The sequence below is a fragment of the Mesorhizobium sp. WSM3626 genome (assembly GCF_000513935.1).
In the GTDB taxonomy this organism is placed as follows: Bacteria; Pseudomonadota; Alphaproteobacteria; order Rhizobiales; family Rhizobiaceae; genus Mesorhizobium; species Mesorhizobium salmacidum.
Map to the genome: position 1 here is coordinate 281810 of NZ_AZUY01000001.1, position 41572 is coordinate 323381.

Annotated in this window: 45 protein-coding genes and 1 other RNA gene (1 of these 46 only partly in view); 24 read left to right on the plus strand and 22 right to left on the minus strand. The window is 63.8% G+C overall.

From position 1 onward, the window contains the following. A protein-coding gene (locus M653_RS0101420) for a UvrD-helicase domain-containing protein (protein WP_027141678.1) crosses the window boundary here: on the minus strand, nt 1-2550 show its 5' portion. It extends 273 nt beyond the left edge of the window; only the first 2550 of its 2823 coding nucleotides appear in the window; its start codon is at nt 2548-2550; its stop codon lies off the left edge, out of view. Between the two features lie 247 nt (nt 2551-2797). Here M653_RS0101420 and M653_RS0101425 point away from each other — a divergent pair, with 247 nt between their 5' ends. Further along, nucleotides 2798-5113: a glucose/quinate/shikimate family membrane-bound PQQ-dependent dehydrogenase gene (locus M653_RS0101425; protein ID WP_027141679.1), complete on the plus strand. Its 2316-nt coding sequence runs from the start codon at nt 2798-2800 to the stop codon at nt 5111-5113. A 28-nt stretch (nt 5114-5141) separates the two neighbouring features. Here the strand turns inward: M653_RS0101425 and M653_RS0101430 are convergent, their stop codons facing one another. Together M653_RS0101430 and M653_RS1000000137195 are read right to left on the minus strand one after the other, a co-directional pair. Continuing rightward, nucleotides 5142-5576 carry a hypothetical protein gene (locus M653_RS0101430; protein ID WP_027141680.1) on the minus strand — a complete coding sequence of 145 codons (435 nt, stop codon included), beginning with the start codon at nt 5574-5576 and terminating at the stop codon, nt 5142-5144. A 9-nt stretch (nt 5577-5585) separates the two neighbouring features. Continuing rightward, complete coding sequence (locus M653_RS1000000137195) at nt 5586-5741, minus strand: hypothetical protein (protein ID WP_084636349.1); 156 nt, start codon at nt 5739-5741, stop codon at nt 5586-5588. Between the two features lie 245 nt (nt 5742-5986). Here M653_RS1000000137195 and M653_RS0101440 point away from each other — a divergent pair, with 245 nt between their 5' ends. After that, a complete protein-coding gene (locus tag M653_RS0101440; RefSeq protein ID WP_027141681.1) occupies nt 5987-6874 on the plus strand; it encodes a dienelactone hydrolase family protein in 888 nt (295 codons plus the stop codon). Here the strand turns inward: M653_RS0101440 and M653_RS0101445 are convergent. Continuing rightward, nucleotides 6871-7797, minus strand: coding sequence for a DMT family transporter (locus M653_RS0101445; RefSeq protein ID WP_027141682.1), 927 nt, complete (start codon nt 7795-7797; stop codon nt 6871-6873). The genes M653_RS0101440 and M653_RS0101445 overlap by 4 nt on opposite strands. Before the next feature lie 89 nt (nt 7798-7886). On the opposite strand from M653_RS0101445, the gene M653_RS0101450 reads away from it, so the two are divergent. Beyond that, entirely contained in the window at nt 7887-8366 is a 480-nt protein-coding gene (locus M653_RS0101450) for an Lrp/AsnC family transcriptional regulator (RefSeq protein ID WP_027141683.1), read from the plus strand. A gap of 47 nt (nt 8367-8413) precedes the next feature. Here the strand turns inward: M653_RS0101450 and M653_RS0101455 are convergent, their stop codons facing one another. Continuing rightward, nucleotides 8414-8611: a hypothetical protein gene (locus M653_RS0101455; protein WP_015317249.1), complete on the minus strand. Its 198-nt coding sequence runs from the start codon at nt 8609-8611 to the stop codon at nt 8414-8416. A gap of 261 nt (nt 8612-8872) precedes the next feature. Next, nucleotides 8873-9352 (minus strand): thioesterase family protein, encoded by a 480-nt coding sequence (locus tag M653_RS0101460; protein WP_027141684.1) that lies wholly within the window; start codon nt 9350-9352, stop codon nt 8873-8875. Between the two features lie 102 nt (nt 9353-9454). Here M653_RS0101460 and M653_RS0101465 point away from each other — a divergent pair, with 102 nt between their 5' ends. Next, nucleotides 9455-10876: an FAD-linked oxidase C-terminal domain-containing protein gene (locus M653_RS0101465; RefSeq protein ID WP_027141685.1), complete on the plus strand. Its 1422-nt coding sequence runs from the start codon at nt 9455-9457 to the stop codon at nt 10874-10876. Nucleotides 10877-10924: 48 nt separating this feature from the next. On the opposite strand, the gene M653_RS0101470 is transcribed toward M653_RS0101465, so the two are convergent. Then, nucleotides 10925-11434, minus strand: a complete 510-nt coding sequence (locus M653_RS0101470; protein WP_027141686.1) for a DinB family protein — start codon at nt 11432-11434, stop codon at nt 10925-10927. A gap of 153 nt (nt 11435-11587) precedes the next feature. Between M653_RS0101470 and M653_RS0101475 the strand changes: the two genes are divergently transcribed. Together M653_RS0101475 and M653_RS0101480 are read left to right on the plus strand one after the other, a co-directional pair. Then, nucleotides 11588-12145 (plus strand): TetR/AcrR family transcriptional regulator, encoded by a 558-nt coding sequence (locus tag M653_RS0101475; RefSeq protein ID WP_245262039.1) that lies wholly within the window; start codon nt 11588-11590, stop codon nt 12143-12145. Between the two features lie 124 nt (nt 12146-12269). Next, nucleotides 12270-12788, plus strand: coding sequence for a hypothetical protein (locus M653_RS0101480; RefSeq protein ID WP_027141688.1), 519 nt, complete (start codon nt 12270-12272; stop codon nt 12786-12788). 57 nt (nt 12789-12845) lie between these two features. Here M653_RS0101480 and M653_RS1000000138195 read toward each other — a convergent pair whose 3' ends face one another. Beyond that, nucleotides 12846-13457, minus strand: a complete 612-nt coding sequence (locus tag M653_RS1000000138195) for a Dyp-type peroxidase (protein WP_348626222.1) — start codon at nt 13455-13457, stop codon at nt 12846-12848. Beyond that, complete coding sequence (locus M653_RS1000000138200) at nt 13406-13807, minus strand: Dyp-type peroxidase domain-containing protein (RefSeq protein WP_348626223.1); 402 nt, start codon at nt 13805-13807, stop codon at nt 13406-13408. The genes M653_RS1000000138195 and M653_RS1000000138200 overlap by 52 nt, the downstream gene beginning before the upstream one ends. Nucleotides 13808-13940: 133 nt before the next feature. Between M653_RS1000000138200 and M653_RS0101490 the strand changes: the two genes are divergently transcribed. Further along, nucleotides 13941-17939 carry an AsmA-like C-terminal region-containing protein gene (locus M653_RS0101490; protein WP_027141689.1) on the plus strand — a complete coding sequence of 1333 codons (3999 nt, stop codon included), beginning with the start codon at nt 13941-13943 and terminating at the stop codon, nt 17937-17939. Nucleotides 17940-17984: 45 nt separating this feature from the next. On the opposite strand, the gene M653_RS0101495 is transcribed toward M653_RS0101490, so the two are convergent. The 3 genes from M653_RS0101495 to M653_RS0101505 all read right to left on the minus strand — a co-directional run bounded on the left by M653_RS0101495 (nt 17985) and on the right by M653_RS0101505 (nt 19740). Next, nucleotides 17985-18866 (minus strand): sigma-70 family RNA polymerase sigma factor, encoded by an 882-nt coding sequence (locus M653_RS0101495; RefSeq protein WP_027141690.1) that lies wholly within the window; start codon nt 18864-18866, stop codon nt 17985-17987. A gap of 24 nt (nt 18867-18890) precedes the next feature. Next, the gene (locus M653_RS0101500; RefSeq protein WP_027141691.1) at nt 18891-19205 is read right to left on the minus strand and encodes a hypothetical protein; all 315 of its coding nucleotides are present in this window, start codon (nt 19203-19205) and stop codon (nt 18891-18893) included. Nucleotides 19206-19308: 103 nt separating this feature from the next. Beyond that, nucleotides 19309-19740, minus strand: a complete 432-nt coding sequence (locus M653_RS0101505) for a helix-turn-helix domain-containing protein (RefSeq protein WP_198028660.1) — start codon at nt 19738-19740, stop codon at nt 19309-19311. Between the two features lie 165 nt (nt 19741-19905). Here M653_RS0101505 and M653_RS0101510 point away from each other — a divergent pair, with 165 nt between their 5' ends. Beyond that, on the plus strand, nt 19906-21708 hold the full coding sequence (locus M653_RS0101510; RefSeq protein ID WP_027141693.1) for a chloride channel protein: 1803 nt from the start codon (nt 19906-19908) through the stop codon (nt 21706-21708). A 1-nt stretch (nt 21709) separates the two neighbouring features. On the opposite strand, the gene M653_RS0101515 is transcribed toward M653_RS0101510, so the two are convergent. From M653_RS0101515 to M653_RS0101530, 4 genes are all read right to left on the minus strand, one after another. Beyond that, on the minus strand, nt 21710-21934 hold the full coding sequence (locus M653_RS0101515) for a ribbon-helix-helix domain-containing protein (protein WP_027141694.1): 225 nt from the start codon (nt 21932-21934) through the stop codon (nt 21710-21712). After that, on the minus strand, nt 21931-22146 hold the full coding sequence (locus tag M653_RS0101520) for a DUF4169 family protein (protein WP_027141695.1): 216 nt from the start codon (nt 22144-22146) through the stop codon (nt 21931-21933). Before M653_RS0101520 ends, M653_RS0101515 begins: the two co-directional genes overlap by 4 nt. A gap of 9 nt (nt 22147-22155) precedes the next feature. Next, entirely contained in the window at nt 22156-22692 is a 537-nt protein-coding gene (locus M653_RS0101525; protein ID WP_027141696.1) for an SspB family protein, read from the minus strand. A 147-nt stretch (nt 22693-22839) separates the two neighbouring features. Further along, a complete protein-coding gene (locus M653_RS0101530) occupies nt 22840-23529 on the minus strand; it encodes a TetR/AcrR family transcriptional regulator (RefSeq protein ID WP_027141697.1) in 690 nt (229 codons plus the stop codon). 185 nt (nt 23530-23714) lie between these two features. Here M653_RS0101530 and M653_RS0101535 point away from each other — a divergent pair, with 185 nt between their 5' ends. After that, nucleotides 23715-24920: a multidrug effflux MFS transporter gene (locus M653_RS0101535; RefSeq protein ID WP_027141698.1), complete on the plus strand. Its 1206-nt coding sequence runs from the start codon at nt 23715-23717 to the stop codon at nt 24918-24920. Between the two features lie 137 nt (nt 24921-25057). On the opposite strand, the gene M653_RS0101540 is transcribed toward M653_RS0101535, so the two are convergent. Together M653_RS0101540 and ssrA are read right to left on the minus strand one after the other, a co-directional pair. Next, nucleotides 25058-25495 (minus strand): VOC family protein, encoded by a 438-nt coding sequence (locus M653_RS0101540; protein ID WP_027141699.1) that lies wholly within the window; start codon nt 25493-25495, stop codon nt 25058-25060. Nucleotides 25496-25823: 328 nt separating this feature from the next. Continuing rightward, nucleotides 25824-26184, minus strand: a transfer-messenger RNA (tmRNA) gene (ssrA, locus tag M653_RS1000000135210). A gap of 167 nt (nt 26185-26351) precedes the next feature. Here ssrA and M653_RS0101550 point away from each other — a divergent pair. From M653_RS0101550 to M653_RS0101575, 6 genes are all read left to right on the plus strand, one after another. Next, nucleotides 26352-26663: a DUF2853 family protein gene (locus M653_RS0101550; protein ID WP_027141700.1), complete on the plus strand. Its 312-nt coding sequence runs from the start codon at nt 26352-26354 to the stop codon at nt 26661-26663. A gap of 171 nt (nt 26664-26834) precedes the next feature. Beyond that, nucleotides 26835-27629: a thymidylate synthase gene (locus tag M653_RS0101555; protein WP_027141701.1), complete on the plus strand. Its 795-nt coding sequence runs from the start codon at nt 26835-26837 to the stop codon at nt 27627-27629. Nucleotides 27630-27872: 243 nt separating this feature from the next. Continuing rightward, complete coding sequence (gene modA, locus M653_RS0101560; RefSeq protein ID WP_027141702.1) at nt 27873-28667, plus strand: molybdate ABC transporter substrate-binding protein; 795 nt, start codon at nt 27873-27875, stop codon at nt 28665-28667. Nucleotides 28668-28692: 25 nt separating this feature from the next. Continuing rightward, entirely contained in the window at nt 28693-29397 is a 705-nt protein-coding gene (modB, locus tag M653_RS0101565) for a molybdate ABC transporter permease subunit (RefSeq protein WP_027141703.1), read from the plus strand. Beyond that, a complete protein-coding gene (gene modC / locus M653_RS0101570; RefSeq protein WP_027141704.1) occupies nt 29394-30506 on the plus strand; it encodes a molybdenum ABC transporter ATP-binding protein in 1113 nt (370 codons plus the stop codon). Before modB ends, modC begins: the two co-directional genes overlap by 4 nt. A 73-nt stretch (nt 30507-30579) precedes the next feature. Continuing rightward, nucleotides 30580-30924, plus strand: a complete 345-nt coding sequence (locus M653_RS0101575; RefSeq protein ID WP_027141705.1) for a winged helix-turn-helix domain-containing protein — start codon at nt 30580-30582, stop codon at nt 30922-30924. 114 nt (nt 30925-31038) lie between these two features. Here the strand turns inward: M653_RS0101575 and cobF are convergent, their stop codons facing one another. Beyond that, complete coding sequence (gene cobF / locus M653_RS0101580) at nt 31039-31800, minus strand: precorrin-6A synthase (deacetylating) (RefSeq protein ID WP_027141706.1); 762 nt, start codon at nt 31798-31800, stop codon at nt 31039-31041. A gap of 146 nt (nt 31801-31946) precedes the next feature. On the opposite strand from cobF, the gene M653_RS0101585 reads away from it, so the two are divergent. From M653_RS0101585 to M653_RS0101605, 5 genes are all read left to right on the plus strand, one after another. Next, nucleotides 31947-32960 (plus strand): DUF4424 domain-containing protein, encoded by a 1014-nt coding sequence (locus tag M653_RS0101585; RefSeq protein ID WP_027141707.1) that lies wholly within the window; start codon nt 31947-31949, stop codon nt 32958-32960. Continuing rightward, entirely contained in the window at nt 32960-33478 is a 519-nt protein-coding gene (locus M653_RS0101590) for a dihydrofolate reductase (RefSeq protein ID WP_027141708.1), read from the plus strand. The genes M653_RS0101585 and M653_RS0101590 overlap by 1 nt, the downstream gene beginning before the upstream one ends. A gap of 165 nt (nt 33479-33643) precedes the next feature. Then, a complete protein-coding gene (gene hflK, locus M653_RS0101595) occupies nt 33644-34759 on the plus strand; it encodes an FtsH protease activity modulator HflK (protein ID WP_027141709.1) in 1116 nt (371 codons plus the stop codon). A gap of 2 nt (nt 34760-34761) precedes the next feature. After that, a complete protein-coding gene (locus M653_RS0101600; protein ID WP_027141710.1) occupies nt 34762-35727 on the plus strand; it encodes a protease modulator HflC in 966 nt (321 codons plus the stop codon). 6 nt (nt 35728-35733) lie between these two features. Then, nucleotides 35734-35922: a DUF2065 domain-containing protein gene (locus M653_RS0101605; protein ID WP_027141711.1), complete on the plus strand. Its 189-nt coding sequence runs from the start codon at nt 35734-35736 to the stop codon at nt 35920-35922. A 30-nt stretch (nt 35923-35952) separates the two neighbouring features. On the opposite strand, the gene M653_RS1000000138070 is transcribed toward M653_RS0101605, so the two are convergent. Next, complete coding sequence (locus tag M653_RS1000000138070; RefSeq protein WP_272483008.1) at nt 35953-36078, minus strand: hypothetical protein; 126 nt, start codon at nt 36076-36078, stop codon at nt 35953-35955. Between M653_RS1000000138070 and M653_RS0101610 the strand changes: the two genes are divergently transcribed. Further along, nucleotides 36068-37585 carry a DegQ family serine endoprotease gene (locus M653_RS0101610; RefSeq protein WP_027141712.1) on the plus strand — a complete coding sequence of 506 codons (1518 nt, stop codon included), beginning with the start codon at nt 36068-36070 and terminating at the stop codon, nt 37583-37585. The genes M653_RS1000000138070 and M653_RS0101610 overlap by 11 nt on opposite strands. Nucleotides 37586-37640: 55 nt before the next feature. Continuing rightward, complete coding sequence (locus M653_RS0101615; protein WP_027141713.1) at nt 37641-37901, plus strand: toxin-antitoxin system HicB family antitoxin; 261 nt, start codon at nt 37641-37643, stop codon at nt 37899-37901. Here M653_RS0101615 and M653_RS0101620 read toward each other — a convergent pair whose 3' ends face one another. After that, nucleotides 37902-38465, minus strand: coding sequence for a GNAT family N-acetyltransferase (locus M653_RS0101620; RefSeq protein ID WP_027141714.1), 564 nt, complete (start codon nt 38463-38465; stop codon nt 37902-37904). Continuing rightward, nucleotides 38462-39349 carry a phosphoserine phosphatase SerB gene (gene serB, locus M653_RS0101625; RefSeq protein WP_027141717.1) on the minus strand — a complete coding sequence of 296 codons (888 nt, stop codon included), beginning with the start codon at nt 39347-39349 and terminating at the stop codon, nt 38462-38464. Before serB ends, M653_RS0101620 begins: the two co-directional genes overlap by 4 nt. Here serB and miaA point away from each other — a divergent pair. Both miaA and M653_RS0101635 read left to right on the plus strand, forming a co-directional pair. Next, on the plus strand, nt 39339-40328 hold the full coding sequence (miaA, locus tag M653_RS0101630) for a tRNA (adenosine(37)-N6)-dimethylallyltransferase MiaA (RefSeq protein WP_027141715.1): 990 nt from the start codon (nt 39339-39341) through the stop codon (nt 40326-40328). The genes serB and miaA overlap by 11 nt on opposite strands. Before the next feature lie 105 nt (nt 40329-40433). Further along, nucleotides 40434-41228 (plus strand): GGDEF domain-containing protein, encoded by a 795-nt coding sequence (locus M653_RS0101635; RefSeq protein WP_027141716.1) that lies wholly within the window; start codon nt 40434-40436, stop codon nt 41226-41228. The last annotated feature ends 344 nt before the right edge of the window (nt 41229-41572 follow it).

Here is a 41572-nt window from a genome sequence, read left to right on the forward strand (position 1 = left end):
CGTGCCCCAGTTGCGGTCGGTCGCCTCGGTGCGGTTGGCCTGTGCGCGCTGCCAGCCCGGCGTGGAATAGGTGTTGGAGAAGGCGCCGGACTTTTCCCCGCCACCCGAATTGGCGCCGATATTGTCGAAGCGCGAGGCGCCATACGGGTTCTGTCTTCCTGCCCCTTGGCCGCCGCCACGGCCGGACGCGAACGAGCCGCCGCCATAGGGATTGCCGTAACCGCCGTAGGAATTGCCGGCTTCGGCGACCTCGACATGGGCTTCCGGCAGTTGCTCGAGGAAGCGTGACGGGATGGTCGATTGCCACAGGCCGTGGATGAGGCGATTGGAGACGAACCAGATATGCAGGTTCTTCTTGGCCCGCGTCAGGCCGACATAGGCGAGCCGCCGCTCTTCCTCCAGGCCTGAGCGGCCACCTTCGTCCAGCGCGCGCTGGTGGGGAAAGAGGCCTTCCTCCCAGCCGGGCAGGAAGACGGTCTCGAATTCGAGGCCTTTGGCCGAGTGCAGCGTCATGATGGAAACGGCATCGAGCCCGGCATTCTGCTCGGCATCCATGACCAGGGCGACATGTTCGAGGAAGGAGCGCAGCGATTCATACTCCTCCATGGAGCGGATCAGCTCCTTCAGGTTCTCGAGCCGTCCGGGCGCTTCGACGGAGCGGTCGTTCTTCCACATGTCGGTGTAGCCGCTCTCTTCGAGAATGGTCTCGGCGAGCTCGGTGTGCGGCGTGGTTTCCAGCGCCTTCTGCCAGCGTTCGAAATTGGCCGCGACCTCGCGCAGCGCGGCGCGCGGCTTCGGCTTCAGCTCGTCGCTTTCGGCAAGCGTTCCCGCCGCCTCCAGCATCGGGATGCGCAGGCTGCGCGCCGTGTCGTGGATCTGGCGGATGGTCGCTTCGCCCAGGCCGCGCTTCGGTACGTTGACGATGCGCTCGAAGGCGAGGTCGTCGGTGCTGTTGGCGACGACGCGGAAGAAGGCCAGCGCGTCGCGGATTTCCATGCGTTCGTAGAAACGCGGGCCGCCGATGACGCGGTAGTTCAGACCGAGCGTGATGAAGCGGTCCTCGAAGGCGCGCATCTGGAAGGACGCGCGGACAAGGATCGCCATGTCGTTCAAATTATGCTTCTGGCGCTGGTAGGCCTCGATGGTCTCGCCGATGGCGCGGGCTTCCTCCTCCGAATCCCAGGCGGCGTGGACGTTGACCTTGCCGTCCTCGGGATCGTTGCGGTCGGTGAACAGCGTCTTGCCGAAACGGCCCTCATTGTAGGCGATGAGATGGGAGGCGGCACCCAGTATGTGCGCGGTCGAGCGGTAATTGCGCTCCAGCCGGATGATGGTGGCGCCGGGAAAATCCTTGTCGAAGCGCAGGATGTTATCGACCTCGGCGCCGCGCCAGCCATAGATTGACTGGTCGTCGTCGCCAACGCAGCAGATATTTACTTTGTTTTCGCTCACGGGCTGTTCCGCGCCTGCCGGCGCGGGCCCTCCGCCCCATCTTTTTTGCGCGCCTTCGGCGTCGCGGGAGTGGCCTCGCAACGGCTCGGACGCCCGGTCGGGCTTGCGGCCTTCGGCCGAAGCAGCCGATCCATGGCTATGCTCCAGTGGGCCTTCTTCAGGCGCTAGAGGCCTATAGCGCCCTACTTCTGTTCTGTCGATGACTGACGAATTGGACGCGGTGGGAGCGCGACCGCCCGGAGAACCACTCCTTGGCGCTTCGGGCCTTTGCGCCAGCAGGCGCAGCCACATGTACTGGGCGGTGTTGGTGTCCTGGTATTCGTCGACGAGGATGTATTTGAAGCGCCGGTGATAGTCCTTCAGCACATCGGGATTGGCGCGGAAGATGCGGATCGGGTGGCAGAGCAGGTCGCCGAAATCGCAGGCGTTCAGCGTCTGCAGCCGCTCCTGATAGGCCTTGTAGAGTTCGCGGCCCTTGCCGTTGGCGAAGCTGCGCGCATCGCCCTCGGCGATGTCGGCCGGGCCCTGGCCCTTGTTCTTCCAGCCGTCGATCATCTGGGCAAACTGTTTCGCGGGCCAGCGCTTGTCATCCAGGCCCTCGGCCTGGATGAGCTGCTTGATCAGCCGCACGACGTCGTCGGTGTCGAGGATGGTGAAGTCGGATCTCAGGCCGGCAAGCTCGGCATGGCGGCGCAGCAGCTTCACGCCGATCGAGTGGAAGGTGCCGAGCCACGGCATGCCCTCGACATTGCCTTCGCCGATCAGGATGCCAATGCGCTGCTTCATCTCGCGCGCGGCCTTGTTGGTGAAGGTCACGGCGAGGATCTGCGATGGGAACGCCCTGCCGGTGGCGAGGATGTGGGCGATGCGGGTGGTCAGCACGCGGGTCTTGCCGGTGCCGGCGCCGGCCAGCACCAGAACCGGTCCTTCGGTGGTCTCCACCGCCAGCCGCTGCTCGGGGTTAAGCCCCCTCAGATAGTCCGGCGCATTGTTTTGGCCGCCGCGGGCAGCCATGGCGCGCGCGGCAATGCCCGACGGGGCCGTGGGCCGCGCATCGGGTTCGTCGAAAAAGGGCATGTCTTCGGAAAAGCCGGACATCGCCCCCGAATGTAGTGATTCGGTAGCGAAAGACCAGAACTGTCTACGTTTTGTTCCGGTAAACTGCCTGATACGGCCACTTGAGCGACATGGCGGCCGGCGTTGTGAACAAACGAGGTTGCCGCCGCGGACCCATGACCCACGCTTGACAGGCGCGGCGGTCGGGAGAAAGTTGCGCAGGGGGCAGCACACAATGCCGGGTTGCCCAAGGCCGCCTCATGCGCGCAACAGTCGAAGGAGTATCATCTTGGCTGTCACCATCACCTCCCTCATCCTCTTCCTCATCGGCCTGGCGGTCGGCGCCGGCGGTATCTGGTTGGCCTCGCTGGGCGGCAGTTGGTACTACATCATTGTCGGTCTCGCCTTCCTGATCGCCGCCTGGCTGCTCTACCGGCGCCGTTCCACGGCGCTCTGGCTCTATGCGGCAATCGTGCTCGGCACGCTGGCCTGGGCGGTCTGGGAAACCGGCTTCGACTGGTGGGAACTCGGCCCGCGTGGCGGCATCATCGTGCTGGTGGCGCTGTGGCTGCTGACGCCGTGGGCGCGGCGGGGCCTTGCCGGTCCGGACGGCCGCGCGCCTCTGATCCTTGCCGTGCTGGCATCGCTGGCGGTGGCCGGCTATTCGATGACCACGGACCCCAAGGACATCGGCGGCGCGCTCGACACCGACAAGGTGATACCCAACGCCAATCTCGGCGGCGATGTGCCGGCGGGCGAATGGCACTATTACGGGCGCACGCAGTTCGGCCAGCGCTATTCGCCGCTCGACCAGATCACGCCGGACAATGTCGCCAATCTGCAGCCGGCCTGGACCTACCGCACCGGTGACGTGAAGGGGCCGGACGATGTCGGCGAGACCACCTACCAGGTGACACCCCTTAAAATTGGCGACACGCTCTATATCTGCACGCCGCACAACTTCGCCATCGCCGTCGATGCGGCGACCGGCAAGGAGAAGTGGCGCTATGATCCCAAGGTCAAGCTCGACAAGGACCGCCAGCACCAGACCTGCCGTGGCGTTTCCTATTATGCCGATGCTTCGGGCGCCGCCGGTCAGCCCTGCGCGGCACGCGTCTACCTGCCGACCTCGGATGCCCGGCTGATCGCGCTCGACGCCGCCAACGGGCAGGTTTGCCCGGCCTTCGCCGAGGGCGGCACGCTCAATTTGTTGGCCAACATGCCGTATCCGAAGTCGGGCTATTACTACTCGACTTCGGCGCCGCTGATCGCGGGCGGTAAGATCATCGTCGGCGGCGCGGTCAACGACAATTATTCGACGCAGGAGCCGTCCGGCGTCATCCGCGCCTATGATGCGAGCACCGGAAAGCTGCTGTGGAACTGGGATTCCGGCAATCCGGACCAGACGACGCCACTGGCGGCCGGCCAGACCTACACCGCCAACTCGCCCAATATGTGGTCGACCCCGAGCGCCGACGAGAAGCTCGGCCTGCTCTACGTACCGCTCGGCAACCAGACGCCGGACCAGCTCGGCATGGGCCGCAGCGCCAATGTGGAGAAATTCTCCTCCTCGATCACCGCGCTCGACCTCAACACCGGGCAGTTGAAATGGGTGCGCCAGACCGTGCACCATGACCTCTGGGACATGGACGTGCCGGCGCAGCCGAGCCTGATCGACATCACCAAGGCTGACGGCTCCGTCGTGCCCGCGCTCGTCGGGCCGACCAAGCAGGGCGACCTCTATGTGCTCGACCGGCGCACCGGCGAGCCGGTCATCCCCGTCAAGGACGTGCCGGCGCCGGGCGGCGCCATCGAAGGAGATCACACATCGCCGACGCAGCCGGTATCCGACCTTTCCTTCAGCCCGCCGCCGCTGACCGAGGCCGATATGTGGGGCATCACCATGTTCGACCAGCTGGCCTGCCGGATCGCACTCCATAAATTGCGCTATGAAGGCCGCTACACGCCGCCCTCGCTGCAGGGATCGCTGGTCTACCCCGGCAATTTCGGCACTTTCAACTGGGGCGGCGTGGCGGTCGATCCGGTGCGGCAGGTGATGTTCGGCATGCCGACTTATCTCGCCTTCACGTCTAGGCTGATCCCCCGCGCCGACGTGCCGCCGCCGGGCGACACCAAGGGCAGCGAGCAGGGGCTGAACCGCAATGACGGCGCGCCCTATGCGGTGGTGATGGGACCGTTCCTGTCGCCGCTCGGCATTCCGTGCCAGGCGCCGCCCTGGGGCTATGTCGCTGGCGTCGATCTTCGAACCGGTACCATTGCCTACAAGCACCGCAACGGCACCGTCTACGACATGACGCCACTGCCGTTGCCGCTGAAGGTCGGGGTGCCCGGCATTGGCGGGCCGATGATCACGGCCGGCGGTGTTGCCTTCCTGGGTGCCGCCGTCGACGACTATCTGCGCGCCTACGACCTGACATCGGGCAAGCAGCTCTGGCGGGCGCGGCTGCCGGCCGGAGGGCAATCGACGCCGATGACCTATACGGTCGCCGACGGGCGGCAGTTCGTGGTCATCGTTGCCGGCGGCCACGGCTCGGTCGGCACCAAGCCGGGCGATTATGTGATGGCCTACGCGCTGCCGAAATAGGCGGTGCCGGGGTTCGGCGATCCGACGATCAGCCGAGCCCCAGATGGGCCTTCAGGCTGGGCACCGAACCGAGCACCTGGTTGGTCAAATCGGGGCCGGCGGCGGCTTCGGCCTGCTGGACAAGCGTCTCGCCGGCCTTCTGGATCTGAGCCATGTCGAGGCCGGATGCCTTGAGCGCGGCGAGGCCGTTGACCAGTGCGCCGGCTTTCTCGCCGAGAACGCCGCCAAGCGCACCCTGCAGCGACGACAGGAAGCCGCCGCCGCCGGCCGGCGCGGCGGCCATGACGTCATATTGGTGCGCAAGGTGGTCGGCGCCGGGGATCTTGGCGAAAAACGAAGACGCGCTGGTGCCTTCGGCCTCGTGCTCCAGCACCGAGAGGATGGTGCCGACGACCTTTTCGGTCGTAGCCTGGTCAAGACCGGCCTTCTGCGAGACGGTGTTCACGATGTCCTGGACGTTCATGACTTCACCTCAAGCTTGGGTTTTCATGTTTGTGGGCTGACGCCGGCGGCTGCGAACTTTGACCATGGACTTGCGGCTCGCCGCGACAACAGCCGCGCGCATCGCCAGAACGGCGGCCAATGCTGCCACGAAGACGGTTGCCAGGATCGGCGAGGTCATGGTCATCGGTGTCGCTCCTTCAGGACCGTGGCCGCACCGTACCATGACGCGACCGTTTTATGAGTTTCCCCCACTATTGTGGCAGCGCCATCAAGATTTGTCACCGATGACAAAAACGTGATGATCTTCCAGCCGACCGATTGGCGGCCGGGAGGACAGCGAGATGTCACGGTCCGGTGACTGGACGATGAGAGGCTCGCTCCTATCTTGCGACCGACAAGAACACCGAAGCCGAGAGAGCGAGGAAGCCGATGGCCAACGTCACCACCAAACCCGTCATCACCCAGGCGATGATCGACGCCTATGACGAATACACGCATCTGACGCTGGATCGCCGCCGCTTCATGGAGCAGTTGACCAGGCTTGCCGGATCAGGTGCTGCGGCCGCCGCGATCGTGCCGATGCTGGCGGCGAACTCCGCCCAGGCGGCGATCGTGGCCGAAAACGATCCCCGCGTGAAGGGCGAGGACATCACCTATCCCGGCAGCGGCGGCGAGATGAAAGGCTATCTGGTCAAACCGGCAAACCAGACCGGCAAGCTCGGCACCGTCATCGTCATCCATGAAAACAGGGGGCTCAACCCGCATATCCGCGACGTCGCCCGGCGCGTGGCGCTGGAGGGCTTCTTGGCGCTCGCGCCCGATTTCCTGTCGCCGCTCGGCGGCACGCCCACTGATGAGGACAAGGCGCGCGACATGTTCGGGAAACTCGACGCGGCGCAGACCGTGGCCGACGGCGTGGCGACCGTCGCCTTCCTCAAGGCCGACAAGGACGGCAATGGCAAGGTCGGCGCCATCGGCTTCTGCTGGGGCGGCGGCACGGCCAACATGCTGGCCGTCAACGCGCCCGACCTCGCCGCCAGCGTCGCCTATTACGGCATGCAGCCCAAGGCCGCCGACGCGTCGAAGATCAAGGCTGCGCTGCTGCTGCATTATGCGGGCTTGGACGAGCGCACCAACGCCGGCATCGATGCCTTCAAGAAGGAACTCGACGCCGCGCATGTCGAATACACGGTCTATGTCTATGAAGGCGCCAACCATGCCTTCAACAACGACACCTCGGCGGCGCGCTACGACAAGAAGGCGGCCGACCTCGCCTGGGGCAGGACGATCGCCTTCCTCAAGCAGAAGCTGGCCTAGGCGCGATCAGCCACTGGTTTGTGGAAGGCAACGCCGGCCACGACCAGCGCGATGCCGAGGCAATCGGTCGGGCCGGGAATCTGGCGCAGCACGACGATGCCGATCAGCGTCGCGGTGACCGGCAGCAGCGACAGCATCAGCGCAAAGCTCGCGCGCGGCAACCGCGCCATGGCGAGCTGATCGCAGATATACGGAATGACCGAAGAACAGATGCCGACGCCTATGGCCGCGATGAGCAGCGGCGGCGAGAAAAGGGCGGGCAGCGCGTCAGTGACACCGATCGGAAGCACGACGACAAAGGCGACCGCCATGGCAGCACCAAGGCCGGCGATGCCGTCGCCGGCGCCCGCGCGGGCGACACGGTGGCCAAGCACGATGTAGCCGACAAAGAGCGCCCCGTTGAGGAAAGCCCAGAACAGCCCGGCCGGGTCGCTTGACCATTTGACGTCAATCAACAGCAAGGTGCCGGTGACGGCGATGGCGAGAGCGGCCAGATTGCGGGCGCTCCTTAGGCCGACCAGCGCAATGCCGATGGTGCCGACGAACTCGATCGCCGCCACCAGCGAGATCGGCAGGCGGTCAAGCGCCAGGTAGAACGAGCAGTTCATCACCGCCAGGCAGGCGCCGAAGGCAATGAGCAGGAGCCGCGTCCGAGGGCCGGCACGGGCGAAGGTTCGCCAAGGGCGGGTCAGCGGCGCGAAGATCAGCGCCGCGGCGGCGATGCGCAGCCACGCCATGCCGAGCACGCCGACATGCGGGAAAAGCAGCACGGCGAAGGCCGGCCCGAGATAGTGGAAGACCGCGCTGACCGCGAACCAGAGATGCGGCGGCAGTCTTGTCGCCAGCCCGGTGAGTGCGGGGCCGGCAAGGGCAGCCCTGATGGCGTCGGGACCTGCAGCTGAGACTTGCGTCGGGTCATCCATGGGATCAGTATCGCAGCCGATCGTCCCGATTTATATGGATGATGATCCGGTTATCCGATCATTTCTTTTTCGGAAGCAAGGAGTTTTCCATGAAACGCCTTCGAAGCGAAAACATCGACCTCGATGCGGCCGACATGAAAATCCTGCGCCTGCTGGAAAAGGATGCGCGCGCCAGCACGGCGGAGCTGGCGCGCTCGGTCGGCCTGTCGGCGCCGAGTGTGGCCGAGCGCATCAAGCGGCTGCAGGAAAACGGCGTGATCGAAGCCTATTCAGTCAGAATCAATCCGGCGGCGCTTGGCCTGAAACTATCGGCATGGCTGCGCATCCGGCCGGTGCCTGGGCAATTGGCCGTCGTGGCCGAGATCATCCGCGACCTGCCGGAAATCGCGCAATGCGACCGGGTGACCGGTGAGGACTGTTTCATCGCGTTGGCGCATGTCGGCTCGGTCGCCGAACTCGAACGGGTGATCGACCGCATCATCCCCCATGCGATGACCAATACGGCGATCATCCAGTCATCGCCGGTGATCGCGCGCTCGCCGCTGGAGGCGATCAGGCGGCAGCCGTGAAACTGGGGATTTGATCCCCGGGGCAAGCGATGTATCGGCCCCAGGCGCTATGCATGGCCGCGCTTCAGGCGGGCGCGCTTCAGGATGCTGCGCCAGCGGATCATGTCGAATGGAATCGGTTCGTTGTTGTTGGCGATGTGAAAGATCTCGTTGTCGACATTCTTGAGCGAACGCCAGAAATCGTAGTCTGATATGCGCGGATCGGCGGCCAGCCTGTCCACCTCGACCTTGATGTCGGTTTTCATGCACGTTCCTCGAACCGGCTTCGCCCCGCCGCCCGCTAAAACAACCCTTGTGCGGACGTTTTCAACCGCTCCGCTGAGTCGTTCAACGGCTCAAATGGCTTGTTCCCGTTAAAACCTCGGTAAGGTTAATGCGGGCGCGAAGGCGCTTCAAGCACTGGTGCTACGGGATATCCGAGGTTCTGCGATTTTGAGTTTCGGGTGTGGCTTTGAAGTCAGATCCGGTCTTCGCGCTAATGGGGCGAGATGGATGCCGGCTTCGCCCTACTTGCGCTTGATTCCAATCGAGCGGCCGGCGCGTTCGGGCATCGGCAGCACCGAATGGGCGGCACGCATGGCCTCGATCCTGGCCAGCACATCGGCCGGGAAGGGCGCCACCTTCGGCCCCGACATGTCGACATGCAACGACAAGGTCTCGGACGTGGCGGCGAGCCAGCCATCGACATGGCGGATCTCCTGATAGGCCCGCAGCCGCTTCTCGTCATGATCGATGAGCTGGAAAGAGACCGTGACCTTGTGGTCCAGGTGCAGTTCCTGCACATAACAGACATGGACTTCGGCGGTGTAGATGGTGAGCCGCCGCTCTTTCACATAGTCCAGCCCCATGCCCATCGCCTCGAAGGCCTCGTCCGAGCAGCGGTCGAACAGCACGTTGTAATAGGCCATGTTGAGATGGCCGTTATAATCGATCCAGTCCTTCTCGATGTCCATGGGCCTTGAGACGAAGGGGGCGGAGATGGACATCGAAACTTCCTTGTTCTGGTGCTGGACAGAGCGTGGTTGCGGAGACTACGCATCCATAGTCGCATAACAAGCATGCATGCTGGTCCATTCGCGGAGGATTTCATGGCCCTGAGCGACCTCAATCCGGTCGAACGCAACGAGGAAGGCATTACTGCCGTGCTCGGCATCCTCAAGCAGCGGCTGGGCGAGCGCTTTCAGACCGGCCAAGCCATCCGCTCGCAGCACGCGCATACGACGACTTACATTCCGACGCAGGCGCCCGACGGCGTGGCTTTCCCGGAGACCACGGCCGAGGTGCAGGAGATCGTGCGCGCCTGCGCCGCGCATCGCGTGCCGGTGATCGCGTTTGGCGTCGGCTCATCACTGGAAGGCCACACCAACGCACCGGGTGGCGGCATCTCGGTCGATACGTCGCGGATGAACCGCATTCTTTCGGTCAATCCACAGGATCTCGACTGCACCGTGGAACCCGGCGTGACGCGTGAGGACCTGAACCGGCATCTGCGCGACACCGGGCTGTTCTTTCCGATCGATCCGGGCGCCAATGCTTCGCTCGGTGGCATGGCGGCGACGCGGGCGTCCGGCACCAATGCGGTGCGCTACGGGACGATGCGCGAGAACGTGCTGTCGCTGACCGCCGTCATGGCCGACGGCGAGACGGTGACGACCGGCAAGCGGGCGAAGAAGAGTTCGGCCGGCTATGATCTGACGCGGCTGCTGGTCGGCTCGGAAGGCACGCTCGGCATCATCACCGCGCTAACCTTGAAGCTGCAGGGTATTCCGCAGGCGATCTCGGGCGGCGTCTGTCCGTTTCCGAGCGTCGAGGCGGCCTGCAACGCCGTCATCGCGACGATCCAGATGGGCATTCCGGTGGCGCGCATCGAACTGGTCAATGCACTGCAGATGCGGGCGATGAAAACTTATTCCAAGCTCGACTATCCCGAGAGCCCGTGCCTGTTCGTCGAGTTCCATGGCAGCGATGCCGGCGTCGCCGAGCAGGCCGAGACCTTCGGCATGATCGCGGAAGAGAATGGCGGCGGGCCGTTCCTGTGGACCAGCGTCGCCGAGGAGCGCACCAAATTGTGGAAGGCGAGGCACGACGCCTACTGGGCGTCGCTGACCTTGCGGCCGGGCGCCAAGGGCCTGTCGACCGATGTCTGCGTGCCGATATCGCGCTTTGCCGAATGCGTTATGGAAACCGAGGCCGATATCGCCGAGATGGGGCTGATCGCGCCGATCGTCGGCCATGCAGGCGACGGCAATTTCCACGTGCTGGTGCTGATGGATGTGAACGATCCCAAGGAAATCGCGCTGTCGGAAAAATTCGTCGCGCGGCTCAACATGAGGGCGATCGCCATGGAGGGCACCTGCACCGGCGAGCACGGCATCGGCCAGGGCAAGATCGGCTTCCTGCGCCATGAACTCGGCCATGGCGTCGACATCATGCGCACCATCAAGCAGGCGCTCGATCCGCTTGATATCATGAATCCCGGTAAGATACTGCCGGGCCCGTCGCAGCATTAGCTAGAGAGCCGGCACGGGGCCGGCATCTCCACGCCCGGATACTCCTGCTCACATTGATGCGCGGCGTGCGGGCTCGGCTTGGTGGAGATAGCCCGTGAACGTGTCAGGGGAAGACGGCTTCGATAGCTGGGTCACCATGCGGCCAACCTCGCCACGATGATAGCCACCGTGGGTTATGACGTGCGCGAGCATCTCTTCGCGCGACATTTGTCCCGAGGCGCCGTCAGTAAAGCTGAAGTTGATCGTCTCCGCCAGTTCTTCCGGTTCCACCTGTTCGACATAGCGGAGGTACCAGCGGTCGGTTTCGATGATCGCCTCGGACAATTCGGCGAGCTTCGGCGTGCTGCTGGTGCCCGTGTCCCGATAGCCGTGCGTCCTCTTCTGGATGTTCGACATAAAGATCCTGTCGACGACATGCGCGTGATTGACGGTTTCAAGGATCGCGACGAGTTGCTCGTCGGTCACGTCGTTTTCGACCTCGGCCAAAAGAGCGAGGAGTTCATCATCGGCCCAGGATTTGTAGCCGAACAGGGATAGAAGCAGTGTCTTGCTGCTCATAATGGCCTCTCATTGACTTGCCTGTCGCGCTTCTTGAATAAATGTGAGCGGACATTCGCATTTTGGTGAAAAAGCCTGAGCATGGCTACTCGCGTTCCCTTACGGCATGAAAGTGTGCGCAAAGCACCACGGCAGCAGCGTTCCCGCGCGACAGTGGATACCATCGTCGAGGCCGCGGCTCGCGTTCTGGCGCGGCGCGGCTGGGCGCATTTCACCACCAATGAGACGGCTTCGGCCGCCGGTGTCAGCGTCGGCTCGCTCTATCAGTATTTCCCCAACAAGCTGGCGCTGGCGGAGGAGATCCGCAAACGCCATCTCGATGCTGTGCTCGCCGCCATATCCAGTTCAGATGAGCGCGACGGAGCGGGCATGCTCGAGCAGCGCGTGGCGAAGCTGATCGACGGGGTCGTCGCTGCTCACAGTGTCGATCAGCAGCTACACCGCGTCCTGCTCGACGAAGTGCCACTTGCCGCCCGCTCGACGCAGGATCAGTTCGAAGCGGAATATCTGCGCCGCTACCAGGCCGTGATTGCATCCGCCTCAGGCAAGCCCGATCTCGAGCGCGATGACATTGCCGGGCGCGTGCTGTCGGGCGCGGTCGAAGGGGTCGTGCATGCCGCGGCGCGACATGGCGAACTTGATTCGCCGGCGTTGCGAGCGGAGCTCATAGACTTGGTCTGCGGATACCTGCGCCGCCGAACCGCGAGTTGATCGGGGCGGCATCGGCGTCGTGCGGGCGCATCGGAAGGCTTCTTGACCGCTGCAGTTTTGGGGCAGAGACTCAGCGCTCAATAGGCTTGGAGCCAACAAGGCGTGCCGGCTGAGGAGGACTGTCATGGCTATTTCACGCAAGGAAGAAGCGCGCGCGCTGAGCACCGACGAACACGAGATGGTGGAGAAATCGCACCATCCGGCCGTGCAGGAGCTTTCCGACTCCGACCTTTCCGGCCTGGTCAAGCTGTTGCGGGAGCGGCGTGACAAGGCGCAGACCGAAGCGCATCGGCGTCGGCGCGAAATCCGCGGCAAGGGAGCGCCGAAAGGGGCCGTTGCTTCGAAGGCCGATGGCGGTTCACAAGTGAAGCTCGCTGTGCTGGCCATGGCGATGCGGCGGCTGAACGGCGAGACCGAACGGCGCCGCCAACTGGCGGCCCGTATTTCGCTGGTCGACAATGCGCGCAAGGCGCTGGCCTTGAAGCAGAAAGCTCCGGACGGTCCCGCGCACAATTCGCGCACGGCGCACAAGGGCATGCGGGCCGTGGCCAACCAGAAGGTTCCAAGCCCGGTTCGACCGGCGGAACTCGGCCGGCAGCGCAAGGCGGCCAAGGTGGCGCAGGCAAAGCGCGACGCACGTTGAGGGACCGCGGACAAAGGCCGCCGGCCACTGCTCTACCGTGCGGTGGGATAGCTTGTCTTAGTTCGCCTGCACAAGCGTTTGCAGCATGGGGCGGGTCGGAGCGAAGAAGGTCGTGCCGGTGTGCGGCGTGGAGACGTCGAGCAGCCGGTCGTAGGCGCCCGGCGGCTCGCCGATATACATGCGTTGCAGCATTTTCTCGGTGACCCAGAGGTACCTGCTGTAGCCGATGAAGTAGGTTCCGAACTCGTTCTGCCCGGGCCTGCCAAACGGCATGTTGTCGCGCAATATGTCGTATTCGTTGCCGTCGGCATCCTCGATGGTGGCCAGCGACTTGTGCGATTTGCGCGGCGCGTCGTCATCATCGATTTCGATGTTGTCGATTTTGGTGCGGCCGATGATCGCCTCCTGCTCGGGAGTCGGAATGCGCGCCCAGGCCTGCATATCGTGCAGATATTTCTGAACCACGACATAGCTGCCGCCGGCGAAGTCGGCATCCTCGTCACCAACCCGCGCCGAGGCTGGCAGATCGAGGCCGGTCGGGTTTGCGGTGCCGTCGACAAAACCGAGCAGGTCGCGGGCATCGAAATAACGAAAGCCCGTCACTTCGTCGATGACGGTCACGCCGGGACCAAGCCTGTCGAGCAGGATGCGTTCGAATTCGAAGCACATGTCGGGCCGCTCGGCGCGGATGTGGAAGAGCAGGTCGCCGATGTCGTTGGCGCCGAATGGACCGCGCCCTTGATCGGCGCGAACGGCTTCAGCTCCAGCGGCCGCCGGCCGGGGCTGAGCCGGTCCCAGAGATCGCTGCCGATGCCGGCGATGCACGACAGGCGCCCGCCAAGATCGCGGAATCCGACAGTCTTGACCAGGTCGTCGAGCTCGCCGAGTACGGAGCAAACCCTGGCCAAGGCCGGCTGGTCGCCGGCGACGGTGACGACAAGGAAAATCGCCGACTGCGATAGCGGGGCATCGACACTCTGTGCATCGATCGGCACGCGATCCCAGTTCTTGCCCGACATCCGAGAATCTCCGCTTTTTCCAGAATTTGTTTCAGATCGTCCGACGTGACGCAACACAGCATGAATTGCCTCTTTATCGACACGCGGATGCGGGTAGAGTGCGGCAGAATTTCAATCAACCTGTTCGGAGCGGATGCTCGCACGCCTGTTCGTGATCTTCGGTGGCCTGTTCGTGCTGGTGCTGCTTGCGGCGCTGGTGGTGCCGTACTTCGTCGACTGGACCGGCTACCGCGCCGAGTTCGAGCGCGAGGCAAGCGCCATCCTCGGCCGCAAGGTCACCGTGCAGGGCGATGCCACGGCAAGGCTGTTGCCGTTCCCCTCGGTGACCTTTTCCAACGTCGCCGTCGCCGGTGGCCCGAACGGCCAGCCGGCCATGACCGTCGAGACGTTTTCGATGGATGCGGAGCTGGCGCCGTTCCTGCGCGGCGAGGTGCTGATCTTCGACATGCGGCTGGTGCGGCCGAAGGCGACCATAGACATCGCGGCCGATGGTACCGTCGACTGGGCGATGCGCCCGTCCTCGCCCTTCGACCCCGGCCAGATCTCGATCGAGAAGCTGACGGTGACGGAAGGGCAGGTCGAACTGCGCCATGCCGCAGGCGGCCGCAGCCACATCTTTTCCGAGATCAACTCGACCATTTCGGCCAAGTCGCTGGCCGGCCCCTGGCGCATGGACGGCACGTTGCGGCTGGACGGGTTGCGGACGACGGTCGCGGCGTCGACCGGCAAAGCCGAACCCTCCGGGCAGATGCGGTTACGGATGAAGGCGGACCCCGATGCCTATCCGCTGGTCATCGAGACCGACGGCAATGCCGGCATCGTCAACGGTGCCGCCGTCTATTCCGGCCAGTTCAAGATTTCGGGTGCCGACAAGGATGGTGCTGGCAAGAATTCAGCCGAGCTGCGCGGCACGGATGGCGAGACGGTCAAGGTCAGCGCCGGCAAGCCCGATCCGGGTTTCCGGCTGAACGGCAAGTTCTCGCTCGACCACCAGAAGCTTGGCGTCGATGAATTCCGTTTCGAGACCGGTCCGCTCGACAATCCCTACACCGCCGACGGCAAGGCCTCGGTCGATCTCGGCCAGAAACCGAGCTTCGCCATCGAAGCCAATGGCGCGCAGGTGCAGTTCGACGAGGCGGTGGGTGCGCCGGCTGGCGCGGGCCTGACGCTGGACCAGCGTATCGCCGGGCTCGAACAGGCGCTGCTCGATCTGCCGAAGCCGACCATTCCCGGCACGGTCGAGGTTAAGCTGCCGGCGGTGGTGGCCGGCGACACCACGGTGCGCGACGTTCATCTTTCCGCCGAGCCGGTCGGTGACGGCTGGTCGGTGAAATCACTGGCCGCGACCTTGCCGGGCCGCACCAAGCTGGAAGCCGATGGCAAGGTCATGCTCAACGTGCAGGGCCATTTCGGCTTCACCGGCTCGTTGCTGCTGGCCGTGGCGCAACCTTCGGGGTTCGCAGCCTGGCTGTCGAAGGATGTCGACGAAGCGATCCGCCGTCTGCCTGCCGCCGGGTTCAAGGCCAAGGTCGATCTCTCGGAAAACCATCAATCCTTCAGCGATCTCGAATTGATCCTGGGCAAGGCGAAGTTTTCCGGCCGCATCGATTCCAGCCAGCCTGACGACGCAAAGCCCTCGGTGCTGATGCGGCTCGAGGGCGGTGATCTCGATGTCGACGGGCTGGCGGCCTTCGCCTCGATCTTCGTTAGCGACAAGGGCGCCAACCGTTTTGCCAGCAGCGACCTCGATTTCCAGATCAAGGCCGGCCCGGTCAGCGCCGGTGGCTTGGCCGCCGACACGGTCGATACCGCGCTCAGGCTGCGCGACGGGCTGCTCGAAATCGACAGGCTTTCGGTCGGCGGACTGGCCGGTTCCTCGATCAGCGCCACGGGCCGGATCAAGGATTTTCCGGCGGGCCCGACCGGCAAGCTCGACGCCTCGGTGGTCGCGGTCGACCTGAAGCCACTGATCGATGTCGCCGCGCAGCATTATCCGGACAATGCCGTGCTGAAGGGGCTCGCGGGCCGCGCCGCCGCTTATCCCGACCTGTTCCAGGATGCGCGCATCGACCTCGTGGCCAGTGCGGCCGACAATGGCGATGGCACCACGGGTCTGGCGGTCAGCGGGCAGGGCAAGGCCGGCGGCTCGGCGTTTTCGGCGTCGCTGTCGGGAAGGGGCGCGATGGACAAGCTTGCCGACGCGCCGGTGACACTGACTTTCAATGCCAGGAACCCGGACGCAACCGCCTTGCTGGCGCTCTATGGCCTGCCGGCGCTGCCGCTTGGCATGCTGGGCGAAGCAAGCACCGATATCCAGGCCAAGGGCACGTTTGGCGGCGGCCTGGCGACGAGCTTCAGCCTTGCCGGCAACGACTTCAAGGCCGGCTTCGAGGGAACGGTCGCGGACACGCCGCAAGGTCCGACGGCCAAGGGCAAGGTCAATCTCGACGCCTCCGACATCGAACCTTGGCTGATGACGACGGGCATTGGCCTGCCCGGCATGGGCGCCGGCATGTCGACATCGCTGGCCGCGCAGGCCGATTACGGCAATGGCCTGCTGGTGCTCTCCGGGCTCAGCGGCGCCATCAACGAGGCGGCTGTGTCCGGCGACATCAACCTCGATGTCAAGCAGGGGGTCGACGGCAAGGATGGCGTGCCGCATCTGGCCGGTGCGCTGGCGCTCGACGAACTCGACCTCGATCCGATGGCGGTGGCACTGTTTGGCGATTCCGCTTTTCTCTTGGACAAGAACGGCGCCGGCAAGAGTGACAATGCTGACAAGAGTGAGAAGGCCGGCGCATGGCCGTCCGCCCCGTTCAGCCAGAAGTCCAGCCTGCCGTTCACCGCCGATCTCGACCTGACCACGGCTTCGCTGGCCGCCGGCCCGTTGGCCACCGCCTATGACGCGGCCTTCTCGCTCAAGCTCGACCCGGAAGGCATTCGGGTCGCCGACCTCAAAGCCAAATTCCTCGGCGGGGCGCTCTCCGGCCTGTTCGAGTTGAAGAACAATGAGGGCACCGGGCTTTTCACCGGACAGATGAAACTGGCGGGTGCCGACCTGACTGATGTGTTGCCGAATGCGGGCATCGGCGGCAGGGGCGATTTCTCGACGACGCTGTCGACCAGCGGCAAGTCGGTCGACGCGATGATCGCCGCTCTGTCGGGATCCGGCACCGCGACGCTGAAGGGCTTGCAGATCGCCGGCGTCAATCCCGATGCGTTCGGCGCATTCCTCGCCAAGGCGGATGCGATCGGCCGCGATATCGACGCGGCCAAGACCGCCAGCTTCGTGCCTGACATCGCCGCCGACGGCAGCTTCGCCGCAAAGGACGCCGAGGTCGCCTTCACGATTGCCGGCGGCACGCTCAGGGCGCCGCCGATCAACCTTGAAAATCCGGCGGCGACCTTGTCGGCCGACGTCACGGCCGACCTCAATGCCAGCACGGTTTCGGCCAAGGGCGCGGTCACCTATCGGCCCGGCGACGAAGCGCTGGTCGGCTCCGAGCCGGTCGTGACTTTCACCGCCGAGGGGCCGTTCGGTGCCGTGAAACGGCAGTTCGACAGCGAGCCGCTGGCGCAGTTCCTGACCCAGCGCGCGCTGGAAAAAGAACAGCAACGCGTCGAGGCGATGCAGGCCGCGCTGCTGGAGAAACAGCGGCTGCGGCGCGAGGTGCGCTACTACGCGGCACTTCAGGATGCCCGCGACAAGGCCGCGGAAGAACTGCGCCAGCAGGAGGAGGCAGTGCGCCTGAAAGCAGAAGCCGACGCCAAGGCGAAAGCGGAAGCCGATGCTCAGGCCCAGGCTGAAGCGGATGCCAAGGCGAAGGCCGACGCGGAAGCAAAAGCCAAGGCGGATGCAGACGCGAAAGCCAAGGCCGATGCCGATGCGAAGGCGGCGGCGGAACAGCAGGCAGCGGACGAGGCGGCCAGGGCGCAGGCCGAGCAGGAACGCCAGAAGGCGGAGGAGGCGATGCGCATTGCCTCTCAGGAAAAAGCCAGGCTCGAAGCCGAGCGCAAGGCGGCGGAACAGGCGCCCAAGGCCGAGCGGGTGCCCGCCAACGACAATCCGCCTCCGGCCAAGCCGAAAGCCAATCCGTTCACTGTCGACAATCTGCTGAAGTCGCTGCAGTAGGCGGTAGGACTGGGCTTTCCGGTTGCTCGCCGTATGGCAATCGTCTCAAAGAAGAAACGTTTCGGCGCCGTCAGCGACGTATCTGGCGTGGCGGAAGTCGCGAATGGTGGCAAGTTTGCCGCCCTGCCAACCCAGCAGGATGAAGTATGTCGGCGCTGCCGCAGGGTCGTTGGGATCGCGCACGAGGATTGCCGGACGGTCTTCGACGAAACCAGGCGCGAAATGCCAGTCCTGCACCCGGGAATAATTGCCGAAATAGGTTGCCACCTCCTTGCGGCCGTTCAGCCTTGCTCTGGCCACCAGTTCCAGCCGCACTTCGTCGGCCAGCATATCCCGCACGGCGTCGAAATCGCGGGCGTTGAAGCGATCGACATAGGCGTCGAGCAACAGGCGCTCCGATGCACTCAGCCTGGGAACAGGACGATCGTCCTGTTCGTCGGCGATCTCACGCAACCGGCCTCGGCCACGGTGCAGCGCGGCCTTAATCGCGGGGATGCTGGTGTCGAGCATGGTGCTGATCTCCTGCAGCGAATAGCCCAGGACGTCCATCATGATGACGCTGCTTCGTTGCGCGACGGGAAGGCGCATGAAACTGTGCAGTCCGGCTGCCGCGGCCTGCCGGTCGGCGATGGAATTTGCCGGGTCGGCGATCATGTCCGGCTCCTCGTCGGAGAAGGCCCTCTCGCGGGCGCGGCGGCGCAGGAAATCGAGCGCCGCATTGTGGGCGATGCGGAACAGCCAGCCTTCGGGATTGGTGATCGGGCCGGCGTTGGGCAAGGCCTCGAATGCCTTGGCCAGCGCCTCCTGCAAGACGTCCTCGCCATCGACGACCGAGCCTGTCATGCGGGCGCAATAGCGGTGCAGCTTGGGGCGCAATTCGCCGAACAAGCGGTCGAAAGGCTCGCGGACTTCGCCTTGACTGTTCATGCACCGGCCGTTCTTTGACGTGGTTTATTCAGGCTGCTCGTCCAGCATCCGATAATGGCCCACCACTGTCATCACGTCACGATGCGGCGGTTCGATGCTGCGATCCCTGATGCCATTTTGGAAGGCCTCGAAAGCGGCAAGCCCGGGGATGACGTCGGCATGCTCGTCGGTTTCGATCTCGACGAGATGGACGAAAGTGCCGTCGCCGGAGCGCCAGGTCATGTAGCGAACGCCTTCCGGCGATTTGCCGCGCAGTTCCTCGAACACGGCTTTGACCAGGCGCTCGTTCTCGTCGGCCCGGTCCGGCTTCGTCTTATAGCGTATCAAATGGTGTTTCATCGCATCGGCTCCTTGGCTCTCACCTGTCCAAGACGCCGCGGCCAGGCCAAAGGATTCGGATTCGAAAAAATAGTTCGGTATCGGCCCGCACGGACGCCGGGCGTCAGTCTTGGCCCCGATCGAGCAGGCGCCGCAGCATGGGTTCTACGCGCGAGAGCTCGTCGAGATGCGCGGCAGACAACTCGGCCAGGCAATCGTCGGCGCGCTCGGTCAGCCGCAGCAGTACGCGGCGATGATCGTCCTTGTCCTGATCTCGTGCGACCAGTCCTGCCTCGCCGAGGCGGTTGACCAGTTCGACGGCGCTGTGGTGGCGGATGCGCAGGCGTTCCGCCAGGTCGCCCACCGTCACCGGCCCGCCGCCCGGATATCCCTTGATCGCCAGCAGCGCCTGGTGCTGGCGCGGGGTCAGGCCGGCCTCCTCGGCCTGCACCTGGCTGAATTCGAGGAAGCGGCGGATCAGGTAGCGGAATTCGGACAGCCGCTCGTAGTCGGATTGCCTGATGGCGGGGCGTGGTGTCTTGGGCGGCTGCGTCATATCGGAGATGTCTTCGTTTTCCGGTGAAAGCTCAAACGAAATTTCGGGCGGAACGAGCTTGAACAGATATATCGTGTTACGATAGATAGCCGACCGACAACCGGCTGGCCACTTCGACCGTGCCGCAAAAATCAGACACGGCCGCCGCCAGGAAGCAAAGCCACCATGAAGACCCACAACACTAATCCCGGTCATCTCAGGGATTTCACCACGGATGCCCGAGTGCTGCTCGTCGCCGCGATAGCGGTGGTGGTGGCGACCGCCGGGCTGTTTGCCGGCATCGTGCTTCTGAAGCTGATCCGGCTGGCCACCAACATCGCCTATTTCGGTCAGTTCTCGCTTGCCGAGCTGAAGCTGCAGGATACGCCGCTCGGGCTTGCCGCCGTCATCGTTCCGGTCATCGGCGCGCTGATCATTGGCCTGATGGCGCGCTATGGCAGCGAGAAGATCCGCGGCCACGGCATTCCCGAGGCGATCGAGGCGATCCTGCTCGGGCGCTCCAGACTGGACGCGAAGGTGGCAATCCTGAAGCCGCTGTCGTCGGCGATCTCGATCGGCTCCGGCGGGCCGTTCGGCGCCGAGGGGCCGATCATCATGACCGGCGGCGCCATCGGCTCGCTGATCGCGCAGATGCTGCCGGTCTCAGACAATGAGCGCAAGACGCTGCTGGTCGCGGGAGCGGCGGCCGGCATGACCACCGTGTTCGGCACGCCGATCGCGGCCATCATGCTGGCGGTGGAACTGCTTTTGTTCGAATGGACGCCGCGCAGCTTCATTCCCGTGGCGGTGGCGGCCATCGTGGCGGAGGTGGAGCGCACGATGCTGCATATGCCGGGGCCGATCTTTCCGTTCCAGGGCGGCATGGCGGTCTCCTTCCTCGGCCTTGGCGGCTGGTTGCTGGTCGGTATCTGCGCCGGTCTTTTGTCCGGGCTGCTGACGCAGATGGTCTATGCGTGCGAGGACGGCTTCCAGAAGCTGCCCATCCACTGGATGTGGTGGCCGATGCTCGGCGGCCTGGTGGTCGGCATAGGCGGATTGATCGACCCACGGGCGCTCGGCGTGGGGTATGACAACATCGCCGACATGCTGGATGGCCGCACGATCGCGACCGCGGCGCTCCTGCTGCTGGTGGTCAAGGCCGTGATCTGGTCGGTGGCGCTCGGCTCGGGAACCTCGGGCGGCGTGCTGGCGCCGCTGTTGATCATGGGTGGCGCAATGGGCGCGGTGCTTGCCGGGATCCTGCCGGCGGCGGACCCGGGCTTCTGGGCGCTGCTGGCCATGGCCGCCACCATGGGCGGCACGATGCGTGCACCGCTGACAGCCACTTTCTTCGCCGTCGAGCTGACCGGCAACACGCATGTGCTGGTGCCACTGATCGCGGCCTGTGCGGCGGCGCATGCCGTCACCGTGCTCCTGATGAAGCGTTCGATCCTGACCGAGAAGATCGCCAGGCGAGGGCACCACCTCGTGCGCGAATATCGCGTCGATCCATTCGCGCTCACCAGGGTGCGCGAGGTGATGACATCGGAAGTCGAGAGCGTGCCGGCGACGATGACGCTGCATGGCGCGGCCGCCTTTCTGACCGCGCCGGAAACCCGGCATCCGAGTTTTCCCGTGGTCGATGAAGACAGGCAGGTGCTCGGGCTCATCGATCCGCCGGCAATCCTGCGCTGGCGCCGCGCCGGCAAGCACCGGACGACGACGCTTGGCGAGCTGCTGGCCGGAAGCAAGGTGACGCTGGCCTATCCCGACGAATATCTGGAAGGCCTGTCGGACAAGCTGCTGACGGCCAACGTCTCGCATCTGCCGGTCGTGGCGCGTGAGGATGGAAGGCTGATCGGCTATGTCGGCTGGAAGGATCTGATGCGCGTGCGCTCGCGCAAGCAGGCCGAGGAGCGTGAGCGCTCGACCTTGCTCGGCTTTGGCACCAGACGCAGGAAAAAGGCGGACGCGGCCGAAAGTGCCTAGTTCAGGCGTTCGTCCCGCGCTTCGCCCACTCCAGGACATAGAGCCTCAGCGCCGAGGACAGGTTGGCATCGCGCGGCCGGGTCTCGTCAATTTCGGCGACAAGGGCGGCGAGTGTCAGCTTTCTCGCCGCCGCGATGGCGACGAGATCGTCATAGAAGGGCTTTTCGAGGGAATAGCTGGTGCGATGACCGCGAATGCTCACCGAGCGCTTTTCGACGGCGCTCATTGACCGTCAGATTGGTTGGAATCGTCCGGTTCGCCGGATTTTTCCCGGTGATGGCCCGCGACGAACCTTTCGCTCTTGTCGGCGATCAGGCGGTCGCGTTGCTTTTCGGCCTTGGTGCGGCCGTGCAAGGCGCGATTCTGGCTGGCCGTTTGTTCCTTGTCGGCCCGCGCCTTCTGTTTGCGGAGCTGACGAAGGTTGACGATGTCGGCCATGGACCGAGCCTATTTCTTGCGGAAGGCGTCGAGCGAAACCACTTCTGCGCCCTTGGTGCCGGCATCGGCGGCCGCGGGCTTCTTCTCCGCTTCGGCGGCGGCCTTCTTCTCGGCCTTCGGCTTCTTCTCGGAGACGATGGTCAGCGGCTCGGGGGCCGGTGCTGCCGGTTCCTCGTCGGGCTGCGCGTCGGTCTTGACGTCGAATTCGAGTTCGAAATTGACCGAGGGATCGTAGAAGCCGCGCACGGCCGAGAACGGGATCTCGAGTTTCTCCGGCACGTCGGAGAAAGAGAGACCGACCTCGAAGCCGGTGTCGGTCACCTTCAGGTCCCAATACTGGAACTGGATGACGATGGTCATCTGCTCGGGATAGCGCTCGCGCAGGCGCGACGAGACGCGCACGCCGGGCGCGCCGGTCAGGAAGGTGATGAAGAAATGATGGTTGCCGGGAAGGCCGGTGCGCGCGACCTCGGCCAGGACCTTGCGCATGACGCCGCGCAACGCCTCCTGGGCCAGAATGTCGTAGCGGATGTGGTCGTCGGCCATGAGTTGGGTCGGGTTCCGTTGAATCGTCCGCATAGCTGTAATCAAGCTTGGGCGCGGCGTAAACCTGATATAGACCGCCGCCGCGCCGAAGCGAAGACTATTGCCACCGATTTGAACGGCAAGGCGGCTTCGCCGCAACCGCAAATGTTATGCGTTAGCCAGCGCAGTGTGCTTTTTCGCGCCGGCCGGGGAAGGGCGCTTGCCGAAAGCGCGCAGGAAGGTGCGCACGCCGTTCGTCGCCGATTGCACCACCTCGTCCTCACGCGGCGTGCCGCCAAGCATGAAGGTGGTCTGCAATTCGGCATTGACGAGGCCGAGGAACTGGCGTGCCGCGACGTCGGGATCGTCGATCGTGAGGTGGCCGCCATAGGCGAGGCGTGCGAAGCGGGCGGCGATTGCCGGCCATGTCCGGCCAGGGCCCTGTTCGCGCCACTCGGCAAAGAGTTCGGGATAGCGCTCGCCTTCGGTCTGGATCAGCTTGCGCAGGAATTTTCCGTCGCGGTTGCAGATGCAATTCTGATTCAGGCGCACCGCAAAACCGACAAGGTCCGCTTCGAGATCCCCGGGCTGATCGGGGAAGGTGGCAATGGTGGCGAAGATGCCGGCGTTGCAGCGCTCGGTCAGGTCGCGCACGACGGCGATGAACAGCTTTTCCTTGTCGCCATGGTGGTTGTAAACGGTCTGGCGTGACACGCCCGCCTCAATCGCGATCAGGTCGATGTTGGCACCGGCGAAGCCTTCTCGGCAGAACACGCCGGCGGCGGCGTCGACGATCGACAGGCGCTTGGCTTCGTGGCCGCGTGGCGGGAAAGTGTCAGGAGAAACGCCCGGTCTCATGAAAATCTATATAGAGGTGATTGACGATTTAGACAAGGCTGTCTAAATTTGTGGACACGATATAAGGGGATTTCACTCCAGAGGGACGAATAAATTCTCTCCAGGAGTCGGAATCCCACGGGATGGAACGTCCTGGGGTAGACGTCGCCTGGCGGCGATAACCAGATTCGAAAGAAGCCAATATCATGAATCCCAAATTCCTCCGCATCGCGGTCGTGCTCGGCCTGTTGTCCGCCATCGGTCCGTTCGCCATCGACATGTATCTGCCCGCATTGCCGTCGATCGGCACCGATCTGCATGCCGGCACCGCCGCCGTGCAGATGAGCCTTTTGATCTTCTTCCTGTCGATGGGCTTCGGCCAGATCGTCGTTGGGCCTATCTCCGACATGGTCGGCCGCAAGCTGCCGCTCTACGGCGGCCTGGCGCTGTTCATGGTCGGCGGCATCGGCTCGGCAATGGCGCCGACCATCGAGTGGCTGATCGCCTTCCGCTTCCTGCAGGGGCTTGGCGCCAGCGCCGGCATGGCCATTCCGCGCGCCATCGTGCGCGACCTGCACACCGGCAATGAGGCCGCCAAGCTGATGTCGCTGCTGATGCTGGTGTTTTCGGTGTCGCCGATCCTGGCGCCGCTGACCGGCAGCCAGATCATCGAGAATTTCGGCTGGCGCGCCGTATTCTGGACGGTGACCGGCGCGGCCGTGCTCGCCACCATCCTGCTCGCGACCTCGCTCAAGGAGACGCGGCCGGCGGAAGAACGGGTCGGTTCCTCCTTCGGAACCGCGCTCGCCGGCTACCGCTTCCTGATGGGCGACCGTAATTTCCTTGGCCTGGTGGCGATCGCCGGCTTCGGCATTGCGAGCTTCTTCGTCTATCTGTCGAGCTCGTCCTTCATCCTGATCGACCATTATGGGCTGTCGCCTTCGGTCTACAGTGTGTTCTTCTCGATCAATGCGGTTGCCTTCATCGGCATGTCGCAACTGACCGGCCTGCTTTCCGAACGCTTCGGGCTGAAGCGCGTGGTGTGGGTGGCGGTGACCGGCTACGCCTCGACGATGGTTGTGCTGTTTGCCATCATGGCGACGGGCGTCGACCGGCTCGATGTGATGGCGGCCCTGCTGTTCGTCGGCTATGGCTTCCTCGGCCTGGTTATCCCGACCACATCGGTGCTGGCGATGGAAGAGCATGGCGAGATCGCCGGCACGGCGTCGGCACTGATGGGCACGCTGCACTTTGCCATCGGCGCGCTCGCCATGGGCGTTGCCGGCGTGTTCTTCGACGGCACGCCGTTTCCGATGGTCGCCGGCATCACGCTCTGCGCGGTGATATCGTTCGCGCTGGCGAAGGTCACGCTTGGCCGTAGCCGCGAAACGGTCGAAGCGCCGGCGGAATAGGCCCTCGATGAATCAGAAAAGGCCGGGTCGATCCCGGCTTTTTTTGTGCTGGAGGCATCGCGGACGACACAAGCTGCAGTCGTTTATCCCGGCGGAAAACCGGCGTTTGCCCCGGGTTCACGACTGCTCTCTGGTGCTCAGCTGAGTTCCTGGGCGAGTCCGATGAGAAGCCCTTCGGGTCCACGGATGTAGCAGAGCCGATACACATCCTTATACTGGACCACTTCCCCTACGAGCTGCGCGCCGCGCGTGCGGAGCCTTTCAAGCGTATCGTCGATGTCGTCCACGGTGAACATGACGCGGAGGTAGCCCAAGGCGTTGACTGGAGCATTCCGGTGATCCGCGACCACAGGCGGCGTGAGGAAGCGGGAGAGCTCCAGCCGGCTGTGGCCGTCCGGTGTGCGCATCATGGCAATCTCGACATGCTGATCGCCCAGTCCGGTGACACGCCCGGCCCATTCTCCTTCGATCGTGGCCCGCCCTTCGAGCTCGAGGCCGAGTTCGCGAAAGAAATCGATCGTCACTCCGAGGTCTTCGACGACGATTCCTACATTGTCCATCCGCTTGAGCGCCATGTTTCCGATCTCCAAGATGTCGGTTCAATCCACAATATTTCGCCGGGTTCCAACAACGCGCATGAACGGCCGGGCCGGTGGTCCGGCCGCTTTATGCTCGCGATATCAGCGGCAATCCAGCCGCGTCGAGGAGGACGTGCACGCGCTCCTCGACTGGCGCCAGCGGCAAGGTCACCAATTCGTAGCCGAGTCCGGCACAGACGCCGGCCACTGATTGGCAAGTGCGCTCGGCCTCGTCGAGCGTTGGCCTGCGCTCTTCGTCCTGGGTGAAGAGACGCGAAGTTTCGTCGGCACGAGCCGTTGTGCGTGACGCAAATTGAAGGGGAGAAGTGGAGGTTTCTGTTGCCAGGTACCTCCGAACCCCGCCTAGAAGTGCGAACCCCTAGGGCTTGATTTGAAGCTATCGCACTGCATTAAGCAGCGAGACGTGCTTCCGCATAGTTGTCGTTGGCAACTATAAGTTTAGCCCGATAACGGTGGTACAATGCCGGGCAAAAGTACGACCTTTACACCTTCGTCGATCCTATTTCGCCCCCAGCAAAAACCGCTCTGTCGTCGACAGCGGCTTTTGGTGGAGGCGCCGGGTACCGCCCCCGGGTCCGAACGGCTTATTTCATCGCCCATTTATCGCCATAGTCGGTCAAGCCGACAAAACGAATATAGGGGGCGTTGCGTGGAAATGAAAGGCCGCATTGGCGGTTTGTCCCTGTGTCAATTTGCGCGCCACGGGTTGACTTGGGCGTGGTCTCAACCGAAGCTTTGCGAGCGGTGAGGAGTTACCGACCTAGCGCACAAGTTGCCAAGCGCGCCACAGCCCTCATCGATCGGATCCGTGGCGCCGACGAGGGGAATTTTGATGGCCGATTATCTTGCGGATGTGAAGAAATATGACGCCGCGGCAAACGCCGATGCGGTCGAAAAGATCGTCAAGCATCTGGGCATTGCGTTGAGGAACCGCGACTCCTCCCTGGTGTCCTGCACGGACCCGAAGGAATTGGCGCGGGTCAAGGAGCGCTGGGTGGCCAAGAAACTCGGCGTCAGCGACGGGGCGAAAGCCGACGCGGCGATCGAGAAGACCTGCAAGGCGATGCACGCCGACAACACCAAGAACCGCGTGACCTTTTACTATCTGTTGGCCAAGGATCTGGGCAAGCTCAGCTCCCTCTAGGACCTTTTGGGTCACTCCATTCTGGCGGCCGGCTGGCGACTTTCCGCGTTTCCGGTTCGCCAGAGTAGGCGCTGAAACAGTTTCTCCCCTGGATGGGGAAACTTCAGACAAACGTGGCGTCAGCGCCTACATGCGCTATGATCGGCAAATCTCGAATCGAGCCCGAAACCGATGCGCCAGTATCTCGACCTCTTGCAGCATGTGCTGGACAACGGCGCCGATCGCGGCGACCGCACCGGCACCGGCACGCGCTCCGTCTTCGGCTACCAGATGCGCTTCGATCTGGCGCGCGGCTTTCCGGTCACCACCACCAAGAAGCTGCACCTGAAGTCGATCATCCATGAACTGCTGTGGTTCCTGGCCGGCGACACCAACATCAAGTACCTGACGGACAACGGCGTTTCGATCTGGGACGAATGGGCCGACGAAAATGGCGACCTCGGTCCGGTCTACGGCAAGCAGTGGCGGTCCTGGCCGGACGGCCACGGCGGTTCGATCGACCAGATCGCCAATCTTCTCAAGGAGATCCGCCGCAATCCTCAATCGCGGCGACTGATCGTTTCGGCCTGGAATCCCGCCGAGATGGAAGCCATGGCGTTGCCGCCTTGCCACTGCCTGTTCCAATTCTACGTGTCCGAGGGCCGGCTTTCCTGCCAGCTCTACCAGCGCTCCGCCGACATCTTCCTCGGCGTGCCGTTCAACATCGCGTCCTATGCACTGCTGACGCTGATGGTGGCGCAGGTGACCGGGCTGAAGCCAGGCGATTTCGTCCACACGCTCGGCGACGCGCATCTCTACTCCAACCATTTCGAGCAGGCGCGCGAACAGTTGCAGCGCACGCCGAGGGCGCTGCCGACGATGTGGATCAATCCGGACGTGAAGGACCTGTTCGCCTTCCGCTTCGAGGATTTCCGGCTGGAAAACTATGTCGCCGATGCCTCGATCAAGGCGCCGATAGCGGTCTGAGCCGCAGCTTTTCAGTCGATGCCGACCATCACGTCCGAAGCCTTGACCACGGCATAGGCCTCCTTACCCTTTTTTCGAGCTTGAGGTCGGCGACGGCTTCGTTGGTGATCGAAGGTCTTAGCAGAACAACCCTCGAACAGGTGCATTCCGGCAACGCCAGGCCTTCCCTTGTTATATCCATGCGGATATATCGGTCTGCGAGCTTCGAGCCGATCGGATTTTTGAACCCAGGGAGAGTTTTCGATGACGCGCAAAGGTTTCGGGTTGAGGACGATCGCCATTAGCGGTTTTGCGGCGGCGTTGATGACGGCAACGTCGGCAGCGCACGCGGAAGACAAGGTCGTGGTGTTCGCGGCTGCCAGCCTCAAGGACGCGCTCGACGCGGTGAACAAGGCCTGCGAAGCCGATGTCGGCGAGGCCGCGACCGTCTCCTATGCCGCGAGTTCGGCGCTGGCCAAGCAGATCGAGGGCGGGGCACCGGCCGATGTCTTCATCTCGGCCGATCTCGATTGGATGAAATATCTCTCCGACAAAAAGCTGACCAAGCCCAATACGGAAGTGAAGTTGCTCGGCAACAAGATCGTGCTGGTGGCGCCGAAGGATTCGACTGTCGAAGCCAAGATCGAGAAGGGCTTCGATCTCGCCAAGCTGGTCGGCGACGGCAAACTCGCCATGGGCGACTTCAAGGCCGTGCCGGCCGGCAAATACGGCAAGGCGGCACTCGAATCGGTCGGCGTCTGGTCCTCGGTCGAGGGCAAGGTGGCGCAGGCCGAGAATGTCCGTGCGGCCCTGAAGCTGGTTTCGACCGGCGAAGCGGTCCTCGGTATCGTCTATGCCACCGACGCGCACGCCGAAAAGGGCGTCAAGGTGGTCGGCACGTTCCCAGAGGATTCACACCCGCCGATCATCTATCCGGTTGCCCAAACCGCTGATTCGAAGGACAAGGATACACCGGCCTTCCTGAAGTGCCTGCAATCCGCCAAGGCCGGCGCACTCTTCAGGGAACAGGGTTTTACCGTGCTCACGCCGAGCAACTGAGTTCGAAAGGCCCCGATACCGCAATATGACCTGGCTGCTGGACCTCACTCCCGACGAATGGAATGCGGTCCGGCTGTCCATCAAGGTGGCGACGGCTGCGATGCTGGCCAGTCTGCCGCCGGGCATAGCGATCGCGCTGCTGCTTGCCCGGGGGAAATTCTGGGGCAAGACACTGCTCAACGGGCTGGTGCATCTGCCGTTGATCCTGCCCCCCGTGGTGACCGGTTATCTCTTGCTTTTGACTTTCGGCAGGCGCGGCCCGGCCGGTGCATTCCTCGCCGAACATTTCGGCATCGTCTTCTCGTTTCGCTGGACGGGTGCCGCCCTTGCCTGCGGCGTCATGGGCTTTCCCCTGATGGTGCGCGCGATTCGGCTGTCGATCGAGGCGGTGGACCGTAAGATGGAGGCGGCCGCGGGCACGCTCGGCGCCAACCCTCTGTGGGTGTTCGGCACCATCACGCTGCCGCTGATCCTGCCCGGGCTGATCGCCGGCGCCATCCTGTCCTTCGCCAAGGCGATGGGCGAGTTCGGCGCCACGATCACTTTTGTCTCCAACATCCCCAACGAGACGCAGACGCTGCCGACGGCAATCTACACCTTTACCCAGGTGCCGGGCGGCGACGAAGGGGCGCTGCGGCTGACGCTGATTTCCATCATCATTTCGATGGCGGCACTGGTCGCCTCGGAAGTGCTGGCGCGGCGCGTCGGCCGGCGGATGGACATCGAATGAGCGTCCTTGTCGACATCGGACATCGGCTTGGCGATTTCGCCATCGACGCCCACTTCGAGAGCGCCGGACGGCTGACGGCGCTGTTCGGGCCATCCGGTTCGGGCAAGACGACGCTGATCAACATGATTGCCGGGCTGATCCGGCCGGACCAGGGGCGCATCGAGGTCGACGGCCGCGTGCTGGCCGACACCGGTGCCGGCATTTTCGTGCCAAGGCACAAGCGCCGCATCGGCATGGTGTTCCAGGATGCGCGCCTGTTTCCGCATATGAGCGTTATGAGCAATCTGCGCTACGGCCGTTGGTTCACGCCAGCGGCGGAACGCTACGCGGATATGGACAGTGTTGTCGAACTGCTCGGCATCGGTCCGCTGCTTGGGCGACGGCCGGCAAAACTCTCGGGCGGCGAGAAACAACGCGTGGCGATCGGCAGGGCGCTGCTTGCCAGCCCCAGGCTGCTGCTCATGGACGAGCCGCTGGCCTCGCTCGACGAAGCCCGAAAGGCCGAGATCCTGCCCTATATCGAGCGGCTGCGCGACGAAACGAAGATCCCGATCGTCTATGTCAGCCATTCGGTTGGCGAGGTGGCGCGGCTGGCCAGCGACGTGGTGATGCTGGCGCAGGGCAAGGTCATCGCCAGCGGTCCGACCGAGGCAGTCATGCAAAGGCTCGACCTGTTGCCGGCCGAAGAGCGCGGCGAGGGTGGCGCCGTGCTGGATACGAAGGTGCTGCGTCACGACGAGACTTTCGGCATGACCGTGCTCGGTTCGGCCGCCGGCGAGATCCGCGTGCCGCGCCTTGAGATGAAGCCCGGGGCTCCGGTGCGTATCCGCATTCGCGCTCGCGACGTGATGATCGCCACGGAAAAACCGACGGGCCTCAGTGCACTCAACATCTTGCCGGGCACTATCGTCGCGATCAGCCCGGGCGAAGGGCCGACGGTCGAGATCGGCATCGACTGCGATGGCGCAACCGTGCTGGCTCGCATCACGGAACAATCGCGACAGGCGCTGAAGCTGCGGCTTGGCGACAAGGTCTTCGCGGTGGTCAAGACCGTGAGCTTCGACCGGGCGAATACCGGCGCCGGCTTGCCGCTCGAGGTCGACGGCTGACAGGGGTGGTGATCGCCGCTATATTGTTTTGGAATAACGGTCGCCGAAGCTGAAGCGATCGCGGAGGAGCAAAATGCCGTCGCTGAGCTTGCGGATAAATCTCGATCCGGACGGACGGATAGGCCCTGGCAAGATCGAGCTTCTGGAGCACATCGCCACGTTCGGTTCGATCTCGGCCGCCGCGCGCGGCATGGAGATGTCCTACAAGCACGCCTGGGATCTGGTCGAGGACATGAACCGGGTGTTTGGTAAGCCGCTGGTTTCGGCGCAGACCGGCGGCCGCAAGGGCGGCGGGGCGCAGCTGACGACGGTCGGCCTGGCGGTGGTCAGCCGCTTTCGCGCCCTCGAGCGCGCGGCGTCCGCCGCGGCGGCGACGCATATGGATGCGCTGCAGGCCGAGATTGAAGCGGGGCAGTAGTCAGTAGTCAGTAGTCAGTAGTCAGTAGTCAGTAGTCAGTAGTCAGTAGTCAGTAGTCAGTAGTCAGTAGTCAGTAGTTGGTTGGACTCACTACTCACTACTCACTACTCACCACTACTCCTGCTTCCGCAGCAAATACGTGTCCATGATCCAGCCTTTTTCCCGGCGGGCTTCGTCGCGGCGCTTTTCGATTTCGGCGCCGACATCGCCCAGGCGGCCGGAGATGATGATCTCGTCCGGCGTGCCGAGATAGGCGCCCCATTGGATGAAAAGGTTCTGGTCGGCCAGCGTGTTGAAGGCGCATTTGCCGTCGAGCATGACGACGGCGCTGCCGGCATTGTCCGGCATGCCTTCCTCGGTCAGGCGGCGGCCGGTGGTGATCAGCACGGGATCGCCGATGCGGTTCAGCGCCGTTTTGTGGCTGGCGGCCAGCGCCTGGATGGCAGTTATGCCGGGGATGACTTCCAGCTCGAAGGCGACACTGCCCCTCAGGCGCACGCGCTCCAGGATGCGCAGGGCGCTGTCGTAGAGCGAGGGGTCACCCCAGATCAGGAAGGCGCCGCAACCGTCCTCGGCGATCTCGTCGCGGATCAGCCCCTCGTAGATGGCGGCGATCGCCTCATGCCAGTCGTCGACCGTCGAGCGATAGGAAGACGTTGGTTCGGCGCGCACCGGCACGTCGAACTCGACCCGGCGTGAGGTCGGGTTGGTGACGAAGCGGTCGCAGATCCCGCGCCGCAGGTCGGCAAGGTCTGTCTTGCCGGCGCCCTTGTCGGGAATAAACAGGACGTCCGCCCGGTTCAGGCCCGATATGGCCTGAACCGTCATGTGGTCGGGATTGCCGGCGCCGATGCCGATGACGAGAAGCTTGCGCATGCGGCGAACTCCTGCCCGATCGTGACCTGTTAGTCCAGACCGCGTGCGTGTCCAGACCGCATGCGTGAGCACTGACGCGGAAGGGCTTTGAAACGCCGCATTGAAAGGGCTAGGGTCCCGCGGGCATTCTCGCCGAGGGGGCTTTCATGCTGCGATATGTTTTGACCACCGTACTGGCCCTGTCGGCGGCGCCTGCATTGGCCAATGATTCGGTTGCCGAGCTTGGCACCGGCGGCCTGATCCTGTCGCGCAACGACGCCGTGGCGATGCAAAGTGAGGATCTTTTCATCTCGCCCGAAAAGGTGACGGTGGATTACGTCTTCCACAACAACACCGACAAGGATGTCGACGCGATCGTGGCCTTCCCGATGCCCGACATTTCGGGCGATCCCGAAGAGATGCCGGCGATCCCTGAAAATCAAAGCGACAACTTCCTCGGCTTCGAGGTGACGATCGACGGCGCGCCGGCAAAGCCGCAACTCGAGCAGAAGGTGCTCGCGCTCGGCATCGACATCAGCGCCGATTTGAAGGCGCAAAACGTGCCCTTCAATCCGTTCGGCGATGCCGCCAAGGCGGCGCTGACGAAGCTGCCGCAAGCGGTGGCTGACGACTGGGTCAACCGCGGCATCATCATCGAGGATGCGGAGGCCGACAGTGGCCAAAAACCCGGCTATTCGCCGTTCTGGCAATTGCGCTCGACCTATTGGTGGCGCTCGGCCTTCCCGGCCAACAAGGACGTTCACGTCTCGCACCGCTACAAGCCGAGCGTCGGCGGCACGTCGTCTGTCAGTTTTTTCAATGAGGGCCAGTTCCAGGGTTCATACGCAGCCTACAAGACCCGCTACTGCATGGACGGCGCATTCGAGAATGCGGTGCGCAAGGCGGCGAAGGACAATGCGGACGGTTATCCCAAATTCTACGAAAGCCGCATCGCCTATATTCTGACCACCGGCGGCAACTGGGCGGGGGGCACCATCGGCAAGTTCAAGCTGACCGTCGACAAGGGCAACCCGAAAGCCCTAGTCTCGTTCTGCGGCGACAATGTCAAAAAGGTCGGGCCGACGAGTTTCGAGATGACGGCGCACGATTTCTATCCCGAGCACGATATCGATATCCTCCTGCTCGAACCGTCGGACAGCAATGACGGGGACGCAAATTGATGCATGTCGCGATCTACGTCGCCATTGCCGAGAACGGCGTGATCGGGCGGGATGGTGGGTTGCCCTGGCGGCTCTCCACCGACCTCAAGCGCTTCAAGGCCGACACGATGGGCAAGCCCATCATCATGGGCCGCAAGACCTATGAAGGCATCGGCCGGCCGCTGCCGGGCAGGCTGAACATCGTCGTCACCCGCGACAAGGCGTGGCGCGCCGAGGGCGTCGAGGTGGCGCATACACTGGAAGCCGCGATCCAGCTGGCGACGGTGCGCGGACGCTGCATGACAGGCGTCGACGAGGTCTGCATCATCGGCGGCGGCGAGATCTATACCCAGGCGCTGCCGCTGGCGGACCGCCTGCACGTCACCCATGTGCTGGCCGCCGTCGACGGCGACGCGTATTTCCCGCCGATCGACCCTGATATATGGCACGTGGTCAGTTCGCAGGAGGTTCCGTCAGGAGAAAAGGACAGCCATGCGACGCGCTATACGGTTTACGAGCGCCGCCGCGAGATGGTTTGAAAACAAAAACGACATTTAAGGACGACAAAGGGTCGCTACCGGCCCAAAACGGATGAAGTCGACGGGCATCGCGTTGAAAGCGTGCCGTGGCGTCCCTATAGAAGAACGACACTGGATTTGCGCCGTACCGCGGCGCTTGAGGGAATTCCAAGCGAAAGGACATTCATGCCCTGGAACGACAAAGGTGGCGGAGGCGGCGGCCCGTGGGGCGGCGGCGGCAACAACCAGGGGCCCTGGGGGCAGGGACCCAAGGGGCCGAGCGGCCCGCAGGGGTCGCCTCCCGACCTCGAAGACATCATTCGCCGTGGCCAGGATCGGCTGAGGCGCGCGCTTCCCGGCGGCGGTGGCGCCAGTCCGGCCGTGTTCGGGCTGATCGCCGCGGTGCTGGTCGTTCTGTGGGCCTTCCAGGCGGTCTATACCGTGCAGCCCGACGAGGTCGCGGTCGAACTTCGCTTCGGCAAGCCGAAGGCCGAGCTTTCCCAGCCTGGCCTGCACTTCCATTGGTGGCCGCTTGAAACCGTCGAGACGGCCAAGATTTCAGAGCAGCTCGTCGACATTGGCGGTGGCAACACCAGCGGCAACGGCCTGATGCTCTCGGGCGACCAGAACATCGTCAATGTACAGTTTTCGGTGGCCTACCAGGTCTCCGAACCCCGCGCTTACCTGTTCGACGTTTCCGACCCGGACGGCATGCTGCGGCAGGTTGCCGAGAGCGCCATGCGCGAAGCCGTCGGCCGCCGGCCGGCACAAGACATTTTCCGCGACGACCGCCAGGGCATTGCCGCCTCGGTGCGCGAGATCATCCAGACGACACTGGACGGCTACAAGGCCGGTCTCAACGTCAACGCCGTCTCCATCGAGGATGCAGCACCGCCACGCGAGGTGGCAGATGCGTTCGACGAGGTGCAGCGCGCCGAGCAGGACGAGGACAAGTTCGTCGAGCAGGCCAATCAGTATTCCAACCAGAAGCTCGGCCAGGCGCGCGGCGAAGCAGCCCAGGTCCGCGAAGACGCGGCCGCCTACAAAAATCGTGTGGTGCAGGAAGCCGAAGGTGAGGCCCAGCGCTTCATCTCGGTCTACGACGAATATGCCAAGGCCCCCGATGTCACGCGCAAACGCCTTTATCTGGAAACCATGGAGAGGGTTCTGAAGGACTCGAGCAAGGTCATCGTCGAGCAAGGCAACGGACAAGGTGTCCTGCCCTATCTGCCGCTGCCCGCATTGCAGCCGAAACCGCCGGCGCCGGCTGCCCCCGCCGCGAGCACGGGAGGTACCCAGTGATGATGGCCAACCGTCTTCCCATCTTCGTCATCGTAGCGGCGGTCATCCTGTTCCTGATCTATTCCTCGGTCTTCGTGGTCAATGCGCGCCAGCAGGCGCTGGTGCTCCGTTTCGGCGAGATCGTTGACGTCAAGAGCGAGCCAGGCATCTACTTCAAGGCGCCGTTCTCGTTCTTCGACGCCGACACGGTGCAGCTGATCGAGAACAGGGTGCTGCGCTTCGATCTCGACAATATTCGCGTCCAGGTGTCGGGCGGCAAGTTCTATGAGGTCGATGCCTTCATCGCCTATCGCATCTCGGATCCGCGCGTCTTCCGTGCGGCGGTGTCGGGTCAGATCGAACTGGCCGAAGCGCGGCTCAGGACGCGTCTCGACGCAGCGTTGCGCCGCGTCTACGGCCTGCGCGATTTCGAGGCCGCGCTCTCCGAAGAGCGTGCCGTGATGATGCGCGAAGTTCGCGATCAGCTCAGGCCCGACGCCACGTCGCTCGGCTTGCAGATCGAGGACGTCCGCATCCGCCGCACCGATCTGACGGCCGAAGTTTCACAGCAGACCTACGACCGCATGAAGGCGGAACGCCTGGCGGAGGCCGCGCGGCTGAGGGCACGCGGCAACGAAGCGGCACAGCGCATTACGGCACGTGCCGATCGTGAAGTGGTCGAGATCGTTGCCGAAGCGCGGAAGGAGTCCGAGATCCTGCGCGGCGAGGGCGAAGCCCAGCGCAGCGCCACCTTCGCGGGAGCCTATCAGCGTGATCCGGCCTTCTTCGACTTCTACCGGTCGATGAATGCCTATGGCACCGCGCTGGACAGCACCGGGACCACCATGGTGCTGTCGCCAAGCTCGGAGTTCTTCCGCTACTTCCGCGATCCTGACGGCAAGGAAGGACCGGCGAAACCGACATCGCCGGCACCCGCCGCGCCGGCGGCACCTGCCGCGCCGGCGACACAGCCCAGCACCGGCCAGTAACGGCCGGTGCAGGATTTCTTCGCGGCGATAGGCCTGGTCCTTGTCATAGAGGGCCTGGTCTATGGCGGCTTCCCCCGCTTTGCGAGGAAGCTCGCGGGCGAAGTGCTGTCGATGCCGGAGAATGCATTGCGGATTGGCGGGCTGGCCGCCATCGCCATCGGTGTCGGCATCGTTTGGCTGGTGCGGGGCGGGTAAAGGCGTCCGGTTTGCGGAATAACGCTCGATTTACGCTCCGCCGATAGCCATAGCCGCAAACGTGCCGTATTTCTTGCCATCATGGCGCGACACGGCGTTTTCGTCGAAGCGCTTTTCTCTTTCAGAAATGCCGGGAGGCTTCTCGATGACATCCAACACCCTTTTGCGCGCCGCTCGACGGACGTTGGTCGCCGGTACGGCAGCGCTTGTCCTGGGCACTGCCGCCATCCCGTCCTTCGTGACGCCGACATTCGCCGCCGACGGGCCTGCCTCGGTCGCCGACCTGGCGCAAGGCGTGCTCGGCGCGGTGGTCAACATCTCGACCTCGCAGACGGTGAAGGGCACCGAAGGGCCGGGCGCCGTGCCGATGCCGCAGCTGCCCGAAGGCTCGCCCTTCCAGGACTTCTTCGACGACTTCTTCAAGAACCGCGGTGGCGATAAGGACAATGGGTCGCAAAAGGTGCAGTCGCTCGGTTCGGGTTTCGTCATCGACGCCGAACAAGGCATCGTCGTCACCAACAACCACGTGATCGCCGATGCCGACGACATCGAGGTCAATTTTTCCGATGGCGTGACCTTGAAGGCGACGCTGGTCGGCACCGATACCAAGACCGACGTCGCGGTGCTGAAGGTCGATCCGAAAGGCCACAAGCTGACGGCGGTGAAATTCGGCGATTCCACCAAGATGCGCGTCGGCGACTGGGTGATGGCGGTCGGCAATCCGTTCGGCCTCGGCGGCACCGTCACCGTCGGCATCGTCTCGGCACGCAACCGAGACATCAATTCGGGCCCTTATGACGATTTCATCCAGACCGATGCGGCGATCAACCGCGGCAATTCGGGCGGACCGCTGTTCAACAGCGCCGGCGAGGTCATCGGCATGAACACCGCGATCATTTCGCCGTCCGGCGGATCGATCGGCATCGGCTTCTCCATTCCCTCGCAGCTCGCCTCGGGCGTCGTCGAGCAGTTGCGCCAATATGGCGAGACGCGGCGCGGCTGGCTCGGCGTGCGCATCCAGCCGGTGACGGACGACATCGCGGAAAGCCTGGGCATGGCGACCGCCAAGGGCGCGCTGGTGGCCGGCGTCATCAAGGGCGGACCAGTCGACAACGGCACCATCCAGGCCGGCGACGTCGTCATCAAGTTCGACGGCAAGGACATCCATGAAATGCGCGACCTGCCGCGCGTCGTGGCCGAAAGCCCAGTGGGCAAGGCCGTCGACGTGCTGATCGTGCGCAAGGGCGTCGAGCAGACGGTGAAGGTGACGCTCGGCCGGCTCGAGGATGGCGAGAAGCTCGCCAGCGGCGAGAATGGCAACACCGACCAGAACAAGGGCGGCGACAAGGCTCCGGCTGTCTCGACCGCCGCAGTGCTTGGCATGACGGTCGGCGAACTCAATGACGAGACGCGCAAGAAGTTCAGCATCGCCGGAGATGTCTCCGGCGTCGTCATCACCGAGGTGGCAAAGGACTCCGCCGCCGCCGAACGCGGTATCCAGCCGGGCGAAGTGATCACCGAGATCGCGCAGGAATCGGTCGCCACGCCCAAGGACGTCATGGACAGGATTGGCGCGCTGAAGGAGCAGGGGCGCAAGAACGCGCTGCTGATGCTGGCTTCGAAGACCGGTGAGCTCAGGTTCGTGACGATCCGGATGGATTGACGTTCGAGGTCGTTCCAGTTGTCAGTCCTGCCGAACTGCTGGAAGGATTTCGAATATGATCAAGGCAACCTATCCTTTGAAGCTTCCACAGTCAGTCAAGGAAGCAGCCGCGCGCTTGGCAAAGGCCGACGGTGTATCGCTCAATCAGTGGATCGCTTCTGCCGTGGCGCAGAAGGTCGGAGCAATGGAAACGGCGACCGATTTCCTGCGTCGCAGGGCAGGTGGTGCATCGGGCGACGACTTCGCAAAAATGCTCGACCGCGTCGCCGCCGCATCGCCACAACCTGGCGACGAACTCCCTTCGGACAGGCATTGATCAGCCGCGGTTCGCCTGCCAGTCTTGGCGAGACAGCCGGTAGAACACATTCCGCTCGAGCGCGGGATGGCTGTCGGGAATACCGGGATGATCGAAATCGGCGGAGGGATCGGCTGTCATGCCGAGACGTTCCATGACGGCAGTCGAGCGGCGGTTGTCGGCGACGGCGAAGGAAACGATTTCGTCGAGGGCCAATGTCTCGAAACCGTAGGCCAGCCATGCCTCGGCGGCCTCGGTGACATAGCCCTTGCCCCAGAATTCGGGCGCCAGCCGCCAACCGATCTCGATCATGCTGGCGGGCAGGAACGGCAGGTGATCGGTTCCGGTGATGCCGACAAAGCCGATGCATTCGCCCGTGGTAACGATCTCCGCGGCCGCGAAGCCAATGCCGTCGCGATCGATGGCGGCGCGGAACTCATCCATCTTGGCGTCGGCGGCGGCGCGGTCGCGGCGAAACGGGAAGAACTCCATCACGCGTTCATCGGAATTGATGCGATGGAACAATTGGCGGTCGCGATCCTCCCAATTGCGCAGGATCAGTCGTTCGGTACGAATTGGTTTCATTGCACGAATTCTTCCTGCCGGTAGCCCTGCAGATAGAGCAGCGCGGTTAGGTCGGCATGGTCGATCCGGACTTTTGCCTGCGCCGCGACGCTAGGCTTGGCATGGAGCGCGACACCGGTGCCGGCCAGGCGGATCATGTCGAGATCGTTGGCGCCGTCGCCGACGGCGATGGCATCGGCCGGCGTCAAGCCAAGGCGCGCACAGATTTCGAGCAGCGCCTCGGCCTTGGCGGCGCGGCCGAGGATCGGCTCGCCGACCAGCCCGGTGAAGCGTCCATCCTGGTCGAGCAGGCTGTTGGCGCGGTTTTCCTGAAAGCCAAGCATCGCAGCGATGCGCGTGGTGAAGACCTCGAAACCGCCCGAGACGAGTGCAGTCCAGGCGCCGTTGGCGCGCATGGTCTGGACCAGCGCGCGGCCGCCCGAGGCCAGCGTCAGCCGATTGGCGACGATATGCTCGACCACGGCGGCATCGAGACCCTTGAGCAGCGCCACGCGCTCGCGCAGCGCCGGCTCGAAGGCGATCTCGCCATTCATCGACCGCGCGGTGATGGCCGCCACGTGATCCTTGACGCCGATCTCGTCGGCCAGTTCGTCAATGCACTCCTGGTCGATCATGGTCGAATCCATATCGGCGATAAGGATTTTCTTGCGGCGTGTTTCAGCCTGCTGGACGATCACATCGATGGGCTCAACGGCCAATGCGGCACGAAGCCCTGCAGTCGTTTCATCAGCCTGCGCCGCTGGCGGCAGGGCAAGATCACAGGCAATGCCTTCGGCCAGCCAGACGACAGCGCTTGCGCCCACCGACCGTGAGGCCATATTCGCAAGCGACGGCGACAGAGCGCGGTCAGCGGGATGGGAAACAAGCGTGGCAATGAGCGGCATCGAGGATTCCGGCGCGGATGCGGGCGAAGGCCGCGTGAAGAACGCGATCCTGATAGCTGGGCCGACCGCCAGCGGCAAGTCGGCGCTGGCGCTCGAACTGGCCGAACGCACAGGTGGCGTCATCGTCAACACCGATTCCATGCAGGGCTATTCGGTTCTCGACGTCCTGACCGCCCGGCCGGAGGCGGCCGAGCTCGCAAGAGCGCCGCATTTTCTCTATGGGCATGTCCATCCCCGCTCCGCCTACTCGACCGGCGCCTGGCTGCGCGACGTGATGAAACTCATCGACGACGGCACGTTCTTCGAACGGCCTGACGGAACACTCTCGCGGCGGCCAATCTTCGTCGGCGGCACCGGCCTTTATTTTCGCGCGCTGACCGAGGGTATTTCGGAAATGCCCGACATTCCGCAGCGGATCCGCGATCGCTGGCGCTATGAGTTGAAGGAGCAAGGCGCGGTCAAGCTGCACGCCCTGTTGTTGCGTGAGGATTCGAGAGCCGCCATGCAGCTGAAGCCAACCGACAGCCAGCGCATTGTGCGGGCGCTCGAGGTGCTCGACGCATCCGGCCGATCGATCCTGGAATGGCAGGCCGAGCGCGGCCGGCCGCTGATCGACAGGCAGAGCGCGCATTTCCTGGTCATCGAGCCGGACCGGGCGGCATTGGTCGACCGCATCGAACGACGTTTCGACCGGATGCTGGACAAGGGCGCGCTGGAGGAAGTCAAGCAGCTTGCGGCCCTTCATCTGGACCCAGACCTGCCGGCGATGAAAGCGATCGGCGTTCGCGAACTGCAGGCTGCGATGGCAGGGCAATCGAGCTTTCCCGAGGCGATCGAGCGCGCCAAGATCGCGACAAGGCAATATGCCAAGCGGCAGGGGACCTGGTTTCGCCATCAGCTGGGGCCGGAATGGCAGAGACTGCGCCCCGGTGACGATTGCGAAACCACGATCCAAACACTTGTTGCTAATGCAACTTAAAAAGTTGACCTTGAGGGCAAGGTTCCCGCCGAAGTTGCCGGAATTAACGCTCCGTAAGGCGGTCGGTGCCATAAGGTCGGCGGGCACTTTTCCATCGGGGAGCAGATGCGTTTCCATAAGGCGGAATCCGCTTTTTTCGTCTTTATTTTCGTGATCCTCGCTGCTGGCCTGGTGACGCTGCACGCCTATGGGCTCTTGCAATCCTTCGCCACCGAGCTCCATACGCCTTCGGGCCTGGACAAGGTCATCTACCTCAACAAGCTGTTGTTCGCGACGGGCGTTCTGCTCGCGACCGCGCTGTTTTTCGGCATCTTCTTCATCTACCCGCTGATCCGCAAACAGGCGACGGAAGAAGGCAAGCTGCGCGCCATGACGGTTTCGCTCAGTGCCCGCTCGGAGACGTTCGAGCATGCCGCCCTGACGGACGGTCTGACGGGCATGCAGAATCGCCGCTATTTCGACGACGCGCTGAAGGAATATCTCGAGGAGTTCCGGCGCATCGAAAAGCCGGTCGGGCTGATGATCCTCGATCTCGACCATTTCAAGCAGGTCAACGATACCCACGGCCACGACGTCGGCGACGAGGTGCTCAAGGCTGTCGCCAGATGCCTCAAGGACATGACACGTTTCCACGATGTGGTGGCGCGCCTGGGCGGTGAGGAATTCGCCGTGGTCACGCCCAACATGGAGGCGGACCTCCTGGCCAAATTCGCCGAGCGCATCCGCAAGGCGATCGCCAACATGTCGATCCTCTCCGGCAACAATGTCCGGCTCAAGATCACGACCAGCGTCGGCCTCGCCGTCTGGGACCGCAAGGAAACCGCCGAGGAATTCTACCGCCGCGCCGACCGCCAGCTCTACGAAGCCAAGAGGCAAGGCCGTAATCGCGTCTGCGCCTAAAATCCCGTCAGGGAATTCGTGAGGCCGGCCGTCTGCTGCCGTTTTCTGCGCTTCCGGTACTCATATGTGGACGGCCCCCTGCTTGCAAGGTTTTGGCTGAAGATGATTTGATCGGATCGCTTGCGCTCATATGTCCGGCCTTTTGCGCGCGGATATGTGAGCGCTGGCCTAGATGGGCTCACGGATAGCGAGTTCCAAACACGTACACGACATTGACTGCCAGTGAGCACCTCGGAGTGTCTCGCTCGTCCCGGTTCGACCGGTCACACCATCTTCTCCTCTGCTTGCAAGTTCCGGCCTTCAGTGTCGAGCGTGCGCTCGGCACCGAACTCTTAATGCTCTCA

Excerpts from the sequence above, each read along its gene's own strand:
- M653_RS0101480 (WP_027141688.1), top strand. The coding sequence starts at position 12,270 with ATGGCTATTTCACGCAAGGAAGAAGCGCGCGCGCTGAGCACCGACGAA.
- M653_RS0101460 (WP_027141684.1), bottom strand. The coding sequence starts at position 9,352 with ATGTCCATCTCCGCCCCCTTCGTCTCAAGGCCCATGGACATCGAGAAG.
- M653_RS0101430 (WP_027141680.1), bottom strand. The coding sequence starts at position 5,576 with ATGAACGTCCAGGACATCGTGAACACCGTCTCGCAGAAGGCCGGTCTT.
- M653_RS0101575 (WP_027141705.1), top strand. The coding sequence starts at position 30,580 with ATGCCGTCGCTGAGCTTGCGGATAAATCTCGATCCGGACGGACGGATA.
- M653_RS0101495 (WP_027141690.1), bottom strand. The coding sequence starts at position 18,866 with ATGAACAGTCAAGGCGAAGTCCGCGAGCCTTTCGACCGCTTGTTCGGC.
- M653_RS0101490 (WP_027141689.1), top strand. The coding sequence starts at position 13,941 with ATGCTCGCACGCCTGTTCGTGATCTTCGGTGGCCTGTTCGTGCTGGTG.
- M653_RS0101620 (WP_027141714.1), bottom strand. The coding sequence starts at position 38,465 with ATGAAACCAATTCGTACCGAACGACTGATCCTGCGCAATTGGGAGGAT.
- M653_RS0101540 (WP_027141699.1), bottom strand. The coding sequence starts at position 25,495 with ATGGCGCTCAAGCGGATGGACAATGTAGGAATCGTCGTCGAAGACCTC.
- M653_RS0101455 (WP_015317249.1), bottom strand. The coding sequence starts at position 8,611 with ATGAAAACCGACATCAAGGTCGAGGTGGACAGGCTGGCCGCCGATCCG.
- M653_RS0101525 (WP_027141696.1), bottom strand. The coding sequence starts at position 22,692 with ATGGCCGACGACCACATCCGCTACGACATTCTGGCCCAGGAGGCGTTG.
- modB (WP_027141703.1), top strand. The coding sequence starts at position 28,693 with ATGACCTGGCTGCTGGACCTCACTCCCGACGAATGGAATGCGGTCCGG.
- miaA (WP_027141715.1), top strand. The coding sequence starts at position 39,339 with ATGAGCGGCATCGAGGATTCCGGCGCGGATGCGGGCGAAGGCCGCGTG.
- serB (WP_027141717.1), bottom strand. The coding sequence starts at position 39,349 with ATGCCGCTCATTGCCACGCTTGTTTCCCATCCCGCTGACCGCGCTCTG.
- M653_RS0101505 (WP_198028660.1), bottom strand. The coding sequence starts at position 19,740 with ATGACGCAGCCGCCCAAGACACCACGCCCCGCCATCAGGCAATCCGAC.
- M653_RS0101515 (WP_027141694.1), bottom strand. The coding sequence starts at position 21,934 with ATGAGCGCCGTCGAAAAGCGCTCGGTGAGCATTCGCGGTCATCGCACC.
- M653_RS0101550 (WP_027141700.1), top strand. The coding sequence starts at position 26,352 with ATGGCCGATTATCTTGCGGATGTGAAGAAATATGACGCCGCGGCAAAC.
- cobF (WP_027141706.1), bottom strand. The coding sequence starts at position 31,800 with ATGCGCAAGCTTCTCGTCATCGGCATCGGCGCCGGCAATCCCGACCAC.
- M653_RS0101520 (WP_027141695.1), bottom strand. The coding sequence starts at position 22,146 with ATGGCCGACATCGTCAACCTTCGTCAGCTCCGCAAACAGAAGGCGCGG.
- M653_RS0101610 (WP_027141712.1), top strand. The coding sequence starts at position 36,068 with ATGACATCCAACACCCTTTTGCGCGCCGCTCGACGGACGTTGGTCGCC.
- M653_RS0101440 (WP_027141681.1), top strand. The coding sequence starts at position 5,987 with ATGGCCAACGTCACCACCAAACCCGTCATCACCCAGGCGATGATCGAC.
- M653_RS1000000138195 (WP_348626222.1), bottom strand. The coding sequence starts at position 13,457 with ATGTGCTTCGAATTCGAACGCATCCTGCTCGACAGGCTTGGTCCCGGC.
- M653_RS0101585 (WP_027141707.1), top strand. The coding sequence starts at position 31,947 with ATGCTGCGATATGTTTTGACCACCGTACTGGCCCTGTCGGCGGCGCCT.
- modC (WP_027141704.1), top strand. The coding sequence starts at position 29,394 with ATGAGCGTCCTTGTCGACATCGGACATCGGCTTGGCGATTTCGCCATC.
- M653_RS0101555 (WP_027141701.1), top strand. The coding sequence starts at position 26,835 with ATGCGCCAGTATCTCGACCTCTTGCAGCATGTGCTGGACAACGGCGCC.
- M653_RS0101530 (WP_027141697.1), bottom strand. The coding sequence starts at position 23,529 with ATGAGACCGGGCGTTTCTCCTGACACTTTCCCGCCACGCGGCCACGAA.
- modA (WP_027141702.1), top strand. The coding sequence starts at position 27,873 with ATGACGCGCAAAGGTTTCGGGTTGAGGACGATCGCCATTAGCGGTTTT.
- M653_RS1000000137195 (WP_084636349.1), bottom strand. The coding sequence starts at position 5,741 with ATGACCATGACCTCGCCGATCCTGGCAACCGTCTTCGTGGCAGCATTG.
- M653_RS0101450 (WP_027141683.1), top strand. The coding sequence starts at position 7,887 with ATGAAACGCCTTCGAAGCGAAAACATCGACCTCGATGCGGCCGACATG.
- M653_RS0101535 (WP_027141698.1), top strand. The coding sequence starts at position 23,715 with ATGAATCCCAAATTCCTCCGCATCGCGGTCGTGCTCGGCCTGTTGTCC.
- M653_RS0101470 (WP_027141686.1), bottom strand. The coding sequence starts at position 11,434 with ATGAGCAGCAAGACACTGCTTCTATCCCTGTTCGGCTACAAATCCTGG.
- M653_RS1000000138200 (WP_348626223.1), bottom strand. The coding sequence starts at position 13,807 with ATGTCGGGCAAGAACTGGGATCGCGTGCCGATCGATGCACAGAGTGTC.
- M653_RS0101635 (WP_027141716.1), top strand. The coding sequence starts at position 40,434 with ATGCGTTTCCATAAGGCGGAATCCGCTTTTTTCGTCTTTATTTTCGTG.
- M653_RS0101590 (WP_027141708.1), top strand. The coding sequence starts at position 32,960 with ATGCATGTCGCGATCTACGTCGCCATTGCCGAGAACGGCGTGATCGGG.
- M653_RS0101445 (WP_027141682.1), bottom strand. The coding sequence starts at position 7,797 with ATGGATGACCCGACGCAAGTCTCAGCTGCAGGTCCCGACGCCATCAGG.
- M653_RS0101465 (WP_027141685.1), top strand. The coding sequence starts at position 9,455 with ATGGCCCTGAGCGACCTCAATCCGGTCGAACGCAACGAGGAAGGCATT.
- hflK (WP_027141709.1), top strand. The coding sequence starts at position 33,644 with ATGCCCTGGAACGACAAAGGTGGCGGAGGCGGCGGCCCGTGGGGCGGC.
- M653_RS0101600 (WP_027141710.1), top strand. The coding sequence starts at position 34,762 with ATGGCCAACCGTCTTCCCATCTTCGTCATCGTAGCGGCGGTCATCCTG.
- M653_RS0101500 (WP_027141691.1), bottom strand. The coding sequence starts at position 19,205 with ATGAAACACCATTTGATACGCTATAAGACGAAGCCGGACCGGGCCGAC.
- M653_RS0101615 (WP_027141713.1), top strand. The coding sequence starts at position 37,641 with ATGATCAAGGCAACCTATCCTTTGAAGCTTCCACAGTCAGTCAAGGAA.
- M653_RS0101510 (WP_027141693.1), top strand. The coding sequence starts at position 19,906 with ATGAAGACCCACAACACTAATCCCGGTCATCTCAGGGATTTCACCACG.